The organism is Paenilisteria portnoyi, assembly GCF_014322795.1.
GTDB lineage: Bacteria > Bacillota > Bacilli > Lactobacillales > Listeriaceae > Listeria_A > Listeria_A portnoyi.
Window position 1 is genome coordinate 1 of record NZ_JAASTT010000026.1, and the last position, 42,856, is coordinate 42,856.

General features: G+C 42.9%; 43 protein-coding genes. 4 read left to right on the forward strand and 39 right to left on the reverse strand.

Annotation, left to right across the window (positions count from 1 at the left end; genetic code table 11):
* The 9 genes from HCJ66_RS14430 to rplS form a co-directional block, all read right to left on the reverse strand.
* On the reverse strand, positions 1-1,883 hold a 1,883-nt coding region (locus HCJ66_RS14430; protein ID WP_222717523.1), incomplete at its 3' end, for an immunoglobulin-like domain-containing protein.
* 413 nt (positions 1,884-2,296) lie between these two features.
* On the reverse strand, positions 2,297-2,692 hold the full coding sequence (locus HCJ66_RS14435) for a VOC family protein (protein WP_187133777.1): 396 nt from the start codon (positions 2,690-2,692) through the stop codon (positions 2,297-2,299).
* A 148-nt stretch (positions 2,693-2,840) separates the two neighbouring features.
* Complete coding sequence (locus HCJ66_RS14440; RefSeq protein ID WP_187133778.1) at positions 2,841-3,140, reverse strand: DUF4176 domain-containing protein; 300 nt, start codon at positions 3,138-3,140, stop codon at positions 2,841-2,843.
* Between the two features lies 1 nt (position 3,141).
* Entirely contained in the window at positions 3,142-3,792 is a 651-nt protein-coding gene (locus HCJ66_RS14445) for a hypothetical protein (RefSeq protein WP_187133779.1), read from the reverse strand.
* A gap of 12 nt (positions 3,793-3,804) precedes the next feature.
* Positions 3,805-4,989 (reverse strand): T7SS effector LXG polymorphic toxin, encoded by a 1,185-nt coding sequence (locus HCJ66_RS14450; RefSeq protein ID WP_187133780.1) that lies wholly within the window; start codon positions 4,987-4,989, stop codon positions 3,805-3,807.
* Positions 4,986-5,327, reverse strand: a complete 342-nt coding sequence (locus HCJ66_RS14455) for a DUF3958 family protein (RefSeq protein ID WP_187133781.1) — start codon at positions 5,325-5,327, stop codon at positions 4,986-4,988. Before HCJ66_RS14455 ends, HCJ66_RS14450 begins: the two co-directional genes overlap by 4 nt.
* Positions 5,328-5,331: 4 nt before the next feature.
* A complete protein-coding gene (locus tag HCJ66_RS14460) occupies positions 5,332-5,604 on the reverse strand; it encodes a TIGR04197 family type VII secretion effector (RefSeq protein ID WP_187133782.1) in 273 nt (90 codons plus the stop codon).
* 72 nt (positions 5,605-5,676) lie between these two features.
* The gene (locus tag HCJ66_RS14465) at positions 5,677-5,973 is read right to left on the reverse strand and encodes a WXG100 family type VII secretion target (RefSeq protein WP_187133783.1); all 297 of its coding nucleotides are present in this window, start codon (positions 5,971-5,973) and stop codon (positions 5,677-5,679) included.
* Positions 5,974-6,131: 158 nt separating this feature from the next.
* A complete protein-coding gene (rplS, locus tag HCJ66_RS14470) occupies positions 6,132-6,476 on the reverse strand; it encodes a 50S ribosomal protein L19 (RefSeq protein ID WP_036064629.1) in 345 nt (114 codons plus the stop codon).
* A 199-nt stretch (positions 6,477-6,675) separates the two neighbouring features.
* On the opposite strand from rplS, the gene HCJ66_RS14475 reads away from it, so the two are divergent.
* Positions 6,676-7,380 (forward strand): MBL fold metallo-hydrolase, encoded by a 705-nt coding sequence (locus HCJ66_RS14475; protein WP_187133784.1) that lies wholly within the window; start codon positions 6,676-6,678, stop codon positions 7,378-7,380.
* A 48-nt stretch (positions 7,381-7,428) separates the two neighbouring features.
* Here the strand turns inward: HCJ66_RS14475 and HCJ66_RS14480 are convergent, their stop codons facing one another.
* The 10 genes from HCJ66_RS14480 to HCJ66_RS14525 all read right to left on the reverse strand — a co-directional run bounded on the left by HCJ66_RS14480 (position 7,429) and on the right by HCJ66_RS14525 (position 16,555).
* The gene (locus tag HCJ66_RS14480; RefSeq protein ID WP_181677338.1) at positions 7,429-7,773 is read right to left on the reverse strand and encodes a hypothetical protein; all 345 of its coding nucleotides are present in this window, start codon (positions 7,771-7,773) and stop codon (positions 7,429-7,431) included.
* A 2-nt stretch (positions 7,774-7,775) separates the two neighbouring features.
* Positions 7,776-8,516 (reverse strand): tRNA (guanosine(37)-N1)-methyltransferase TrmD, encoded by a 741-nt coding sequence (trmD, locus tag HCJ66_RS14485; RefSeq protein ID WP_181677337.1) that lies wholly within the window; start codon positions 8,514-8,516, stop codon positions 7,776-7,778.
* Positions 8,517-9,035 (reverse strand): ribosome maturation factor RimM, encoded by a 519-nt coding sequence (gene rimM / locus HCJ66_RS14490; protein ID WP_187133785.1) that lies wholly within the window; start codon positions 9,033-9,035, stop codon positions 8,517-8,519.
* 10 nt (positions 9,036-9,045) lie between these two features.
* Positions 9,046-9,432: a YlqD family protein gene (locus HCJ66_RS14495; protein ID WP_187133786.1), complete on the reverse strand. Its 387-nt coding sequence runs from the start codon at positions 9,430-9,432 to the stop codon at positions 9,046-9,048.
* Positions 9,433-9,980: 548 nt separating this feature from the next.
* On the reverse strand, positions 9,981-10,211 hold the full coding sequence (locus HCJ66_RS14500) for a KH domain-containing protein (protein WP_036072758.1): 231 nt from the start codon (positions 10,209-10,211) through the stop codon (positions 9,981-9,983).
* 14 nt (positions 10,212-10,225) lie between these two features.
* Positions 10,226-10,498 carry a 30S ribosomal protein S16 gene (gene rpsP, locus HCJ66_RS14505; protein ID WP_036093318.1) on the reverse strand — a complete coding sequence of 91 codons (273 nt, stop codon included), beginning with the start codon at positions 10,496-10,498 and terminating at the stop codon, positions 10,226-10,228.
* A gap of 84 nt (positions 10,499-10,582) precedes the next feature.
* Positions 10,583-12,226 carry a YyaL domain-containing protein gene (locus HCJ66_RS14510; RefSeq protein WP_187133787.1) on the reverse strand — a complete coding sequence of 548 codons (1,644 nt, stop codon included), beginning with the start codon at positions 12,224-12,226 and terminating at the stop codon, positions 10,583-10,585.
* Positions 12,227-12,293: 67 nt separating this feature from the next.
* A complete protein-coding gene (locus tag HCJ66_RS14515) occupies positions 12,294-14,264 on the reverse strand; it encodes an Lmo1799 family Asp-Ala repeat surface protein (RefSeq protein WP_187133809.1) in 1,971 nt (656 codons plus the stop codon).
* Between the two features lie 584 nt (positions 14,265-14,848).
* Positions 14,849-16,210 (reverse strand): signal recognition particle protein, encoded by a 1,362-nt coding sequence (gene ffh / locus HCJ66_RS14520; protein WP_187133788.1) that lies wholly within the window; start codon positions 16,208-16,210, stop codon positions 14,849-14,851.
* Positions 16,211-16,222: 12 nt separating this feature from the next.
* Positions 16,223-16,555, reverse strand: coding sequence for a putative DNA-binding protein (locus HCJ66_RS14525; protein WP_181677331.1), 333 nt, complete (start codon positions 16,553-16,555; stop codon positions 16,223-16,225).
* A 768-nt stretch (positions 16,556-17,323) separates the two neighbouring features.
* On the opposite strand from HCJ66_RS14525, the gene HCJ66_RS14530 reads away from it, so the two are divergent.
* Entirely contained in the window at positions 17,324-17,851 is a 528-nt protein-coding gene (locus HCJ66_RS14530; RefSeq protein WP_187133789.1) for a dihydrofolate reductase family protein, read from the forward strand.
* A 63-nt stretch (positions 17,852-17,914) separates the two neighbouring features.
* On the opposite strand, the gene ftsY is transcribed toward HCJ66_RS14530, so the two are convergent.
* From ftsY to HCJ66_RS14595, 13 genes are all read right to left on the reverse strand, one after another.
* Positions 17,915-18,904: a signal recognition particle-docking protein FtsY gene (gene ftsY / locus HCJ66_RS14535; RefSeq protein ID WP_187133790.1), complete on the reverse strand. Its 990-nt coding sequence runs from the start codon at positions 18,902-18,904 to the stop codon at positions 17,915-17,917.
* Between the two features lie 16 nt (positions 18,905-18,920).
* Entirely contained in the window at positions 18,921-22,481 is a 3,561-nt protein-coding gene (gene smc, locus HCJ66_RS14540; RefSeq protein ID WP_187133791.1) for a chromosome segregation protein SMC, read from the reverse strand.
* Between the two features lie 19 nt (positions 22,482-22,500).
* Positions 22,501-23,190 carry a ribonuclease III gene (gene rnc, locus HCJ66_RS14545; RefSeq protein ID WP_187133792.1) on the reverse strand — a complete coding sequence of 230 codons (690 nt, stop codon included), beginning with the start codon at positions 23,188-23,190 and terminating at the stop codon, positions 22,501-22,503.
* Between the two features lie 196 nt (positions 23,191-23,386).
* Positions 23,387-23,620, reverse strand: a complete 234-nt coding sequence (locus HCJ66_RS14550) for an acyl carrier protein (protein ID WP_036060159.1) — start codon at positions 23,618-23,620, stop codon at positions 23,387-23,389.
* A 288-nt stretch (positions 23,621-23,908) separates the two neighbouring features.
* Complete coding sequence (fabG, locus tag HCJ66_RS14555; RefSeq protein ID WP_187133793.1) at positions 23,909-24,652, reverse strand: 3-oxoacyl-[acyl-carrier-protein] reductase; 744 nt, start codon at positions 24,650-24,652, stop codon at positions 23,909-23,911.
* The gene (fabD, locus tag HCJ66_RS14560) at positions 24,649-25,599 is read right to left on the reverse strand and encodes an ACP S-malonyltransferase (protein ID WP_187133794.1); all 951 of its coding nucleotides are present in this window, start codon (positions 25,597-25,599) and stop codon (positions 24,649-24,651) included. Before fabD ends, fabG begins: the two co-directional genes overlap by 4 nt.
* Positions 25,592-26,629: a phosphate acyltransferase PlsX gene (gene plsX / locus HCJ66_RS14565; protein WP_187133795.1), complete on the reverse strand. Its 1,038-nt coding sequence runs from the start codon at positions 26,627-26,629 to the stop codon at positions 25,592-25,594. The genes fabD and plsX overlap by 8 nt, the downstream gene beginning before the upstream one ends.
* Positions 26,626-27,210 (reverse strand): transcription factor FapR, encoded by a 585-nt coding sequence (fapR, locus tag HCJ66_RS14570; RefSeq protein ID WP_187133796.1) that lies wholly within the window; start codon positions 27,208-27,210, stop codon positions 26,626-26,628. Before fapR ends, plsX begins: the two co-directional genes overlap by 4 nt.
* 106 nt (positions 27,211-27,316) lie before the next feature.
* Complete coding sequence (recG, locus tag HCJ66_RS14575) at positions 27,317-29,365, reverse strand: ATP-dependent DNA helicase RecG (RefSeq protein WP_187133797.1); 2,049 nt, start codon at positions 29,363-29,365, stop codon at positions 27,317-27,319.
* Positions 29,349-30,248, reverse strand: a complete 900-nt coding sequence (sdaAA, locus tag HCJ66_RS14580) for an L-serine ammonia-lyase, iron-sulfur-dependent, subunit alpha (RefSeq protein ID WP_187133798.1) — start codon at positions 30,246-30,248, stop codon at positions 29,349-29,351. Before sdaAA ends, recG begins: the two co-directional genes overlap by 17 nt.
* Before the next feature lie 36 nt (positions 30,249-30,284).
* Positions 30,285-30,947 carry an L-serine ammonia-lyase, iron-sulfur-dependent subunit beta gene (gene sdaAB, locus HCJ66_RS14585; protein ID WP_187133799.1) on the reverse strand — a complete coding sequence of 221 codons (663 nt, stop codon included), beginning with the start codon at positions 30,945-30,947 and terminating at the stop codon, positions 30,285-30,287.
* Positions 30,948-31,211: 264 nt separating this feature from the next.
* The gene (locus HCJ66_RS14590) at positions 31,212-32,870 is read right to left on the reverse strand and encodes a DAK2 domain-containing protein (protein WP_187133800.1); all 1,659 of its coding nucleotides are present in this window, start codon (positions 32,868-32,870) and stop codon (positions 31,212-31,214) included.
* Between the two features lie 16 nt (positions 32,871-32,886).
* Positions 32,887-33,252, reverse strand: a complete 366-nt coding sequence (locus tag HCJ66_RS14595) for an Asp23/Gls24 family envelope stress response protein (RefSeq protein ID WP_036069692.1) — start codon at positions 33,250-33,252, stop codon at positions 32,887-32,889.
* A 1,080-nt stretch (positions 33,253-34,332) separates the two neighbouring features.
* Here HCJ66_RS14595 and rpmB point away from each other — a divergent pair.
* Positions 34,333-34,521, forward strand: coding sequence for a 50S ribosomal protein L28 (gene rpmB, locus HCJ66_RS14600; protein ID WP_036060116.1), 189 nt, complete (start codon positions 34,333-34,335; stop codon positions 34,519-34,521).
* 107 nt (positions 34,522-34,628) lie between these two features.
* Here the strand turns inward: rpmB and araA are convergent, their stop codons facing one another.
* Genes araA through HCJ66_RS14615 form a run of 3 tightly spaced genes read right to left on the reverse strand, consistent with a single transcriptional unit; the run spans position 34,629 to position 38,393 of the window.
* Positions 34,629-36,053, reverse strand: a complete 1,425-nt coding sequence (gene araA / locus HCJ66_RS14605; RefSeq protein WP_187133801.1) for an L-arabinose isomerase — start codon at positions 36,051-36,053, stop codon at positions 34,629-34,631.
* 17 nt (positions 36,054-36,070) lie between these two features.
* The gene (locus tag HCJ66_RS14610; RefSeq protein WP_187133802.1) at positions 36,071-36,769 is read right to left on the reverse strand and encodes an L-ribulose-5-phosphate 4-epimerase; all 699 of its coding nucleotides are present in this window, start codon (positions 36,767-36,769) and stop codon (positions 36,071-36,073) included.
* A 16-nt stretch (positions 36,770-36,785) separates the two neighbouring features.
* Positions 36,786-38,393 (reverse strand): xylulokinase, encoded by a 1,608-nt coding sequence (locus HCJ66_RS14615; protein ID WP_187133803.1) that lies wholly within the window; start codon positions 38,391-38,393, stop codon positions 36,786-36,788.
* A gap of 215 nt (positions 38,394-38,608) precedes the next feature.
* On the opposite strand from HCJ66_RS14615, the gene HCJ66_RS14620 reads away from it, so the two are divergent.
* Positions 38,609-40,000 carry a sugar porter family MFS transporter gene (locus HCJ66_RS14620; RefSeq protein ID WP_187133804.1) on the forward strand — a complete coding sequence of 464 codons (1,392 nt, stop codon included), beginning with the start codon at positions 38,609-38,611 and terminating at the stop codon, positions 39,998-40,000.
* A gap of 54 nt (positions 40,001-40,054) precedes the next feature.
* Here the strand turns inward: HCJ66_RS14620 and HCJ66_RS14625 are convergent, their stop codons facing one another.
* The 4 genes from HCJ66_RS14625 to HCJ66_RS14640 form a co-directional block, all read right to left on the reverse strand.
* Positions 40,055-41,137, reverse strand: a complete 1,083-nt coding sequence (locus tag HCJ66_RS14625; RefSeq protein WP_187133805.1) for a GntR family transcriptional regulator — start codon at positions 41,135-41,137, stop codon at positions 40,055-40,057.
* A 93-nt stretch (positions 41,138-41,230) separates the two neighbouring features.
* Positions 41,231-41,734, reverse strand: coding sequence for a hypothetical protein (locus tag HCJ66_RS14630; RefSeq protein ID WP_187133806.1), 504 nt, complete (start codon positions 41,732-41,734; stop codon positions 41,231-41,233).
* Positions 41,734-42,093, reverse strand: coding sequence for a hypothetical protein (locus HCJ66_RS14635; RefSeq protein WP_187133807.1), 360 nt, complete (start codon positions 42,091-42,093; stop codon positions 41,734-41,736). Before HCJ66_RS14635 ends, HCJ66_RS14630 begins: the two co-directional genes overlap by 1 nt.
* A 13-nt stretch (positions 42,094-42,106) precedes the next feature.
* Complete coding sequence (locus HCJ66_RS14640) at positions 42,107-42,745, reverse strand: thiamine diphosphokinase (RefSeq protein ID WP_187133808.1); 639 nt, start codon at positions 42,743-42,745, stop codon at positions 42,107-42,109.
* Between the last annotated feature and the right edge of the window lie 111 nt (positions 42,746-42,856).

The following is a 42,856-nucleotide window of genomic DNA, read 5'->3' on the forward strand; positions in this document are numbered from 1 at the left end:
GTGACTTCTACTTTACTCGTGAGGTCGCCATCTCTGTCATCGCTCGCTGTCACGCCCTCTTTGGCATAGAAGCTATCACCAACCGCGATTGTTCTATCGCTCGCTGTGATGACTGGTTTTGTTGTGTCTGCTGCTGCTTGAACGATTACCGTAATGGTTTTCGTTGCTGTGTTTCCTGCCGCATCTGTGACACTGTACGAGACATTATACGTACCTGCTTTTGATGTATCTACGTTATTCGCTGTAACCGTTACTTTGCTGGTGAGGTCCCCGTCTGTATCGTCATTCGCTGTCACATCCGCCTTTGGATCAAAGCTATCGCCAACTGTTAGTGTTTTGTCGCTCGCTGCGATGACTGGTTTTGTTGTATCCTCCACATGTGTTACGGTTGTACGTGCCTGAATATTTTGATCATCTTTTAAAATCGCTGCAATATCATGTCCAGCCACTAAATAATCCGAAAGAGGAAAATTATAGTTTCCAGACGCATCAATCACTGCACCCGTGTACTCATCTGGAATAAACGAAAATGTGGTCCAGTCATAGAAAGATACTCTTCTACCAGGTGTTCCTGTTCCAGTAATTACTGTATCTTTATCTGTCAATGGATTAATCGTAATCTGTAAATTACTATTCACAATTACCTGAATCGTTTTTGTTCCAACATTTCCTGCCGTATCTGTGACGCTGTAAGTGACATTATACGTACCTGCTTTTGATGTATCTACGTTATTTGCTGTGACCGTTACTTTGCTGGTGAGGTCTCCGTCTGTATCGTCATTCGCTGTCACATCCGCCTTTGGATCGAAACTATCGCCAACCATTAATGTTTTATCACTTGCTGTGATGGTTGGAGCTGTTGTATCCGCTGCCGCTTGGACTGTTACTGTGATTGTTTTTGTTATGGTATTTCCTGCGGCATCTGCAACACTATATGTTACATTATAGGTGCCAGCTTTGGAGGTATCTACGTTATTTGCTGTAACTTGAATTTTACTTGTAATATCGCCGTCTGTGTCATCACTCGCTGTAACATCTGTTTTGGGATCAAAACTGTCGCCGACTGCCAACGTTTTATCGCCTGCATTGATGACTGGTGCTGTACTATCAGCGTCTAAATCAGTAATACCACTAATATTAGAAAATGTGACAGCATCCCCATTATCATATATACCTCGTTCTTCTAATTGTAGGTATGTTTGTGTAGACGTTGCCGTAAAAGTTACTGTTTGAGGTGTCCCTTCTGCCATCTTAGGTGTTGTCATGAAAATAGGAGATGAAGTAGTCGATGTACGCATATCATCAACCGACCCTGAATAGTTACTAAAAGCCACCACATAGTTAGTCGCCCAATACATATCACTGATTCCATCATATGAAGCAGTATACGTAAAAGAGTACTTATGCCCAGGTATCGTGGTAAATGCTTGTGCTATACCATAAGCCGGATTAGGGCTAGCCAAAGCTAAATAATCTGCACCTATGTGAACGACACCATTTCCTGAAAACCAAGTAACAGCATGCGCAGGTCCCATATCGTGTATATGCGATCCATATGGGTTGGGCTGACCCTCAAAAGTCCCATTAAGTACGCTAGGTCCAGATAGCCAATAACTACCTTGCGCATCAGACACCTCAGCAGGTTCGGTTGCAAAAATCGGGTGCCAACCAGAGGGGCCATTGAACTCTGTATTTTCCAATTGAATCTCAGTCGCACCTAACTTCTGGCTTTGAGTTGTTGCATTGGGTGCACTTTTTGTCGTGGTAGCTGTTTGCGCCGCTAGTACATTAAAAGGTACATTAGCAATCATTTGGCTGCTAATTATAGCGGTTGTTAAAAGACCAATCCCCGCTTTTTTTAGTGTATTTTCTTTTTTATTCACATTCATCTCCCCATTCTTTTTGCTGTTGTTTTTTACATCACATTTTATAACTTATTATTTCGATCTTCCTTTCATTAGCATCCCTCCTCGAAATTTATAATATAAAAATACTAAAAAAAAAGAAAATATAGACTATTCTTTTTCTCACACCCAAAATGTACCTCCTTATTATAAAACCATAATACAACACATCCAATATATCTCAAGTGCAGTTTCATCATATTATTCAATCAAATATGACGAAATTATGACTTTTTTATAGTATTTTTTTCCGAAAAAACAATTAATTTTAGATATACTAGCAAACGATAAAGGTACATAAAAATAGATTGGGCGTCCACATTTTCTTATTTAAACTGAAAAAGATGAAACTAAGCTAATTGTTCAATCCAGCTCAATTCCATCCTCATTTATCATTTCTCCCAATTCAGTTCCCAACTAAATCCAAATTTATCGACAACCTTCGCGTGCACAGCTCCCCAAAAAGCTTCTTGAAGTTCCATTTCAATACTACCTTCTTCGGCAAGTGCTTTGTAGATTTTCGTGATTTCTTCTTCTGAATCGAATTCTAAACCTAGAATGACGCTATTCCCCTCCGTAACCGGTGTTTGGAAAATATCATTGAGGTAGAGTGTCAAGTTTTCGTTAATGACGATTTCTGCGTGGAGGACTTTATTAGGGTACTGTTCAAAACCAGGAATTCCATCTGACATTTGAAAATTTTGAATTTCTCCTCCAAAAATGGCATGGTAATAAGCGACTGCTTCTTTACAGTGATCTGTTGTTAAATAAGGAATGAACTTTTTCATCGTTTTATCTTCCTTTCCATTATTTGATAGTATCAGAATACGCAATTGGTTCTTTTTTTGCAAGCGATACATAAAAAGACGATCAGCGCGATGCCGACCGTCTTCTTATAATTAACGAATTTCTTTAATACGAAAAGTTCATTCTTTATTAAATAGAGCCTTTAGGAATTTTTGTTTGACTTACCATTTCATCATATTGTTCAGCGAATTCATTTTCATCTTCATTTTTAAAACCTTCAAACAAAACTTTTTCCACATTCTCTTTATTGAAGAAATACACTGCTTCAGGCGATAACATTCCTTGTGGGATTAACACCGCGCCGTAATCATAAAAAACTTCTTTTTTACGATCTTCCACAATACTTGCTCTACAGACAATCATCAGCCTTGAGCCATCCCCATCTTTTAATAACACAACTGTACCAAGCGGCAACACTCTATCTTCCATATTATCTTCCCTCCAGTTTTTTATTTTGATATTTTCCAACAACAGCAAACCAGCGTATCAAGTTATTCTCCCAAATTAAGAAAACTGTTAGAAAAGGAAGAACACCAAAAAGACTTAAAGCTATGATTTCACTGCCTACAGGAAATCCTATAAAATAGCCTTGCTCATTAGCTAAGTATAGACTTATGATAAAACCTATTGTAGCACATACAACAACTAAAGTAAGTATCCAAGCAAATACTTTCTTCATAAAAGTTACTTTTTTGTTATTGAACATATTCCATATATTATTATTTCTAATTGCTTTTCCTAGCTCCCTTTTCGTTGCAGGTTCTGCTTTTTTTACATTTCTATATAAGACACGATGAGTAACTATAGTTAAAAATAGAAATTCGAATGTCCAAATTATGGATAAAACAATTAATATACCACTAGTATACTTTCCCGAAAAAAGCTGATCCTTTGCAAAAAATGCTACTAGACTACTTATTAATAATAATGTGGCGAGGACAAAAATAATATATTTTGAATTATTTCTTGTTTTTTCGTTATTTAGCCATCTACTTTTTTTTGATTTCAATAAATATTTCTTCTTAGTATCAAAATAGATAATATAGCCATCTGCTTCCCCTATGTATATTATTTTTCTCAAACTATTCGCCCCTTACCAAAGTTTAAAATTATCCAAATTCCAAGTTCCGTGAGCAAATCCGTCGTACAGTGTATTGGCAACTCCATTTATGAGGTAACCGCCTGCAGCACCCGCAACTGTTCCAACAACTGGAATTGGAATCAATGAACCAATTGCAGCACCTGCATAAATGGACCCCACTGCTGTCCCAGTGTGCACCACACCATCAACCGCCGCACTGACTTCTCCATATTCATCCTTTCTTTCCATATATGTAGCACCATCCAAAACTGCACCAGCACCTCCTAAAGCACCTATACTTTTAGGAAAGCCTTTGCTTAATTCTCCTGCACCGTTTACAAATTCGTCCACTTTTCGAGCAGTTTTAACAGATTTAAAACGTCCTACATCTCCATTTACTTGTTTCCATGTCTTTAGCCCCGACTTAGTACTCTTCACAGATGAATTATGCCATGTACCTCCTTTTATTTTTTTACTACTTGCTATTGTCTCAGCCCTGGCAACATTTAAGGTTGAAGCATATCCTCCTGCCAGCACGATATTTTTAGTAGCCGTTGAATACTTCTCATATTGCTTTTGAATTACATCAGCCCAAGCTGGAATTTCTGAAGAAATAGTAAAAGTACCAGTTTCTGCATTAAAAGCTCTTCCACTGCTCACTTCCTTTAACCCCGCCTCCACAGAAGCTATCAAACTTTCTACCTCAGAGAATAAACTTGCCGACGTAACATCATACGCCATAAGCCTATCTAGCTTCTCTTGTATCTCCCTTTTTTGGTCTTCATAAAACGGAAGAAACGGATTCGTATTTAATGAAGTGTTCGATAACACAAGTGCAGAGGGCGCTAGGCACATATTGCTTTCTTCTATCAAATCTCCTAAATGTCGAATCTGATCTCGTAGCACATCTTCTTGCAGCGAATTTCCATCCACCTCCGCCCGGTATTCCTCTGGTAATTTCTTTGCGGCTTTTTGTAACGCTTCAGCAATCAAGATAAAACCATCAGCAAGTGGTATATAGGTTGTTTCAAAATAGCGCTTAGCCGCATCATATGCTTGTCCCTTTAAAACTGTTTCTGCTGTAAATTGTGCAATCGCGTCTTTAACTTTCTCCATTTCAGAGATATGCGCTTGGCACATGTTTTGAATAGCTATGGCTTGCTCATCTGAACTCTCTAAAAACATATTCACGCTCATTCGGCTTCCTCCCATGCTTGTTTTCTAGCACGATATAGTTCGTCTTCTTGTGTTTCAAATTCCTGTATTTGGCGACGAACCGCCACTTGTTTTTCTGCCAAGACGTCCATAGTTTGATGCTCTTCGCGTTGCAACTGAAATTTTCTATCTGCAACGCGATGCGCCATATCTCCTGTCCGCCAATAATCTTGCAACGTATCGAAAAAATTGGCTCTTCGTCGAAAATGCATCTCCATGGCTTCTTCTGTACGCTTCAATTGACGTTGTGTGTCTTCTGCTTCATAGCTTGCCTCGGATAGACGATTGATTTGTAGATTTATTTCGTCCACTTTATCCATCTATTTACTCCCCTTTTTGAGCCAATTGTTTATCTTTTGCTTCTATTACTTCTGCCACTCTTCCAATGTTTGCAGCATCTTTTTGAAATGCCTCACGAAAATGACGAACCATATCCATTTCCTGCTCAGTGTTACTATGTAGCTGATTGTTTCCTTGCAACGTCGTTTGCGTATCTGTATTTGGTGTCTGTACGCCGTTCGAATCGGCAATCGCTTGTTGTAAATCAGATACTTGGCTCTGGGCAACACTACTATCACTCGCAATCTCTCCACTCATCTGCTCTCACCTCTTTTTGATTTTTACTAAAAAACCACGCGTTTTCGCATGGTCATGCAGCACCCATCACTCTTATTGTAAACCAAAATTGCGCGACAAGTTTGCATCGTTTTCTTCCACTGCGGTAGCTGTTTTACTCAATTGTTGCTCGATTTGATGCATTAAATTAGAGAACTCCGTTACCTTTGGCTTCAGCTGTTGAAATTGCTCATCGAATTTTTGGAAAGCCGCCCCTTCCCATTCTCCACGTAATTGTTCCTGTAACTGCTGTAATTCCCTTGAAATTTGTTCAATATCTTGACCTTTACGCCCATAAGTTTTAGAGCGATCTCGAAGCTCTGCTGGGCTCATTCTAATTTGTCCTGACATCCAATTCATCTCCTTTTTTGTATAAATATGTAATATAAAATTATATCATAATCTGGATATATTTGTATACGCTTTTTTTACATTTATAGATTTTTCCCTTTAAATAGTGAATATACATAAAAAGACGATCAGCGCAATGCCGACCGTCTTCTTACTAATTAACGAATTTCTTTAATACGAGCTGCTTTACCACGTAGATCACGTAGGTAATACAATTTCGCACGACGTACTTTACCACGACGTAATACTTCTAATTTAGCGATACGCGGTGTGTGTACAGGGAATGTACGCTCAACGCCAACACTATAAGAGATTTTACGAACTGTGAAAGTTTCGCTGATTCCTGCTCCACGGCGTTTGATTACAACACCTTCAAAAAGCTGAATACGTTCGCGAGTTCCCTCGACAACCTTTACGTGAAGGCGAACAGTATCACCAGGACGGAAGCTAGGTACGTCTGGATTTAATTGACTTTTAGTAATTTCATTGATTAACAAATTCATTACATTTCATCTCCTTCCAACAGACATTCTTTCATTCAACATATGTAATGAAGCGGAACATCGTTATAAAACTGGATCTGTCCAGTTACTCATCTAATTTATCACATTTATCACGGTGTGTAAAGGTTTTTTTCTTGATGGCTAAAATATGGTATAATAACGCTAGCTATTTCAAAAAAAGAAAGGGTGTGCTCCAAGTATGAACACGGTGACGCGAAATAATATCACACAACTCACCACATTGCCTTTCCTATTCCCAGTAAACTGCTATTTAGTAACAGACGGCGATTTCCTCACACTCATTGATACAGCTTTACCAATGAGCGCTAACAAAATTTTAAAACACATCGCTGCCACTGGCTTGCCGCTCCGGTATATTATTTTGACACACGCACATGGCGATCATATTGGGTCGCTACAAACGATTGCAGAAGCCCATCCAGATGCGCAAATTATGATCTCCAACCGAGAATTACAGCTAATCAAAAATCCAGCGACATACGCATTTGAAGCACAGAAACCAATCAAAGGCTCCTATCCGAAAACATTTCCCGTCAAGGTGGGCAAAAAAATCGTAGAAGGGGACATGATTGGCTCCCTATCTGTGATTGAAACACCTGGTCACACGCCTGGCTCTATTTCCTTTTTTGATAATCGAACCAGGGCCGTCATTGTTGGAGATTTGCTACAAACACAAGGCGGCATTGCAGTTGCCGGCGATACGCGTCCCTTCTTTCCTTTCCCGACGATGGGGACGTGGGATTTAGAAACCGGTATCGCCTCCACTGAAAAAATAATGCTTCACGATCCGAGTATTCTCGCAGTTGGCCACGGAAAAATGATTCTAAACCCCATGCCACTCCTCGAAAAAGCGTTAGCACGCGCGAAAAAACGCCTCAATTAAAAACGAATGGAGAACCGTCACGCGTTGGCTCTCCATTCGTTTTTTCTATTAAAATCTTGTAATTTTCGTCATGACAACCGTTCCATAACCAAGTTGGCTCATGAGTAGTTTGCCATCTTCTTCTCGAATAAACTGTTCCTCGAAGTGACAGTTCAGTACCGCATCTCCGCCGAGCTCGTGAGCCTGTTCCTGCAACCCCCGAACAACCCCCGAGAAATCAGATGTCGCAGCCCAGCCTACTTTCGCCTCCGCTTGCACGTAATTACGAACAAAAACAACCTGTACAACATCATGGTTTACTGCTGTTGGCCCAGTCGATACAAGTACCGATTCCACATCACGATTCAATACATCATCTCGATTTTCAGCTTCTTCATTTTTAAAAATCCCCATGCCTAGTCCACTCCTTTTTTTATCTCCTCTAACCATTTTTGCTGCTGGTCAGATAAAGTATAACTTTCAAGTAAGTCTGGTCGGCGTTCCCATGTACGGCGCAATGACTCGCGTTCTCGCCATTCTTCGATCAATTTATGATTCCCATTTAAAAGTACTTCCGGAACCTCCATATCGCGAAACTGCGCTGGTCGCGTGTAGTGTGGGTGCTCAAGCAGGCCTGTAGAAAAAGAATCCGTCACTGCCGAATCCGCATTTCCAAGAGCTCCAGGAAGCAGACGAATCACACTATCCATCATCGCCATCGCCCCGATTTCGCCACCCGTCAAAATATAATCACCTATCGAAACCTCATCTGTGACCAAAAACTCGCGAATCCGCTCATCATAGCCCTCATAATGACCACAAATAAAAATCAAATGTTCCTCCTGCGCAAATTCCTCCGCCAATTTCTGATCGAATCGTTTGCCAGCTGGATCCATCAAAATAATCCGTGGTTTCGTGTCTGGCGTTCTTTCCCGTAGCGCTTCCACTGCCGAGAAAATCGGTTGCGCCTTCAAAAGCATACCAGCGCCGCCACCATATGGATAATCATCAACCGTTTGATGCTTTCCTTCTGCATATTCCCGAAAGTCCGTAATAGAAACATCCACGAGTCCTTTTTCAATTGTTTTTTTGATAATCGAATTCCCCGTCATGCCATCAAACATCGTTGGAAAAATCGACAAAACATCCATTTTCATTTAGTCAAACAATCCTTCCATGACCGAAATCGTGATTTTCTTATCCTTGATGTTGACCGACTGCACAACGTCCGCGATATACGGAATCAACTTGTCTTTTTGACCTTTCATCTGCACAACCCACACATCATTCGCACCAGGCGTCAAGATTTCACTAATCATTCCGAGTAGTTCGCCTTCCTCCGTATACACCTCACACCCAATAATCTCGTGGAAATAATACTCGTTTTCCTCCAAATCACCAAGCTGCGATTCTGGCACTTTCAGCATACCGTCCCTCATTCGCTCGACGTTATTAATACCAATAATCCCCTCAAACGTTAACAAGTCAAAATTCTTATGTTTTCGATGCGTCTTGATAATCAGTTTTTCAGGCTTCTTGCTACCTTTTGCGAATAAAAATAACTCATTCCCTACAGCAAAACGCTCATCCGCAAAATCAGTCTGCGAAATAACGCGAATCTCTCCCATTAAACCGTGTGTATTTACTATTTTTCCTACATTAAACATCTGCTCCATGCTTTCACCTCTAGCGTATTTCTATTATAACATCATCTTTTACTACAATCGTTTTCGCAAAAATGGTATCATCCCAAGCATCGCCAACCGCAACATCTAGGATTGCCTCCAATTCTCGCTCTTTGATTTCACTTCCAATCGGTAAAATTTCTAGCTGCTCGACTTGGAATTCAATAATTTTTACTTTCTCCTGCCGCATTTCAATTTCTTTCGCAAAATAACTATTTACCGATTCTTGATTAAACTTATTTTTGTGCTCCATCTTTTTTTGTTCAAAATGAAGTTGATCACTTTCTTTTTGTAACGTTTGCCGTTGTTCTAAGTAGAATTGAAACAATTTCTCCTTACTTTTTTCCGTAAGAATTTGTTTCACAGTCACTTTTTGGATAATTTTCATGAGGAACCCTCCCTTATCCGGTGATTGGGTGTTAATTTTATTGTAACACATGAAAAGCTGAAAGAGCACGTTTATGTTGATGAGCTTTCAAACCATCGTTTGGTTTGATGTAGTGAGTCAATAGGCAGTAGAGCGGCGCGAGACTGACAACCAATTTAATTGTTAGAGGGCGCAGTGAAAGTCCTCTTTTGACTTTTACGGAGGTCGCGAAATTTCCGAGAGGTTGGCTCTTGAAGCTGGATCCGGAGGCGCGAAAAGCGATATCACAGAAAGCCAATCTTTCTCCCCACTCAAAAAAAACTGGAAACCAGCATCAGAAAAAACACCAGTCATTATTCATCCATAAGTCCAGCACTGCTGTTCACATGCATATTGAGGTTCTATCTGGTGGTCCCATATCTACTCAGCACTAATTCTCAATTCACAGCATAAAACCCACCAATGGATTACCTGCTCGCTTCGCTCTCATGCATACTGGGGTTGTAATTCACTTCGTTCAAACAATCCCAGCAACAAAAAAACCACCGCACATTCTAGATGTGGGGCGGTCATTCAATGATTTCGAGACGTACTTTCTTCTCGCTACGGTTGCCTGACGCGTAGACAAGGGTACGAATCGATTTCGCGATCCGTCCCTGCTTGCCTATCACACGGCCCATATCATCTTTATTTACTGATAACTTATAAAGAAGGCTTGTAGCGCTCTCTTCTACCGAGACAACAACGTCATCTTGATGATCAACAAGAGGCTTTACGATGGTTAGAATTAAATCCTCCATAGCCATGACCTTTATTACTTACCTAGTTTTGAATTGTGGAATTTTTCCATAATGCCTTCATTTGACAACAAGTTACGAACTGTGTCAGATGGTTTCGCACCGTTATGCAACCATTTTAAAACTGCTTCTTCGTCGATTTTCACTTCTGCCGGGTTGAGTAGTGGATTGTATGTACCCACTGTTTCGATTGAACGGCCATCACGTGGAGAACGAGAATCTGCAACTTGAATACGGTAGAAAGGTTTCTTGTTAGAACCCATACGTTTTAAACGAATTTTAACTGCCATTTATATATACACCTCCATAAAGTCTTACACAAGTATATATATTACCAGTAAAGGATTTGTTTGTAAAGTGTTTTTTCTTTACAGTTACATTTTTTCTTTATTTTTTTCTGGTAAGTCACTTGTAATTCGGTTCAAATAGCGACAATAGCCGGAAATATTATGCTCGACGTCATCAATACGAACGCGGAACGAATGGTGGCGAATAAAGAAACTGTTCAGAATACGCGCTGGATTTTTATAGTACATAGCAAGTTCTGGATAGAAAAAACCGTTAAGTTGATAATCCGCGCGTTTTTCAATGGTTTGTTCTAATTTTTCACGGTTAAAATCTTTTAGTAGGTAAGCCTTATCTGCAGCTTCAATGCGCTCGCACATGTCATGTGTTGCTACCGTCAGTTCTAAAAAGGTTGGGAATGTCGTTTCGCGATCGTGAATGAAGTTCAAGCGTCCAAAAGCATTTTTCAAGCCGAATTCAAAATAACGATCTTCCGGCAAATATTTCGTTATTTCATTTGTACAATAACTAAGCCAGTGATCGTGATTTTTCCAATAGGACTTAGCGATAAAATGGTCAAATGCTTTTTGGGCGGCATTTAGCCATTTAGGGTCGGTATTAATGGCATACAGACGTAACAAAGCTAGCACAGCTTCTCCATCATAATAAATAATGCGGAATGGATCCTTTACAACAAGCGTTGGGTATTCTAACACGTGAATAAACTGCCCATCGTCTTGTTGTTGATCGCAAATAGCATGTGCTAAGCTTTGGCACAACGGTAAATAGAGCATATCTTGCGTTACTTGCATATATTTTGAAAAAGCCAAAATTGCCGCTGCATTCGCGCCTAATTTAATTTCATTCGTATCACGTTCAATGACATAGGCTCTATCTCCTCGTTCCCGAATCAAATCAAGGGCTAGGAATCGCAAAGCTTTTTTTGCCGCCGTGAGGGTCGCTTCATCACGTGATATTTCATAAGATTCGATCATGGAATAAGTAGAACTCGCATGCCGTAGACTGTTGTAATGTTTAATTTTTTTATCAAAACAAGCGAAATAACCATAAATAAATTCGCCGTCAGCGCCGACTTGATTTGCCAAATAGGCACCAGCATGATGAATAATTTCTTCTACATCCGCGGGGGTTAACGGGGTACTCCGTCTACCATTGTTTAAATCCCCACTAAAAAGCTCCAGCACATCATTACCGTCATAATAAAACCCGAGTGTATCAAAAGTAATGAGCTCTGAATCTGCCTCTATTTGAAGTTTGCCATACACCTTATTTGCCTGTACTAGATAGCGATTTAAATTCTCTAAATTAAGCGCTACCCCTTCATCTTTCGGTTGTATCATCGCATTCCCATTAATTTCCTGTTCCAATAAAGCCGTATGAAATCCCTTATCAAACGAAATCCCTTTGCGATAATAATTTTTCCTTGTATGTAACGTTATTTCATTCCATTCCGAAAAAAGGACTGTATCGAACTGATAGGCAACATCAATTTTAAATGTCCTATTTTCTGTTTCATCTTGGAGTTTTTTATGAATCTGCTTAAAAATATAATCTAGTGAAGCATTGCTGTAATTTAGTACAGTCGCACGTTTTTTTTCAAAATCCAATGAAAGGAAAACTTTCCACTCGCCTTTCCAATTATTCATTTCCACTGATTTGGCTTTATTCTCTACTTGTTTTTTTATCGTATTTACAGCATCTAAACTTAGCATTTTCCAACTCCTTTTTTTTAATAATGGCCTCCCTACCTCAAAAAGTAAGGGAGACCATTTTTTTTCGTTATTCTTGTGGTTTTCTACGGAATAGACTTAACAAGAAGCCTCCTGCAAGAAGTAACAGTCCGCCACCAAACCATTGTGCTGTTGTGGAATCTTCATCACCGGTTGAAGGCAACTCTGATCCTGAAGATGAACCATTGCCCATCATCGTTGCGGACATTCCAGTTCCTCCTGTACTAATTGGTACAATTACTGATCCTGATGTTCCACCAGTTCCTGTAGTTGTCCCAGTTCCAGAACCACCTGTACCACCATTTCCAGTATTGATTGGCGTTGTAGGATCATTATCCGCATCGGCATCGGCATCCGCATCCGCATCCGCATCGGCATCCGCATCCGTTTCATCGACAAGTGGTAAAACAGTAGTTGATGCAATAGCACCTACTTTTGTTTGTTCACCACGTTGCGCAACTAGATAAGCAGTAATAATATCACCAGCAGCTAACGTATGTCCAGTAATATTAGTAGAATAGGTTCCATCGGCATTTATAACAATGTTTCCAAGAATGGTACCATCAGGAAGTTGTAAAATCAGTTTCAAAGTTGTTCCTTCTGGCAAAGTTTTAGCCATAGCTTGTACTCGCTGAACTAGCGCACTAACTGAGCTAGCACTTGCGTAACCCGTTTCACCTCTAATAGTAGTATCACCAGCGTGTACTGGTTCAAATAACGGTCTGTCAACATTAAAGTTAGTCCAATCAATGTCCCCATCTGAATCTGCATCCGCATCGGCATCTGCATCGGCATCAGCGTCAGCATCCGCATCCGCGTCGGCATCCGCATCAGCGTCAGCATCCGCATCAGCGTCAGCATCTGCGTCGGCATCCGCGTCGGCATCCGCATCGGCGTCAGCGTCAGCATCCGCATCGGCGTCAGCATCTGCGTCGGCATCCGCATCAGCATCTGCATCTGCATCGGCGTCAGCATCTGCGTCAGCGTCGGCATCCGCATCGGCGTCGGCATCCGCATCGGCATCGGCGTCAGCATCGGCGTCAGCATCGGCATCAGCATCGGCATCAGCGTCGGCATCCGCATCGGCGTCAGCATCAGCATCCGCATCGGCGTCAGCATCAGCATCCGCATCGGCGTCAGCATCCGCATCCGCATCAGCATCGGCATCTGCATCGGCGTCAGCATCTGCATCTGCATCAGCGTCGGCATCCGCATCAGCATCTGCATCCGCATCGGCGTCAGCATCCGCATCGGCATCCGCATCAGCATCGGCGTCAGCATCAGCGTCGGCATCCGCATCAGCATCGGCGTCAGCATCCGCATCGGCGTCGGCATCCGCATCTGCTTCCGGAGCATCAATATAAGTACTTGCCCCACTATTATTAAGCAAATCAATATCTACAAAATTATCTCCAGCAAAGGCAGCAAAGTCTAACTTATCATCACCAATTCCTGCAGGCAAAGCAGTTACACCAAGAGCCATCAAATCTATAGTTAGCGTAAAAGTAGTTGGCGTAGTAACAGAAATGCCTAAAGTATGACTAATATTGGTTGCTACTGTTCCGTTCGCTGCATTAATAATTAAACTATTGCCAGTTTTAGTTCCAGTGTTATTTAAACTTGCACCAAACAGTCCCAAATACGGAATTTTATAATCTATTTTCGTATTCGCTTTCACATTTGGATTAGATAATAAAGTTTTCAATTCATCTGGTAATTTAAAAGAAGGATAGTAACTTTGCAATAATCCAATATTAGCAAGCTGTGTACCTGATAATTTTATAATCAGTTTCCCATTTACATAGCTAGCATTCAATGAAGAATTCCCCAATAAACTTATTGTTGCCGCTTCTGCTTGTGTATCACTTACAACCAAACCTTTTCCAAAATTATCATAATGCAATGTTATAGGTGACGCTACAATCGTCGCTGCCGTAAAGAGTGTTGCAATCATTTTCGCTTTTTGATTGCTCTTCCAATTCATTCTACGCTTATAATCTACTTGCCGTTTCCCCACTATTTTTCCCCCTCAAGCTTTCGGTATACACCGAGCTAAAATTAATACAACAAGCACCAAATCCCCAGCAACACTTAGGCTAACCACATCTATTCCCCAACCAAAGCACCATTTAAATAACCCATACCACACCCTTTCAAAGCATAAAAATCAAATTTCTTAAGCTTTTAATATTTCCAAAAACAAAAAATTCAGTCTGTAATAAATGCAATAAAAAAGATATAAGTATCATAACGCTTATCTATACCCCTAGGAGCATAGATATACTATACCCCAGAAAAAAACATATTATACAACAAAAATAAAATAACTATATTTTAATATAATAAGAAGAATCTTTCTTCAAAATAGGATTTTATACCTTATTAAAAATAATCTATATGATTTTAATATAATCTTTATCATCATATAGATTTTTTCCTATTAATAACTCCCCTAATAGCAATAGTTCCCTTGATTATTCAATTATTCACAATTATTTTCTAACGAAGAGGTATATAGAACTACTCGTTCCTGTATTCACAATGAAGTCAAAAAAAACATAGCTTAAAAGCTATGTTTTTTGTAATTTATATTTCTTTTTGTCATTAAAATGGCATCTTAAAATTACCTAATCCGCCACGTTTTTTCTTTCCTTTACCACTTCCACCAGCACCAGACATTTGCTTCATCATCTTTTTCATCTCATTAAATTGTTTCAAAAGACGATTGACTTCTTGGATTGTTCGTCCAGAACCGCGAGCAATACGCTTCCGTCGATTCGCATTGATAATCTCTGGGTGATCTTTTTCTGCTTTTGTCATCGATTTAATAATCGCCTCGATATGTGTCAACTGCTTTTCATCGACGTTCATGTTATCGAGACCTTTCATTTTATTCGCGCCAGGCATCATCTTAAGAAGCTCGTCTAGCGGTCCCATTTGGCGAACTTGTTGCAATTGTTCTAAAAAGTCATCTAGCGTCATCGACATGTCTTTTACTTTCTGCTCAAGCTCACGCGCCTTGTCCTCGTCGACTGAAACCTGCGCCTTCTCAATAAGAGATAACACATCACCCATGCCCAAAATACGAGATGCCATTCGGTCTGGATGGAAACTTTCGAGTGCCTCCATCTTCTCGCCCATACCAACAAATTTGATCGGTTTCTCTGTCACAGAACGAATCGAAAGCGCCGCACCACCACGTGTATCCCCATCAAGTTTCGTTAAGACAACACCAGTAATATCTAACTGCGCATTAAAACTTTCCGCTACATTTACCGCATCTTGCCCTGTCATCGAATCGACAACGAGTAAAATTTCAGACGGATTAGCGATTTCTTTCACAGCTACCAATTCATCCATTAATTCCGTATCAATATGCAGACGACCCGCCGTATCAATCAACACATAATCCAGATGATCCTCTTTCGCCTTCGCAATCGCTTGTTTGGCAATTTCGACAGGACTGACTTGATCACCTAAAGAAAAGACCGGCATATCCAGCTGATTTCCCAACGTTTCCAATTGTTTAATGGCCGCTGGGCGATAAATATCCGCCGCCACGAGAAGTGGTTTGCGATTATATTTTTTGCGTAGTAAGTTCGCAAGTTTACCAGTTGTTGTTGTTTTACCAGCCCCTTGAAGCCCAACCATCATAACGACAGTCGGTGGTTTATCAGCAACGGCAATCTTACTTTCCTCGCCACCCATCAATGTCGTTAATTCTTCTTGGACAATTTTGATGACTTGTTGACCCGGCGTCAAGCTCTTCATAACTTCACTACCAACAGCACGCTCGCTTACTATTTTGATAAATTGTTTGACGACTTTAAAGTTAACATCCGCTTCCAGTAAAGCAAGTCGGACTTCACGCATCATTTCTTTTACATCCGCCTCGTTCACTTTCCCTTTTCCGCGGATTTTGTTCATCGTTTCTTGTAATCGGCCGGCTAATCCTTCAAATGCCATGTGCGCCGCCTCCTAATCCATATTTTTAAGTTGTTGAAGCAGACCAGCTACTTCATTGTCTAACACTTGTTCTTCCTGTAATCGTCGTTCCAGATGCTCAATTAATTGCTCACGCTCCTGATATTTCTTTAAAACGCCAAGCTTTTCTTCATAATTCTCAAGCACCGCCTCGGTCCGCTTAATATTATCATACACCGCCTGCCGACTCACCTCATACTCCTCAGCAATCTCACCAAGCGACAAATCCTCCAAATAATAAAGCGAAACATAGGACCGCTGCTTCTCTGTTAAAAGCGAATCATAGATATCAATCAAAAAATTCATCCGCGTCGTTTTCTCAAACATATCCGCATCGTTCCTTCCCTAGCCAAAACCCGCTTATACTATATAAGAATACGTGGAAAAATGGGGGATGTCAAGCGCTGAAAGGCTGAGACGGCTCGTTCAACTCCAGTTTTCGAGGAGTTAGCTAAAAGGAAGGCAGTTTCATTGCATTCAACTGCATATTGAGGTTCTAACAAAGCAAACGACGCTATTCAAGAATCTCAACAAAGCTAGATCGGAGGCACAGGCCATGACGGGTACAAGGAACGAATGCTCACTCTGTTCGCACTCGTATTGAGGCATTACTCGCCGATTTAGAGCCACAACATAGGGGGCGCAGTGAAAATCCTCTTTTGATTTTTGCGGAGGCCACGAAATTTCCGAGAGGCTGGCTCTTGAAGCTAGCCCGACCGTGAAGCAACCGCCAAACGAACGCAGAGCATGATTTCCGCTACACTAAGAATAGTATTTGCTCTTTATGGGGGCGCTCCAGTTTTCGAGGAGTTGGCTAAAAGGAAGGCAGTTTCATTGCATTCAACTGCATATTGAGGTTCTAAAAAAGCACACTACGCTTTTCAAGAATCTCAACAAAGCTAGATCGGAGGCACAGGCCATGACGGATACAAGGAACGAATGCTCACTCTGTTCGCACTCGTATTGAGGCTCTAAATCGGCGAGTAATGCCTCATAAGAGCCACAACAAAGCTAGAGCGAGCGTGAAGAAACCTCCAACCCCAAACATTTGTGCTATAATAAAAACATGTCAATGCTAAAGGAGCTATGCAAATCATGAGAAAAGTAGTTTTTTACGGCGCCGTTACCCTAGACGGATACCTAGCCGACCAAGACAATAGTTTAACCTGGCTATTCGAAACAGACACAGGCGAAGGAACCACCTACGAAAAATTCATCCAAAATATCGATGCAGTCGTCATGGGCCGCGTCACGTACGAAGAAGTTCTAAAGCTACAAAAAGGCGAACCATTTTATCCAGACCAAGAGGTATACGTTTTCACAAGAGACACGACTAAAACCTTTGAAGATACCCATACCATCCACGAAAACCCAGTTTCTTTTATTAACGAATTAAAAGAACAAGATGGAAAACCTATTTGGATTGTAGGTGGCGGTAACTTATTAAAACCACTTCTAGAAGCTAATATGATCGATGAGTGGTGGATTCAAATCACGCCTATCCTGCTCGGTAAAGGGAAACGATTATTCGAAGAGGGCGACTATCTAGAACGCCTTGAATTAGTTGATACTACTTCTTTCGGCCAGTTTGTCGAGTTGCATTACAAAAAAAGCGAAAAATAGGAAATAACCCGTTTACCAGAAAAACAATTCTGATAGACGGGTTTTTCCATCGCCTAAATAATGTTATTCTTTTGCACCGTCAATCACGTCTGCGAATAAACCATATACGTATTCATTCGCGTCGAACGCTTGAAGGTCATCCATTTTTTCACCCAAACCAACAAATTTAACCGGGATATGGAGCTCGTTACGAATCGCAATCACGATCCCACCTTTTGCTGTACCGTCTAATTTCGTTAGCACAATCCCACTTACATCTGTCGCCTCTTTGAACTGTTTCGCCTGCACAAACGCATTTTGCCCCGTTGTGGCATCTAAGACAAGCAAGACCTCATGTGGCGCATTTGGCACCTCACGCGTGATGACACGTTTCACCTTCTCCAGCTCGTTCATTAAGTTCACTTTGTTTTGCAAGCGTCCAGCCGTGTCACAGAGCAAGACATCCACGTTACGCGCTTTGGCCGCTTGTACCGCATCAAACATCACCGCTGCGGGATCACTGCCCTCTGCTTGCTTGATAACGTCCACACCGACACGCTCACCCCATACGTCTAACTGATCAATCGCCCCAGCTCGGAATGTATCGCCAGCCGCTAGAAGCACGCTCTTGCCTTGTGCTTTCAAATGATGTGCCAGTTTGCCGATAGTCGTCGTTTTACCAACACCGTTCACACCGACAAAAAGAATCACCGTCAAGCCTTCTGGTTGGATATTTAACTCTGGTAATTCTTCCTCTTCGCCGTGGTAAATCGCCACCAATTTCTCCACGATGACTTCCTGTACAGCTTTCGGGTCCTGAATATTACGCAACTTCACCTCTTCACGTAACTGCTCGACAAGCTCCATCACCGTTTCAAAACCAACATCCGCCTGAATCAGAATTTCCTCCAACTCTTCAAAAAACTCCTCATCCACTTTACGATAACGCGCCACAAGTTCATTCATTTTACCTGAAAAATTATCACGCGTTTTGGATAAGCCATCTTTAAATTTTTCCGTAACAGAATCGGTTTGTTGTGTTAATTTATCCTTTATTTTCTTGAAAAATGTCATCCGGTTTGCAACTCCTCTATTTGATTAGTTCTGCAGTTTCTTCTAAGCGCACCGAAACGAGCTTCGAGACGCCAGATTCCTGCATTGTTACACCGTACAGCACATCCGCTTCCTCCATCGTGCCCTTGCGGTGAGTTATAACGATAAATTGAATATTCGTTTCAAATTTCTTCAAATAACGACTAAAGCGCGTCACGTTCGCCTCATCCAGCGCCGCCTCCACTTCATCCAAAATACAGAATGGCATCGGACGTACGCGAATAATCGCAAATAATAAAGCAATCGCCGTTAACGCACGCTCTCCACCCGAAAGTAGGCTCAAGTTCTGCAATTTCTTGCCTGGTGGTTGCGCTTCGATATCCACGCCCGTTGTTAAGACCTCATCCGGATTTTGCAAAATAAGTCGCGCTTGTCCACCACCAAAAAGCTCAGGGAAAACAATCGCAAATTCTGTTTGAATCGCTGTGAAAGAGGCATCAAATCGCTTCTTCATTTCCTCATCCATCTCATCCATCACTTGGAACAAGGTTGATTTAGCTTCGAGTAAATCCGCCTGCTGCCCATTTAGGAAGTCAAAACGTTCTTTAATCCGCTCGAATTCGTCGATGGCACCAATATTGACTGCACCAAGTTCATCGATGGAACGTTTCAATAACCGGACTTTGGACCGCGCGTTATCGATATCCATATCTTCCACCTTACGAGCTTTAGCCGCCTCAAAAGTGAGCACATAGGCTTCCGATAAGCGTTCTAAACGATTGTCTACATCCGCGTCTAAACGGCTTAAACTGACCTCTGCCGTTGTTTTTTGCTCCATGTAAAAACTTGCTTGATTATGCTTTTGCTGCAAGGCTTCTTCTTGAACGGCCAAGCTTTCTTGTAGCGCCAGACGTTTTTCGCGTAATTCATCACGTCTCGCTATCATTTGTTCCTTCTCCATCCGTGCCTGCTCGATGATCTCAACTAACTCTTCCGTACTCGTATGCACCGTTTCTAGGTTTGTTTGAAGCATCGCCAGTTTTGACGTAATCGCCTCTTTTTGGTTATAGTAATCAGCCATATCTGTTTCTAGCGTCAGCAAAGCTTGTGCTGCGGTCTGAAGCTGTTCACGACTCACTGCCACGCGAGATTTAAGTGTGGCATAACTTTCTTGATCGCTCGCACGATTATGTTCTTGCTCTTTGCTTTGCTTCGTCATCCGCTGAATCTGTTCGTCTTTATCGATAATTTCCAGCGCCAGCACCGTTAATTCTTGTTGCAATTTCTCTTTGCGTTCTGTCAATTGCTGATGTTCCGACGTGCCTTCTTCTTTCTCCATATCGTAAATTTGGAGCTGTTTGTTCGCTACGGCTAAACGTTCTTCCGCGCGCTCTTTTTTCCCGAGTAATTCCGTCTCTTGCAAACGAAGCGATTCGCCAATGGACCGTGCCTCTTCTAACTGCTCTCGTTTTGCTTTGACCTCTTCTTTCAATGCCGTAAATTGTTTCTCCGTTTTCTCCACAGCGACCGTCATTTGTGCAATCGTTTTGCTCAAGTTTTCCAGTTCGTGTTTACGCGTCATGATAGATGATTTGCCTTGCGCGGTTGCTCCACCAGTCATCGAACCACCAGCGTTCACGACGTCACCTTCCAATGTAACCACGCGATATCGGAAGTTCACCAATTTTGCGAGTAGATTCGCGCCTTTTAGGTCCTTTGCCAAAATGGTCGTTCCAAGCGCGTTCAAAATCACGTTTTCCACTTGGGCATCGTACGTCAACACATCACTTGCCAACGCGACAAAAGCTGGTTGTTGTTCCAAGCTATGTTTTGTCGCCATCGGAATTTGGCGTGGTTGAATCGTTGTCAGCGGTAAGAATGTCGCCCGCCCAGCTCGCGTCTCTTTCAAATAACGAATCGCTTCACGCGCCGACTGATCATCGCGCACAATAATATGCTGGGCATTCGCACCAAGCGCGATTTCAAGCGCCTTCTGGTAATGTTCCGGAATCTCGACTAATTCGACAAACGCGCCCATAATACCGTTCAACTTCTTCTTCGCCTTCAAAACTTCACGAACACCTTGGAAAAATCCAGCGTAATCATCCGCGAGCTCCGCCAATGTTTCCTGACGCGACTTCGCTTGTTGAATCGTTTCATATTGCCGATACATTTCACGCTCTTGCTTCGTGAAAACCGCTTCCTGTTTCGCCAATTCCTGCTGAACAGACTGATAATTCCCCATCTGATCCGCCAGCTTCGTCCGCATTTCTTCTACATGTTTCGTCAAACTTTCGACATTCGCAATAATTTCATTTCGTTCTGAGATATGTTGCTGGTTTTCATGATCCAGTTTTTCCGAACGACCTTGCATCTGCGACAGCTGCCGCTCCAAATAACCGATATCATTTTTCATCGTCGTCTGCGTATGGCGTAACTCAATATAATCACTTTTCATGTTCTCGATTTTTTCTTCCGATAAGTTGCTATACTCCGCCAATTTGGCCTCAAGTACCTTCTTCTCTTTCAGAAAAACTTCGAGCGCCGTTTCTTTTTCCAGCTTATCTTGCAAAAGCCCTTGTTTTTGCGCCTCAAAAGTCTTAATCTTCGCTTCAAGTTGTTGCAAGTTTTCATGCATGGCCTGTTCGTTCTCGTTACTATGTTTCTTCCGTTCCAACGCCACATTTCGTTGCCCTTCCAATTGCTCCAATCGTTCCGTCACAACGAGAAGTTCAGCCTGCGTCACATCCATTTGCTCATCCATCTCCGCGAGCATCTGCTTTTGCGCGAAAATCTGGGCTTCTTCCTGCTTAATTTCCGCCTGCATCGCCGTCAAAATGTCACCGTTCTTCGCAAATTCCGCTTTTTGGATTGCAATTTTTTCCGTGAACGCTTCAATTTCAGCCACGAGTAGCGTCACTTCATATTTCTCCAACTCTTCCTGCTGGAATAAATAATCCTTCGCCACACTCGCCTGCATCTCAAGTGGCTCCAATTGCCCCTCTAACTCGTATAAAATATCCTGCACCCGGTTCAAGTTCTCTTCCGTTTCAAAAAGCTTGTTTTCCGCTTGTTTCTTCCGGTGTTTGTATTTCAAAACACCCGCCGCTTCTTCAAAAATCGAGCGCCGTTCCTCTGGCTTACTATTTAGAATCTCATCAATTTTCCCTTGACTAATAATCGAAAACGACTCGCGTCCAAGACCTGAATCCATAAATAAGTCCACGATATCTTTCAGACGACACGACTGCTTATTAATCAAATAATCGCTATCTCCATTACGGAAAATACGTCTTGTCACCGAAACCTCACTATAATCAAGCGGTAAAAACCGATCCTCATTCTCAAAAACAAGCGACACTTCCGCAAAATTAATTGGTTTGCGCGAATCACTTCCGGCAAAAATAACATCACCCATCCGGCCACCGCGAAGACTTTTGGCAGACTGCTCCCCAAGTACCCAGCGAATCGCCTCGGTAATATTACTTTTTCCACTTCCATTTGGGCCTACTATCGCTGTAGTGCCCGGCACAAAATCAATTACCATTTTGTCAGCAAATGACTTGAAACCATTCATTTCTAATCGTTTTAATAACATGTCCGGACTCCTTCACCGCTTAGTTTTGGCGCAACGCTTGGATAGCGCTTTTGGCGGCATTTTGCTCCGCTTGTTTCTTCGTCTTACCCGTTCCAGCGCCGCGTTTTTCTTGGTTGATTGCAACAATTGCTTCGAAAGCCTTGCTGTGCGCTGGCCCTTTTTCATCTAGAATCGTATACGTAATCACGACGTCACGGTCTTTTTGCACGATTTCTTGTAGTTGCGTTTTATAATCGACCGTCTGCTCAAAATAACCAGCATCGATTTTTGGAAATACAACGCGCTCGAGGAACCGCACAACCTTGTCCAGCCCTTGATCAAGGAATAACGCTCCAATAAAGGACTCGAATACATCTGCAAGCAATGCCGGGCGTGTTCTGCCACCAGCTCTCTCCTCCCCGCGTCCAAGTCGCACGTACCGCGAGAAGTTCACCATTTCCGCAAAATCAACGAGCGAAGGTTCACATACGATGGCTGCACGCATTTTCGTCATTTGCCCTTCTGCCATACTTGGAAATTTCGTAAATAAGTAATGCGAAACCGTCACCTCAAGCACCGCATCCCCAAGAAACTCCAAGCGCTCATTATCCTGAATTTTTTCCTTGCGATGTTCATTCACATAAGACGAGTGTGTAAAAGCCGTTTTTAGAAGGTTTATATCTGTAAATGTAAAACCAACACTTTCCTGCAATTCTTCCCAAAGATCCATCTGTAAAGCCTCCATTTCGATACACCAGAGCTCTATTTTCTAAACATCTTTTAAGAGAAGAGTCTGCTTAGAAAATAAACTTTAATGTGGAAAAAGAGGATGTCTAGGTGTGCGACAGAATTTTAACCGGAAAACCCGTCTAAAACAGTCTGTGCTACCTAGACACCCTCGTTCATTTGTTTAAAACAAGTCGGAATTATGCGTTCGCCTCTATGTATTTCACAGCGTCCCCAACTTTTTCAATATTTGCTGCATCATCGTCTGAAATTTCTACACCAAATTCATCTTCAAGTTCCATAACCAATTCAACAACGTCTAGTGAATCTGCACCTAGATCGTCTTTGAAGGAAGCTTCTAAAGTCACTTTAGATTCCTCGACGCCTAAACGGTCAACGATAATCTTAGTTACTTTCTCTAATACTTCTGCCATTGTTTACTTCACCTCCCTCCAAGTATTATATAGGATTTCTTCGTATTCGTAAACTATTAATTAAAAAAAGACATAAAAATATGCGCAAAAGCTAGGAAACTAGCGTATTTCAGCCTTATTTTCGACTAACTTCCAATCCAACTCCGTGCCTCCAAACTGCTGGGCGACGAGAAATGCCCAGATTCTAGGCAAAGTCGAGCACCGAAGCGGAGCGTACTGTGGTACGTGAGCATCGGAGCACAGACTTTAACGACGAAGATGGGTATTTCTCGTCGCCCACAGCAAGACTTACATCGTCATGCCGCCATCAACTGCGATCGTCTGTCCCGTCATATAACTTGAAACATCGCTCGCCAAGAATAGCACAGCATTCGCAACATCTTCCACCGAACCATATTTACCAAGCGGAATTTGTGCTAACATCGCTTCTTTCGTCGCTTCATCCAGTTCACCCGTCATTTCTGTAGCAATAAAACCTGGAGCGACCGCATTCACATTAATACCGCGCGTCGCTAATTCACGTGCCGTCGTTTTTGTAAGGCCAATCACACCAGCTTTACTCGCCACATAATTTGCTTGACCAGCGTTTCCAATCAAGCCAACAACAGATGTAATATTAATAATTTTACCGTAGCGCTGTTTCATCATCGTACGAGAAACGGCTTTTGTGCAAAGGAAAACACCTTTTAGATTCGTATCAATAACCGCATCCCACTCGTCTACTTTCATGCGCATCAGTAGGTTATCGCGCGTAATGCCTGCGTTATTGACTAAAATATCGATTCGGCCATATTTGTCGACCGCTTCTTTAAATAAGGCTTGTACGTCTTCCTCGACAGCAACATTGGCTTTCATCGCTGCGGCTTCTCCACCAGCTGCCACAATCTCACTAACGATTGCTTCTGCGGCTTCTTGAGAACCATTATAATTAAAAAATACCGTCGCGCCTTGTTTGGCTAGTGTCATGACGATTTCGCGACCAATTCCGCGTGAACCGCCTGTGACTAGGGCTACTTTTCCTGTTAAAGTCATTGTTTGGCTGCCTCCTTTAATTGTTCTGCTACTTCTTTGACAGAGGCAACATCACCTGCTGCAAGAATCGTTACATCGCGATTAATTTTCTTGATTAGGCCAGAAAGTACTTTTCCTGAACCGATTTCAACAAATGTATCCACGCCTTGTGCTACGAGATTTGTAATGATATCTTCCCACAAAACAGGTGAATAGATTTGCTGCACTAATTTTTCTGGGATGGCGTTTTTATCCGTGGTTGCTTTTGCATCGACGTTATTTACAACTGGAATTGTGCCATCTTGAAAAGTCACTTGGTCTAGTTCGGCTTGGAATTGTTCGGCTGCTGGAACCATTAATTTCGAGTGGAACGGACCGCTTACCGCAAGAGGTAACACACGTTTAGCACCTGCTTCTTTCGCCTGTTCACCAGCTTTTTCAACGCCTGCTACGGTTCCTGAAATAACGATTTGACCTGGGCAATTGAGATTCGCTAACTGCACATCGTCGCCTGCTGTTGTGACAGAATCCGTGATGGCGCCAAGTGTTTCGCGATCTAAGCCTAGCACAGCGGCCATCGCGCCTTGACCATTTGGCACGGCTGCTTCCATTAATTTACCGCGACGGTGTACTAAATAAATCGCGTCCTCTGCAGATAAAAATCCACCCGCAACAAGCGCGCTGTACTCGCCTAAGCTATGCCCGGCAACGAAATCCGCTATTACGCCATATGTTTCCAGCGCCTTTAAAATCGCCACACTCGTCGAAACAAGCGCTGGTTGAGCGTTTTCTGATTTTGTTAAAAGTTCCATCGGGCCCTCTGCAATGATATCTGTGATAGCGTAGCCTAATTTAGAGTCAGCAGCTGTATAAACGGCTTGCGCTTCTTGATATTCTGCTGCGACATCTTGTCCCATGCCTACCTTTTGCGATCCTTGACCTGGGAATACGAATGCTATTTTACTCATCTTTCGTGCCTCCTTGATTTGCTTTATCTTGCTCTGCTTTTAAGTGACCGCTCGCCACTTCGGTAACAATGGTTTCGACAACTTGTTTTTGAACCATATCACGCGCTTGGCGAATCGTTGAAAAAATCGCTCTGGCGTTCGATGATCCGTGTGCTTTAATGACAGGCGCTTGAACGCCGAATAAGCAGGCGCCACCGTATTCACTATAGTCCATTTTCGCTTTTAGTTCCGTCAAATCTTTTTTCAAGAACGATGCAGCGATTTTATTTTTGAAGCCGTTTAGTAGGCTCATTTTCATAAGGCTGAAAAAGGCACCGGCTGTTCCTTCGATCGATTTCAAAACCATGTTGCCTGTGAAGCCGTCTGTTACGATGACATCCGCGACATCCATCATAATATCTCGTGCTTCTACATTGCCGACAAAATTGTACGCTTCTTGATTATTCATCAGTTCAAAAGCGCGTTTCGTCAAATCGTTTCCTTTTGTTTCCTCGGTTCCAATGTTAAGCAAGGCTACGCGTGGACGCTCGATTTTGCGAACTTTCTCTGCGTAAACTGAGCCCATTAGACCAAACTGTAAAAGATGTTCGGGTTTTGCTTCGGAATTCGCGCCTAAATCAAGCATAACAAAGCCTTTTCCGGTAACGGTTGGCAATGTTGGTGCTAAGGCTGGACGATCGATTCCTTTTATGCGGCCAATCACGAACAAGCCAGTTGCCATTAAAGCTCCTGTGTTCCCCGCAGAAATACAGGCATCCGCTTCGCCATCTTTCACGGCTTGTGCGGCTAGAACCATCGACGCTTTCTTTTTACGTTTCACAGCACGGACCGGTTCATCATCACTTTCGATTTTTTCGTCCGTATGTATGACTTGGATACGCGTTTTATCAGCCAAATATTCATTGATTTTCACTTCATCACCAAAAAGGAGGAACTCTACATCTTTGTATTGTGCGGCGGCTTTCATGACACCCAGCACAATTTCTTTAGGCGCATTATCGCCGCCCATGGCATCTATTGCAATTTTCATTTCACGTCACTCCTTTTTTCTGTTGTATGGTACATCTCGAATTTTCCTTTTAAAACCAGTTCGTCCCCGACATAGCTGTTGACATCCACAATCGTGATTGACTTACTATCGCGATCATCACGCACTTTCGCCTTCGCAATCACGCGCTCCCCTTCTTTTACAGAATGAATAAATCGGACGGTTGCCTGCGTTGTCAGGGCTAAATCGTTCGGGATAATAGCCGTTGCAAGCGAGTTAGCTTGGGCGAACAAATGATGTCCGCGGGCAATTTTATTTCTTTTGAAAACATGTTCTGGACCTACTTCAAAAATCGAAATAGCGCCTTTATTTAATTCAATGTCAATGATTTCGCCGATAATTTCTTCGATTGGAAGGGAGCGAACGGCATCTGTGTAGTTTTCGGAAGCCACATGTTTAATTCGTTCGCGAAGCTCTGGAATCGCGAGTGCAACCCGGTCTAGTCGAACCGTCTGCACACTGACTTGAAACTTTTCGGCCAGTTGTTCATCCGTGATAAATGGATTATCTTCAATCGCTTGGGCCAGCCTCGCTTGTCTTTCTTTTTTCGGATATTTTTTCATCTGCGTTCCCTCCTCTTCTTCTTTGAAATTTAATACCAGATACTAAGAGTAATATATAAAAAATGCTCCCAACATGCAAGTTATAAGGCTAGGTGGAGTTCGGCAATCAGTCTAATTTCTGCTCGCCGAACACGCCGTTTGCCTCAAAAAAGTCGCGTAATGGAGCGTATTCTGATTGTTCTAAAAAGCCCTCATGATAGATGATTTCGACGGCATCTTGGCGAGCAATTTCTAAAACTCGGTAGTCATGCACCATATCGGCGACTTTGAATTCTGGGATACCGCTTTGCTTTTTACCGAAGAAATCGCCAGGACCACGGAGTTCTAAATCACGTTCACTGACAACAAAGCCATCGTTTGTTTCGGTCATGATGGTCATCCGTTCTTTGCCGACTTCCGTTTTTGGATCAGCGATAAGGACACAGAAGGATTGCTCCGCGCCACGCCCAACGCGCCCTCGAAGTTGGTGAAGTTGCGCGAGACCAAAGCGGTCGGCGTCATAAATAACCATCATCGTTGCGTTTGGAACGTTAACACCGACTTCGACAACCGTCGTGGATACGAGACAATCGATTTTGTGATCGTTGAAGTCTCGCATAATTTGATCTTTTTCTACTGATGGAAGTTTGCCGTGCATCAAGCCCGCGGAATGCTTGCCTTGCCATTTGCCATTTAGAATATTATACACATCGATGGCATTTTGGACGTCTAGTTTTTCGGATTCTTCGATAAGTGGGCAGATCACGTAAGCTTGACGCCCTTTCGTGATTTCCTGTTCGATGAAACCAATGACGCGCTCGAGCATTTGATGTTTTACCCAATAGGTCTCGATTTGCTTCCGACCAGCTGGTAATTCGTCGATGACCGACACGTCCATTTCGCCAAAAGCAGTGATGGCAAGCGTTCGTGGGATTGGTGTCGCCGTCATGAATAGAACATCCGGAAACTCTCCTTTTTCGCGTAAAACCCGCCGCTGTTCCACGCCGAATCGATGTTGCTCATCCGTGATAACAAGTCCTAGCTTCTTAAAAATAACCTCGTCTTGAATGAGGGCATGCGTGCCGACAAGAACATCGATTTCTCCGGCTTCCAGCAACGCCAACATTTCGCGTCGCCGCTTTCCTTTGACACTACTCGTTAGGAGTCCAACGGTCACATCGAAGGGTTGCAATAAATCGACTAACGAATTCGCGTGCTGCTCTGCCAAAATCTCCGTCGGGACCATGAGTGCGCCTTGAAAACCACTTTTTGCCGCAGCGTACAGTGCGATCGAGGCCACGACGGTTTTTCCTGATCCTACGTCCCCTTGAAGCAAGCGATTCATATGGAAATGCGATTTCATGTCACCACATATTTCGTTGACCACTCGTTTTTGCGCGCCTGTAAGCGGGAATGGCAAGCTCTCAATATAATGACGCAGATCATTGACATCATAATCAATCGACACCCCGCCAGACCGTTCCCGTTCAATTTTGCGGAATAGCTGCATTTTCAATTGGAACAACAGGAATTCTTCGTAAACCATCCGACGCCGCGCCTGTTTAAGCTCTTCCGGACTTTTTGGAAAATGTAAAAATTGAACTGCTTCCTGCCTGGAAATCAGTTGGTATTTTTGCAACCATTTTTCAGGTAAAATTTCAATAATCAAATCCCCATATGCGTCAAAAGCTGCTATCGTAAATTTCAGCAACGTTTTATTGCGAATCGTACCTTTTAGCCTGTAAACCCCTTCTAGCGCTTCTTCCGAGGTTTGGTGTCCCAGCTTATATTTACTCGCCGTAATTTGCGCGCGACCTTTATCCCATTTTCCCGAGACCGTTACAGCATCGCCAACCGCCAGCTTTCCTTTTATGTACGGCTGATTGAAAAAATCGATTTTCACGACTTGATGCCCTGATGCAACGCGAAAAGACAGCTTCGATTTTTTCCTTCCGTAGTAGGCGAGAGTAGGCTCGGTAAGGACTTCTCCTTGTACCGTCACCCGCTCCTCATGCGCCACTTCGGACAAATCCCGCAACCGATAATCCTCATACCGATACGGGAAATTGAAAAGTAAATCAGCTACTGTCTCTATATCCAATTCTTTTAACGTTTTTGCTGTTTCAGCGCCGACTCCTTTTACGTCCGTCACTGGAATATCATTCAGATTCTTCACGTTCCTCTTGCGGCGACAAACCAAAGATCTTTCTTTGTACTGCCCTACCAGTAGGTGTTGCCGCTAGACCTCCTTCGCCGGTTTCACGTAACGAACTCGGCATTTGTAGCCCAACACGGTACATTGCCTCAATCACTTCGTCACATGGAATTCTACTTTTGATACCCGCTAATGCCATATCCGCTGAAATCATCGCCTGTGAAGCTCCTAGCGCGTTACGTTTCACACACGGCACCTCCACAAGACCAGCCACAGGATCACAAACAAGTCCTAACATATTTTTCATCGTCATCGCCATTGCTTCGGCCGATTGTTCGGGAGTCCCACCTGCAGCTTCCACAATCGCCGCCGACGCCATCGCACTCGCCGACCCAATTTCCGCCTGACAACCACCTGCAGCACCAGAAACAAACGCCTTATTCGCCACGACAAATCCGAATGCCCCAGCTGTAAAAAGGAAACGCAGCATATCGTCACGTGACATGTTCAAGCGATCCTTCACCGCATAGAGCACACCAGGAACAACGCCAGCACTACCAGCAGTCGGTGTCGCACAAATCACGCCCATCGCAGCATTGACCTCATTTGTTGCGATCGCTTTAGCAACCGCATCTAAAATCGTCTCACCAGACAACATATTCCCTTTTGCAATATATTCGCGCATCAGAACCGCATCGCCACCAGTTAAACCAGTCGTCGATTCCACGCCCTCTTCCCCGCGAACAATCGCCTCTTCCATCACTGTCAAATTACGATCCATCACTTCTAAAATCGTTTCACGCGTGTTATTCGTAACATCCATTTCGCGTTCGATCATGATTTCCGAAATTGGTTTATTGTCGCGATTTGCAATATCTATAAGTTCTGCCACTGAGTGGAACATTTTTTAACCTCCTCTGCTCTAATTTTCTAAAATATCCTATAAAACGAAACTAGCCACCTGATACATATCCTGTAACTCCTTAATCTCATCTAAAACAACTTGGTCAACAAGCTGGTCGACCTCAAGCACCATCAAAGCCTCGTCACCCTTCACTTTTCTGGAAACTTTCATTTGACCGATATTAATTTCATGCTTGGCAAAAACTCCAGAAACCGCAGCAATGGCACCGAACCTATCTTTATGTAACACTAAAACAGCCGGTGACATCCCGGTAAATTCCAGTTCAAACTCATTCAAGCGTACAATCTCGACTTTCCCGCCGCCGATCGAGGCCCCGACAAGAGTCATTTGTTGCATACCATTTTTCAGCACTAATTTTACAGTATTGGGGTGAGCCGCTTCCTCGCGTTCCTCGATGAAATTAATATGCATGCCCCACTCTTCAGCCAGTTTAATCGCATCCGGCATCCGCTCATCATCCGTTTCGAACCCAAGCAAACCACCAATCAGCGCCACATCCGTCCCATGCCCTTTATACGTCTTCGCAAAAGACCCATACAAATGAATATCCACCTGCATCGGCATTTCATTAAACACACTCCGAGCCACCGCACCAATCCGACAAGCCCCCGCCGTATGCGAACTCGAAGGCCCAATCATCACCGGCCCAATAATATCAAACACACTATTAAATTTCATCCCACATCACCCCTTCATAATTATTATAACAACGATCTAACTACAAACACGCCGTAGGTTACCAAGCCGAGAGAGGCGCGGCAAATGCTTAGTTTCTAGGCAAAGCCGAGCACCGAAGCGGAGCGTACGACTGTACATTGACTGAAAACAGGGAGGGAGTCTTATCCCCGACCATGTGAGAAGTTATGCGAAGCGTACGCGTAGAAGAGCACCGTAGCACAGGTTTTAACGACGAAAATGAGCGTTTGCCGCGTCGCTGAGTGACTATTCGACGGAGAAGATGTATGGATAAACTGGCTGCCCACCCGAGTGAATCTCAAACTCGATTTCAGGAAATTGATTCGACACAAGCTCCGCGACTTTTTCAGCATCTGCTTCTGTCACGTCTTCCCCATAAAGCAATGTCACAATTTCACTATACTCATCGACCATCTCAGAAAGTGTTGCGACCGTTGCTGCCTCAAGACTTGGATGACATACTTTAATATCGCCTTCTACAATCCCGATATAATCATCTTTCTTAATCGCCACACCGTCCACCGTCGTATCACGAACCGCTGTCGTCACTTGCCCACTTGCGATATCTTGAATAGCAGCAATCATCTCATTCGCATTATCCTCAAATGTGAAATCTGCTTGGAAAACAAGCAATGCCGCTAAACCTTGTGGAATCGTTTTCGTCGGAATAATTTTGACCTTATCTTCGCCTAAAATAAGCGCGGCTTGATCTGCGGCCATTTGGATGTTCTTATTATTCGGCAACACAAAAACTTGCTCGGCATTTGCTGATTCAATCGCCTTCACAATATCTTCGGTACTTGGATTCATCGTTTGACCACCAGAAAGAACAACGGTAGCACCAACACTTTCAAATAAGCGCTTCATGCCATCTCCAACTGAGACCGTTACAATGCCGTAAGCTGCTTTTTCAGATGCTTCTACTGGCGTATCTTTCACGACTTCGCGATGCTGTTCTCGCATATTATCGACTTTCATTTTGATTAGGCTACCGTATTGCTGACCATAATTGAAAACATTTCCCGGATACTCTGTATGAACATGGACTTTTGCTACTTCATCATCTGCAACAACAAGCAGGGAATCGCCCATTTCCGAAAGATCAGCGCGGAATTTCTCTTCATCAAATTTCTTTTGTCCCGGTTTATTTTCATTGATTTGCACCATGATTTCTGTACAATAACCGTAAACGATTTCTTCCGTTGACATGACGTCCTGCACATGGCGATGGTGTTCGGCGTTAATTAACTCCCCCATCGAAGCCGTGTAGTTCGTGATGCCGTCTTCATTGCCTGTTAAAGCCGCGTAAAATCCTTCATAAATAATGATAAGGCCTTGCCCACCACTATCCACGACGCCAACTTCTTTTAAAACTGGCAACATTTCTTGCGTTTTGGCGAGTACAATTCTACCTTTTTCAAGGATTTGTTGCATCACGAATTCGATATCATCCGATTCATTGGCCGCGATAACACCCGCTTTGGCTGCTTCACGAGCCACCGTCAAAATCGTGCCCTCGACTGGTTTCATTACTGCTTTGTAAGCCGTGTCCACACCAGCCGTGAAAGCCGCTGCCAATTCTTTCGTGTTTAATTCGGTTTTACCTTCGATAGATTTTGAAAAACCACGGAAAAGTTGGGATAAAATAACACCTGAATTACCGCGCGCTCCCATTAGAAGTCCTTTTGCTAAACTGCTTCCTACCGCGCCCACCGTGCTCATGCTATTTCGACTAACCTCTTGCGCACCGCTTGTCATAGAAAGATTCATATTGGTCCCTGTGTCTCCATCTGGAACTGGGAAGACATTCAAAGAATCTACGAAATCTGCGTTCTTTGCTAAATTTTCTGATCCAGCTGCAATCATTGCCGCTAATTTTTCTCCATTCAACTGATACACACTCACGATTACGTATCCTCCCTTATGCTTCGTTCGTCACACGGACACCCTGGACATAGATATTCACAGAATCAACTGTGATGCCCAACGTTTTTTCTAATGTATACTTCACGCGCTCTTGTACGTTATGAGCCACTTCCGAAATCTTGGTACCGAAACCAACAATAATATACATATCAATATTTAAACCGTCATCCTCTTGACGAACAATAACACCTTTCGTATAGTTTTCACGACGCAAAATATCAGTCAAGCCATCACGAATTTGATGCTGACTTGCCATTCCTACGATTCCGAAATTTTCCTCTGCCGCACCCCCAGCAAGCGTTGCGATCACATCCGTTGTGATATCAATTTTGCCGAGTTTTGTTTCCATTTCAATTGTCATCTTTATAGTTCCTCCTTATTGTTAAGTAGGTTTTTGTGAAAGAAGCCGATTTCGTGCCTGCGCTTCTTGCTATCAATACTTAAAAATCACACTAACATTCCTGTTCCATTCTATTCTACTATAATTAATGGGGGTTGGGAAGGAGTTTGTTGTTGAGAATCTTATGAAACTCCCTTGCTGAATTAGATTGTCAATATACATGTGAGCGTAGCGAGCAGGTAATCCATCAGTGGCTTTTAGACGCTGAACTAGCACGATTGCTAAATTAGTATACGGCTGAAAACTCAGAGGAATGGTAGCGTAGTGAGCATTTGTTCCATGTACTTGCCGCCAATCCTTACTTTCTCTTGAAAATCTTCTCGCCCTAATTTATGCGTGATGCAAAAAAAGCAAGGACTACTCCTGTCATAGCTTATATCATGTTCTGCGTTCGTTTGTAGGCTTCTTCACGCTCGGGCTAGCTTTGTTGAGATTCTTGAAAAGCGTCGTTTGCTTTTTTAGGACCTCAATATGCAGTGGAATGCAATGAAACTGCCTTCCTTTAAGCAGCCTCTCGGAATTTTCGTGGCCTCCGCAAAAACCAAGAGCGGGTTTTCACTGCGCCCCCTAACAAATAAAGAGGCCACTCCTGGTGTAGCGTTAATCATACCTCATGTTCGTTTGGCGACTACTTCGCGATTTGGCTAGCTTCAGAAGCCAGATCCTCGAAAACTTCTCGCCCTCCATAAAAATCAAGAGCTACTCCTGGTATCGTGTACATCACGTTCTGCGTTCGTTTGCGACGCTTTTACGCTCTGGCTAGCTTCAACAGCCAGCCTCTCGGAATTTTCGTGGCCTCCGCAAAAACCAAGGGCGGGTTTTCACTGCGCCCCCTAACAAATTCTGTCGAGGCTAACGGGCTGTTTCCGCTTTTCATGGTGTCAAGTAAAAATTCTTTGCAGGTTTTTCGCTTAAGAGGTTGCAATTGGGGTTGGTTTGTGATAAATTATTGTAGTATATGAAAAACAAAAAGCTATTTTTATGCGATAGATGGGTAATTAGCAGCTTTTTTGAAGTAGCTCTGTAAGGAGGGAAATAACGATGGCAAAAGTATGCGTAATCACAGGTCGTAAAACTCGTTCGGGTAACAAACGTTCCCACGCGATGAACGCAAGCAAACGTACTTGGAAAGCAAACTTACAAAAAGTTCGTATCTTAGTAAACGGCAAACCTAAAAAAGTTTGGGTTTCAGCTCGTGCGCTTAAGTCCGGTAAAGTTGAACGTGTTTAATCAGAAAATGGATGCAGGGTCTTCGGATCGCTGCATTTTTTCTTTGACCAAAAATATAAAAGTAGTGTTTCCATCAAAATTATCAACGGAAACACTACTTTTATATACTACTTAATCACAGTTGTCTCTAGCCCAACTAATTTGGCCCAGGTTAGAATTTGGTCGGTTGTTAAATCTAGCGAAACGACCGTGTGATGTCCACCACCAGCTTCAATCCACGCATGGACGCCTTCATGGAATCCTGGTTTTACTTCCCATAAAACGCGTGCTACCGGTAAATTTGGCGCTGCTTCGGTCGGCTCAAATGCGGATACTTCATTAATCAACAACTTATAATGCGTGCCGAAATCCGCCATGGAAACCACGACACCCTCCCCAGCTTTCCCATCAAAAACAAGTCGTGCTGGGTCTTCACGATCGCCCATTGAAAGCGGCGAAACGACAATTTTTGGCTTGTTAGCAGCGAGTGTTGGATCTACTTCCATCATGTGCGATTGCAAAATAGCTTCTTTCCCAGCTGCCAGTTCGTACGTATAATCTTCCATAAATCCTGTATTTTTATTATGGGCCATTACCTTCATCAAACGGTCAATCGCGGCTGTCTTCCAGTCACCCTCACCAGCAAAACCATATCCTTCCGCCATCAAACGTTGTACGGCAAGTCCGGGTAGTTGCTTCATACCATAAAGATCTTCAAAATTGGAGGTGAAGCCATTATACTCCCCTTGCTCAAGGAAACGACGGATGCCAATTTCTTGGCGCGCTTGTACTTTGACGTGCGCTTCCCATGTTTGTTGGTCATAGTCGCCATATTCAAAATCATATAGTTCCTTGTATTCGCTAAACAAAGCATCTACTTCTTCATCAGTTACAGCATCAATAACTTGAACTAAATCACCAATTCCAAAATAATCGACAACCCAGCCGAACTGGATTTGCGCTTCTACTTTGTCGCCTTCTGTTACGCCAACATTTCGCATATTATCCCCGAAGCGCGCGATTTTAATATGATAACTTTCCTCGTAAGCGACTGCTACATCCATCCAGTCAGCAATCTCTGACATGACGTGTTCTGTTTGCCAAAAGCCGACTACAATTTTATTTTGTTTGCCAAGACGCGCGTTAATAAAACCGTATTCACGATCGCCATGTGCGGATTGATTCAAGTTCATGAAGTCCATATCGATCGTTTTCCACGGAATACTTTCATTAAACTGCGTTGCTAAATGAAGCAATGGTTTTTGCAGCAATTTCGTGCCTCGAATCCACATTTTAGCTGGCGAGAATGTATGCATCCATGTGATAACACCGGCAACTTTATCTTGATAATTGACTTCTTTCATGATTTTTGTAATGGTATCTGCGGTAACTGCGAGCTCTTTTAAAACGATTGGATACGGCAGGTTCCCACTCTTATTCAGCGCGTCGACCATTTCTTCTGCGTCTTGTTTTACGCTTTTTAGTGCCTCTTCCCCGTACAAATGTTGCGATCCAACCACAAACCAGAATTCTTTTTCAGCTATTTTTAACATTTTTAATTCAGCTCCTTTTATTTTCCTTGCCCATAATAGGCGTTTTTTCCGTGTTTTCTTAAATAATGTTTATCAAGCACCCGCTTTGGAAGCTCTTCTGCATAACTATTTAGTTGTCGCGTATAAAAATTCATCTTACAAACTTCATCTAAAACGACCGCATTCATCACGGCATTCGCTGCATCTTTGCCCCACGTAAACGGCCCGTGCCCGTGAAGCAACACGCCTGGTACATCGTTTGGATCAATGACTCGCTCTTGAAACGTTTCTACAATGACATTCCCAGTTTCATGCTCATACCCCGCATCAATTTCCTCTTGCGTTAAAACTCGTGCACAAGGAACGGAGCCGAAAAATGTATCCGCATGTGTCGTTCCCATCGCTGGGACATCGAGCCCTGCCTGTGCCCAAATGGTTGCCCACGTCGAATGTGTATGCACGATACCACCGATTTCCGGGAAATTTTTATAAAGCACCGCATGCGTCGGCGTATCGGACGATGGGTTCAAATCGCCCTCCACAACACGATTATCCAAATCAACAACAACCATATCGGAGGCTTTCATCTCTGCATAGCCAACACCGCTCGGCTTAATGACAAAACATTGTGATTCCCGGTCAAAAGCGCTCACATTGCCCCACGTATATTTAATAAGACCACGTTCTGGTAATTCCAAATTGGCTCTAAAAACCTCTTCTTTCAGTTCTTCTAACATCGAAAATGCCTCCTGCCTATATCAATTTTTCAATCGCTTCGTTTTCAATGGATAGCCCCGCACGGTAACGTTCCAAAAATACGTCATAGCCTGCCATCTCATCTTCCGTCGGCGCAAGCGTCACACCTTGATCATCTCCAAATACTCGTTCCGCCAAAAATGCATCCAACGTTTCACCAGAGCTAAATTTCATATACGAAGCGAGCAACGCAATACCCCATGCACCGCCTTCACTTGCTGTATCCATCACAGTAATCGGTGTCTGCATCGCGGCCGCAAGTATGCGCTGACCAACCTCAGGCGTTTTAAAAATTCCACCATGCCCAACTAATGAATCAATTTGAATGTCCTCTTGTTTTAAAATATCTAGCCCTATTCGCATCGCACCGAATGCACTGGCAAGATGCAGCCGCATAAAGTTCGCCAAATTGAATCGACTGTCTGGCGAGTGAACGAATAACGGTCTACCTTCATTCATTCTCGTAATATTTTCACCAGAATAGTATCCGTAAGACAGCAACCCGCCACAATCCGAATCACCATGCAGCGCTTCTTTTAACAACACGGAAAACAACTTGTCTCTGCTAAGTTCAAAGCCCAGCGTCTCTGTCACTTCTTGGAATAGACCCATCCATGCATTTATATCCGACGAGCAATTATTCGCGTGCACCATTCCAACGAGATTCCCAGATGGCGTGCTCACCAAATCAATCTCCGGATACACCGCTTGGAGCTCTTTTTCTAGTACAATCATCGCAAAAGCAGACGTTCCAACCGACACGTTACCCGTTCGTTTCGCCACGCTATTCGTCGCAACCATGCCCGTTCCCGCATCTCCTTCTGGCGGACAAATCGAAATCCCCGGCTGCAAATTACCAGTTGGATCAAGCAAATAAGCCCCTTCTTGCGTCAACTTACCAGCTTCATCCCCAGCAAGGAATACATGAGGTAACATCGCATTCAAATCGAGCGTAATGCCCTCCACGTCCGCTAACTGTTCAAAAATCGCAACCATTTTCTGATTGTACGTTTTCGTCTCCATATCAATCGGAAACATCCCTGAAGCATCTCCTACTCCGATGTTTTTCTCACCAGTCAATTGCCAATGTATGTAACCGGCAAGCGTCGTTAAATAATCGATTTGCCCAACATGCGTTTCCTTATTCAAAATAGCTTGGTATAAATGCGCTATACTCCACCGTTGCGGAATGTTGTAATTAAAATGCTCCGTCAATTTCCGCTCCGCTTCTCCCGTCATCGTGTTGCGCCACGTCCGGAATGGAACTAACAATTGCTTGTCCGCGTCAAAAGCCATGTAACCGTGCATCATCGCACTAAACCCAATCGCCCCCACGGATGAAAGCGTCTCACCATATTTCTCAAAAACTTCAGATGCTAGCTTGCGATAACTCATTCGTAAGCCCTTCCAAATAGAATCTAGCGAATAGGTCCAAACACCATTTTCCAATTGGTTCTCCCATTCATAACTTCCAGTGGCAACCGCGCTAAAGGTAGAATCCATCAAGACTGCCTTAATTCGCGTCGATCCAAATTCAATGCCTAAAGATGTACGGCCATCAATAATATCTAACATCTCTCTAGCTTTCACTTCTTCTGTAATCATTTAAAAACCTCCTTAAAACGTAGTCTAATCCATGATTTTTAGTAACGCTTACACACTAAATTTAACTCTTTTGTACGTACATGTCAACAAGTAAATTTAAAAAAACAATAAAATCACTTGATATGTACGAACAAATATTGTAGAATGAAAATGCTTACATAAAACGTAATCCATTTATTTTAAAACTATGATGAAAAGAAGGGGTTGAACGCAACATGAAAAAAGAAAAGAAAATTTCCGCATCTTTTATTTACTTTTTTGGCGCTTTTGGAGGAATCTTATTTGGCTACGATATCGGGGTAATGACTGGAGCACTTCCATTTCTACAAGATGACTGGAATCTCACTGGGCATGCCGGACTAATAGGTTGGATCACTTCCGCGGTCATGCTAGGAGCCATATTTGGTGGCGCAATGGCAGGAATACTATCTGACAGACTAGGACGACGCAAGATGATTTTAATTTCAGCTGTTATTTTTGTCATTGGATCTATTCTATGTGGAATCGCTCCTCATAATGGCGTATATTACTTAATTGGGGCCAGAGTTCTGCTTGGATTAGCGGTTGGAGCTGCGTCTGCACTCGTTCCTTCTTATATGTCTGAAATGGCGCCGGCAAAACTACGTGGACGTTTGTCAGGAATAAACCAAGTGATGATAGTTTCAGGAATGCTTCTTTCGTACATCATCGACTTCCTTCTAAAAGGACTACCTGAAATGTGGGCTTGGCGCTTGATGCTTGGATTGGCAGCGATTCCAGCAATCATTCTTTTCTTCGGCGTCATGGCGCTTCCCGAATCACCACGTTTCCTTGTGAAATCTAAAAAATTGGACGAAGCTCGTAAAGTTCTTGGTTATATTCGCAAACCAGCAGAGGTGGACCAAGAGCTAGATCAAATCATCAAAACTGCTCAACAAGAGGAGAAAATAGCGCACACAACCACTTGGGGAACACTCCTCACCGGTCGTTACCGTGCACTTGTTTTCGCTGGAATTGGCGTTGCTGCTTTCCAACAATTTCAAGGAGCCAATGCTATTTTTTACTACATTCCATTAATCGTTGAAAAAGCAACGGGACATTCTGCCAGTGAAGCACTTATGTGGCCGATTATTCAAGGGGTTATTCTTGTTATTGGTGCACTTTTCTTCTTAGTCATTGCAGACAAATTTAACCGCCGAACCTTATTGACTGTTGGTGGAGCCGTGATGGGGCTTTCCTTCATCTTGCCAGCCATTATCAATACGTTTGTAAAATCCGACGCCAGCCCTATGATTATGCTCGTTTTCCTTTGTGTTTATGTAGCTTTCTATTCTTGTACGTGGGCACCATTAACCTGGGTAATCGTCGGTGAAATTTTCCCACTTGCGATTCGCGGTCGTGCGTCTGGGCTAGCCTCCTCCTTCAACTGGATTGGCTCTTTCCTTGTTGGGCTACTTTTCCCAATTATGACAGCGTATATGCCGCAAGAACTCGTATTCGCCATTTTTGGAATTATATGTTTCCTAGGCGTATTATTCATCCGTTTCTTCGTTCCCGAAACACGTGGACGTACACTGGAAGAAATTGAACAAGATGGTAAACAGATTGCCAAAGAAGTTCGAGTATAAAAAAAGACAGGTACTGTTGTTCATCCACATTTGGATTTGCAACAGTACCTGGTTTTATATTTTCTTAACCGAGTCCCTCTCAATGAGTACTGGTTTGTAGCAAATATTTTTCTCTGGGATTCCCGTCTCAATTGTGCGCACGATCCAATTAGCCGCATCTTTTCCCATCTCTTCCTTAGGATGACTTAGCGTCGTTAGCTTAACGCTACCAAGTCGACTCAATGACGAATCATCATTCCCAATAATCGAGAAATCAGCTGGAATTTTGTAGTCTCTCTCCATCAATTCCGTGGCAAGCAAATTCGCAATTTGATCATTATAGCAAACAATTCCCGTCACATCTTTTTGACCAAGTCGCTCTAAAATTTGATGGATGACCTGCGTCCGCGTTTCTGTCGTATACGTAATAACATCACCTTCTGAAAATTGGATTTCATAGGCCTCACAAGCTTCGATAAAACCCTTTAAGCGATATTTCCCTTGTAAATCGTCGGTTTTCGTGACAAAAAGAAGTTTTTTATGTTGCTTCTTAATCAGGAATTCTGTCGACAAATATCCCACTGAAACATCATCCACACAAATATACGGGGTATTTAATTCCTCGTAGCGCGCATTAATCATGACAATTGGAATTCCCCGTTCGCGTAAACTAACATACAACGCTAAATTCGGGTTATACAACGCACTTTTCGTCGGCTCAACAATGAGACCATCCACACCTTGATCAATCATCTTTTGCAGGCACTCTTTTTCGGCTGCGTAATCATTGTTCGTACTCGCTAGCAATAAGGAATAATTTTCACTGCGCAGCGATTGTTCGATACCGCGGATGATTGACGGGAAAATATAATCGGATAAATACGTCGTAATAACGCCGATTGTTTTATGCTCGCTTTTCTTTCTATTTGTCTGTTCCGCTTTATAGTGGTTGTCTACGTAGGTGCCTGAGCCTTTTTCTTTGCGCAATAACCCTTCGTTAACAAGTACTGCAATGGCCTGACGAACCGTATGGCGGCTCACTCCATAGTCTTTTTGAAGTTTCAATTCAGGCGGAATCGCCGTATCTTGAGGATAGTCTCCCGATAAGATTTTTATACGTATATCTTCCGCAATAACTTGGTATTTCGATTGATTCATACATCTGTTCCTTTCCGCACCCAAACAGTTGGCTTTATGTATAACAAAGAAAATCGGAATCTAACACTGTGTACTTTGCTAGATTCCAGTTTTCTATATCCGCATAAAATTAGCGCCGCGCTCGAAAATTCGAATATCATCGCCGGTTCCTTTGCCAATCTTATTGTAAATTTCTTTTTCGGTCAGGTTTGTCCCTTTTGTATGCCACGGAGTTAGTGCCATCAGTTGCCAAGTGTTGTCCACCTTTTGCAATGTTAACTCTAATTTTTCAGGCTTTTCTTTATCAATGAATGTGAATAAATAATAAATCGTATCTTTTTGGTAGTATGCGCCGTACAAGTAGTCGTTTTCCTTTTGCACCTCTTGATACGAGCTTTGGTAGGTTGGCAAGTCCAATTTTTGAGTCACCACTGTATTTTTTTGCACACTTACTGCATCTTTATTGAAAATGGCTTCGATTGTCTGCGTTGCTAGTTCGTCTGCTGCTTTATCAGGACTCACGCTTTTGTTGTCATTCAAGCCATTTGGAGCAGTGGAACAGGCGAAAAGTCCGAGAAGCAAGCAACTAAAAAGCAAGATTAGTAAACTTTTTCTCATCAGCGCTCGCCTTTTTCTAGTTTGTCTACATTTGACACGATGACGCCACCGATAAGAATAGCGATCCCTGGAAAAGGATTGACAAATATAGCGCATGCAATCCCAGTGATAGTTAGCGTCAAGCCCGCTTTATAGTAGCTTTTTTTGATTAGGAAAACAAGTCCAATCACCGCAATAATCATGAAGAAAATACCAATATAGGTCATGCTCATCAAGGCATTATATAACGGATTTGTGCTACTTTTTCCGAGATTAATAAAGGTAGAAATTTGTACAAGAACGCTTAAAACGAGTCCAATAATCGTAACAATCAGGGCTATTTTAGATCTTTTTTCGATTAAAGCTGTATTATCTTTCATTGCGATACTCCTTCTAGTCATTACTTTGGATAAACAAGATTAAACCTGTTTGGAATGAAAATGTGCCTTGTTCCCCGATGAATTCATTGCTGGATAGTGCAGCTCCGAACGGGTAATTGGCTTCTGTTAGTGGATATTTAAAGCCTTTTAATGTGAGTTTTGTCACGTCTGCCATTGTTGTAAAGGCGACGTATTTTTTGTCTGGCATTCGGGAAACGGTGTATTCACCTGGTTTGTACATTTTGATATAGTTGTAGCGATCGATTAGCTCGATTTTTGAGATGACATCTAGAAACCGGGGCTGCATAAGCATCATAATGTTAGCGAGCAAGTGATCAAGACGACCGCCTGTTGCGCCAAAAATGCGAATGAGATCTGGTTTTTGCGACAACGCCCACTGGAGGCCAATTTCAGTATCTGTTTCATCTTTTTCAGCTGGAAATTCGGTAACTTCTGTGATTGTTTTTAGGTGGGATAATTCTGGTTTGGACAGAGAATCGAAGTCGCCCATCGCGATTATTGGCGTGATGCCACGGTCTGTTAGGCGGATGGCGCCACGATCGACGCCGATCCATGGAATTTTTTTGTCGTATTTCGATATATCAGGGAGTTCCGACTCTGGACCTCCGACCATGATATGTAAGGTTTTCATTGGATTTATCTCCCCTCTCCTTGATTAGTGGCTTAATATGCAGTGGAATGCAATGAGACTGCCTTCCTTTTGGCTAGAACTTCGGAAACTGGAGCTGACGTGGTGGACTGA

Excerpts from the sequence above, each read along its gene's own strand:
- HCJ66_RS14630 (WP_187133806.1), bottom strand. The coding sequence starts at position 41,734 with ATGAGAAAAAGTTTACTAATCTTGCTTTTTAGTTGCTTGCTTCTCGGA.
- HCJ66_RS14530 (WP_187133789.1), top strand. The coding sequence starts at position 17,324 with ATGAGAAAAGTAGTTTTTTACGGCGCCGTTACCCTAGACGGATACCTA.
- HCJ66_RS14615 (WP_187133803.1), bottom strand. The coding sequence starts at position 38,393 with ATGATTACAGAAGAAGTGAAAGCTAGAGAGATGTTAGATATTATTGAT.
- fabD (WP_187133794.1), bottom strand. The coding sequence starts at position 25,599 with ATGAGTAAAATAGCATTCGTATTCCCAGGTCAAGGATCGCAAAAGGTA.
- rpsP (WP_036093318.1), bottom strand. The coding sequence starts at position 10,498 with ATGGCAGTTAAAATTCGTTTAAAACGTATGGGTTCTAACAAGAAACCT.
- HCJ66_RS14510 (WP_187133787.1), bottom strand. The coding sequence starts at position 12,226 with ATGCTAAGTTTAGATGCTGTAAATACGATAAAAAAACAAGTAGAGAAT.
- HCJ66_RS14640 (WP_187133808.1), bottom strand. The coding sequence starts at position 42,745 with ATGAAAACCTTACATATCATGGTCGGAGGTCCAGAGTCGGAACTCCCT.
- fabG (WP_187133793.1), bottom strand. The coding sequence starts at position 24,652 with ATGACTTTAACAGGAAAAGTAGCCCTAGTCACAGGCGGTTCACGCGGA.
- HCJ66_RS14500 (WP_036072758.1), bottom strand. The coding sequence starts at position 10,211 with ATGGAGGATTTAATTCTAACCATCGTAAAGCCTCTTGTTGATCATCAA.
- HCJ66_RS14625 (WP_187133805.1), bottom strand. The coding sequence starts at position 41,137 with ATGAATCAATCGAAATACCAAGTTATTGCGGAAGATATACGTATAAAA.
- HCJ66_RS14475 (WP_187133784.1), top strand. The coding sequence starts at position 6,676 with ATGAACACGGTGACGCGAAATAATATCACACAACTCACCACATTGCCT.
- trmD (WP_181677337.1), bottom strand. The coding sequence starts at position 8,516 with ATGAAAATGGATGTTTTGTCGATTTTTCCAACGATGTTTGATGGCATG.
- araA (WP_187133801.1), bottom strand. The coding sequence starts at position 36,053 with ATGTTAAAAATAGCTGAAAAAGAATTCTGGTTTGTGGTTGGATCGCAA.
- plsX (WP_187133795.1), bottom strand. The coding sequence starts at position 26,629 with ATGAAAATTGCAATAGATGCCATGGGCGGCGATAATGCGCCTAAAGAA.
- ftsY (WP_187133790.1), bottom strand. The coding sequence starts at position 18,904 with ATGACATTTTTCAAGAAAATAAAGGATAAATTAACACAACAAACCGAT.
- sdaAA (WP_187133798.1), bottom strand. The coding sequence starts at position 30,248 with ATGTTCCACTCAGTGGCAGAACTTATAGATATTGCAAATCGCGACAAT.
- HCJ66_RS14440 (WP_187133778.1), bottom strand. The coding sequence starts at position 3,140 with ATGGAAGATAGAGTGTTGCCGCTTGGTACAGTTGTGTTATTAAAAGAT.
- rimM (WP_187133785.1), bottom strand. The coding sequence starts at position 9,035 with ATGGAGCAGATGTTTAATGTAGGAAAAATAGTAAATACACACGGTTTA.
- HCJ66_RS14610 (WP_187133802.1), bottom strand. The coding sequence starts at position 36,769 with ATGTTAGAAGAACTGAAAGAAGAGGTTTTTAGAGCCAATTTGGAATTA.
- HCJ66_RS14550 (WP_036060159.1), bottom strand. The coding sequence starts at position 23,620 with ATGGCAGAAGTATTAGAGAAAGTAACTAAGATTATCGTTGACCGTTTA.
- fapR (WP_187133796.1), bottom strand. The coding sequence starts at position 27,210 with ATGAAAAAATATCCGAAAAAAGAAAGACAAGCGAGGCTGGCCCAAGCG.
- HCJ66_RS14480 (WP_181677338.1), bottom strand. The coding sequence starts at position 7,773 with ATGGGGATTTTTAAAAATGAAGAAGCTGAAAATCGAGATGATGTATTG.
- ffh (WP_187133788.1), bottom strand. The coding sequence starts at position 16,210 with ATGGCATTTGAAGGATTAGCCGGCCGATTACAAGAAACGATGAACAAA.
- HCJ66_RS14525 (WP_181677331.1), bottom strand. The coding sequence starts at position 16,555 with ATGTTTGAGAAAACGACGCGGATGAATTTTTTGATTGATATCTATGAT.
- HCJ66_RS14495 (WP_187133786.1), bottom strand. The coding sequence starts at position 9,432 with ATGAAAATTATCCAAAAAGTGACTGTGAAACAAATTCTTACGGAAAAA.
- rnc (WP_187133792.1), bottom strand. The coding sequence starts at position 23,190 with ATGGATCTTTGGGAAGAATTGCAGGAAAGTGTTGGTTTTACATTTACA.
- rplS (WP_036064629.1), bottom strand. The coding sequence starts at position 6,476 with ATGAATTTGTTAATCAATGAAATTACTAAAAGTCAATTAAATCCAGAC.
- HCJ66_RS14620 (WP_187133804.1), top strand. The coding sequence starts at position 38,609 with ATGAAAAAAGAAAAGAAAATTTCCGCATCTTTTATTTACTTTTTTGGC.
- HCJ66_RS14595 (WP_036069692.1), bottom strand. The coding sequence starts at position 33,252 with ATGACAATTGAAATGGAAACAAAACTCGGCAAAATTGATATCACAACG.
- HCJ66_RS14435 (WP_187133777.1), bottom strand. The coding sequence starts at position 2,692 with ATGAAAAAGTTCATTCCTTATTTAACAACAGATCACTGTAAAGAAGCA.
- HCJ66_RS14450 (WP_187133780.1), bottom strand. The coding sequence starts at position 4,989 with ATGAGCGTGAATATGTTTTTAGAGAGTTCAGATGAGCAAGCCATAGCT.
- HCJ66_RS14465 (WP_187133783.1), bottom strand. The coding sequence starts at position 5,973 with ATGTCAGGACAAATTAGAATGAGCCCAGCAGAGCTTCGAGATCGCTCT.
- HCJ66_RS14460 (WP_187133782.1), bottom strand. The coding sequence starts at position 5,604 with ATGAGTGGAGAGATTGCGAGTGATAGTAGTGTTGCCCAGAGCCAAGTA.
- sdaAB (WP_187133799.1), bottom strand. The coding sequence starts at position 30,947 with ATGAAATTTAATAGTGTGTTTGATATTATTGGGCCGGTGATGATTGGG.
- rpmB (WP_036060116.1), top strand. The coding sequence starts at position 34,333 with ATGGCAAAAGTATGCGTAATCACAGGTCGTAAAACTCGTTCGGGTAAC.
- HCJ66_RS14455 (WP_187133781.1), bottom strand. The coding sequence starts at position 5,327 with ATGGATAAAGTGGACGAAATAAATCTACAAATCAATCGTCTATCCGAG.
- smc (WP_187133791.1), bottom strand. The coding sequence starts at position 22,481 with ATGTTATTAAAACGATTAGAAATGAATGGTTTCAAGTCATTTGCTGAC.
- HCJ66_RS14635 (WP_187133807.1), bottom strand. The coding sequence starts at position 42,093 with ATGAAAGATAATACAGCTTTAATCGAAAAAAGATCTAAAATAGCCCTG.